At 37.8% G+C, this 57,671-nt stretch carries 38 protein-coding genes, 10 tRNA genes and 6 rRNA genes (2 of these 54 running past the window's edge); 49 read left to right on the top strand and 5 right to left on the bottom strand.

Going from position 1 to position 57,671, the window contains the following annotated elements:
• The 4 genes from glmU to BP18_RS11475 form a co-directional block, all read left to right on the top strand.
• Positions 1–1,070: the 3' portion of a bifunctional UDP-N-acetylglucosamine diphosphorylase/glucosamine-1-phosphate N-acetyltransferase GlmU gene (gene glmU / locus BP18_RS11460; RefSeq protein WP_029277059.1), read on the top strand. It extends 298 nt beyond the left edge of the window; only the last 1,070 of its 1,368 coding nucleotides appear in the window; its start codon lies off the left edge, out of view; its stop codon occupies positions 1,068–1,070.
• Positions 1,071–1,175: 105 nt separating this feature from the next.
• Positions 1,176–2,165 carry a ribose-phosphate diphosphokinase gene (locus tag BP18_RS11465; protein WP_007724301.1) on the top strand — a complete coding sequence of 330 codons (990 nt, stop codon included), beginning with the start codon at positions 1,176–1,178 and terminating at the stop codon, positions 2,163–2,165.
• Between the two features lie 165 nt (positions 2,166–2,330).
• Positions 2,331–2,762 carry a NusG domain II-containing protein gene (locus tag BP18_RS11470; RefSeq protein ID WP_007724303.1) on the top strand — a complete coding sequence of 144 codons (432 nt, stop codon included), beginning with the start codon at positions 2,331–2,333 and terminating at the stop codon, positions 2,760–2,762.
• Positions 2,763–3,149: 387 nt separating this feature from the next.
• Positions 3,150–4,493, top strand: coding sequence for a M20 family metallopeptidase (locus tag BP18_RS11475; RefSeq protein ID WP_029278533.1), 1,344 nt, complete (start codon positions 3,150–3,152; stop codon positions 4,491–4,493).
• A gap of 80 nt (positions 4,494–4,573) precedes the next feature.
• Here BP18_RS11475 and BP18_RS11480 read toward each other — a convergent pair whose 3' ends face one another.
• A complete protein-coding gene (locus tag BP18_RS11480) occupies positions 4,574–5,548 on the bottom strand; it encodes an L-lactate dehydrogenase (protein ID WP_035050649.1) in 975 nt (324 codons plus the stop codon).
• 648 nt (positions 5,549–6,196) lie between these two features.
• Here BP18_RS11480 and pth point away from each other — a divergent pair.
• The 37 genes from pth to BP18_RS11665 all read left to right on the top strand — a co-directional run bounded on the left by pth (position 6,197) and on the right by BP18_RS11665 (position 46,761).
• Entirely contained in the window at positions 6,197–6,772 is a 576-nt protein-coding gene (gene pth / locus BP18_RS11485; RefSeq protein WP_029276381.1) for an aminoacyl-tRNA hydrolase, read from the top strand.
• A gap of 123 nt (positions 6,773–6,895) precedes the next feature.
• Positions 6,896–10,417, top strand: a complete 3,522-nt coding sequence (gene mfd / locus BP18_RS11490; RefSeq protein ID WP_029276379.1) for a transcription-repair coupling factor — start codon at positions 6,896–6,898, stop codon at positions 10,415–10,417.
• 61 nt (positions 10,418–10,478) lie between these two features.
• On the top strand, positions 10,479–12,089 hold the full coding sequence (locus BP18_RS11495; protein ID WP_029276377.1) for a putative polysaccharide biosynthesis protein: 1,611 nt from the start codon (positions 10,479–10,481) through the stop codon (positions 12,087–12,089).
• On the top strand, positions 12,076–13,131 hold the full coding sequence (locus tag BP18_RS11500; RefSeq protein WP_007724319.1) for a MazG nucleotide pyrophosphohydrolase domain-containing protein: 1,056 nt from the start codon (positions 12,076–12,078) through the stop codon (positions 13,129–13,131). The genes BP18_RS11495 and BP18_RS11500 overlap by 14 nt, the downstream gene beginning before the upstream one ends.
• A complete protein-coding gene (locus BP18_RS11505) occupies positions 13,128–13,397 on the top strand; it encodes an RNA-binding S4 domain-containing protein (RefSeq protein WP_007724329.1) in 270 nt (89 codons plus the stop codon). The genes BP18_RS11500 and BP18_RS11505 overlap by 4 nt, the downstream gene beginning before the upstream one ends.
• Positions 13,398–13,554: 157 nt before the next feature.
• A complete protein-coding gene (locus tag BP18_RS11510) occupies positions 13,555–13,956 on the top strand; it encodes an FtsB family cell division protein (RefSeq protein WP_007724331.1) in 402 nt (133 codons plus the stop codon).
• Positions 13,957–14,091: 135 nt separating this feature from the next.
• Positions 14,092–14,580 carry a S1 domain-containing RNA-binding protein gene (locus BP18_RS11515; protein WP_007724335.1) on the top strand — a complete coding sequence of 163 codons (489 nt, stop codon included), beginning with the start codon at positions 14,092–14,094 and terminating at the stop codon, positions 14,578–14,580.
• A gap of 107 nt (positions 14,581–14,687) precedes the next feature.
• On the top strand, positions 14,688–16,094 hold the full coding sequence (gene tilS, locus BP18_RS11520) for a tRNA lysidine(34) synthetase TilS (protein WP_035050651.1): 1,407 nt from the start codon (positions 14,688–14,690) through the stop codon (positions 16,092–16,094).
• Positions 16,095–16,122: 28 nt separating this feature from the next.
• Complete coding sequence (gene hpt, locus BP18_RS11525) at positions 16,123–16,668, top strand: hypoxanthine phosphoribosyltransferase (RefSeq protein WP_029276374.1); 546 nt, start codon at positions 16,123–16,125, stop codon at positions 16,666–16,668.
• 104 nt (positions 16,669–16,772) lie between these two features.
• Positions 16,773–18,926: an ATP-dependent zinc metalloprotease FtsH gene (gene ftsH, locus BP18_RS11530; RefSeq protein ID WP_029276372.1), complete on the top strand. Its 2,154-nt coding sequence runs from the start codon at positions 16,773–16,775 to the stop codon at positions 18,924–18,926.
• A 96-nt stretch (positions 18,927–19,022) separates the two neighbouring features.
• Complete coding sequence (gene hslO / locus BP18_RS11535; RefSeq protein ID WP_007724340.1) at positions 19,023–19,904, top strand: Hsp33 family molecular chaperone HslO; 882 nt, start codon at positions 19,023–19,025, stop codon at positions 19,902–19,904.
• A 326-nt stretch (positions 19,905–20,230) separates the two neighbouring features.
• The gene (gene cysK / locus BP18_RS11540; RefSeq protein WP_007724342.1) at positions 20,231–21,160 is read left to right on the top strand and encodes a cysteine synthase A; all 930 of its coding nucleotides are present in this window, start codon (positions 20,231–20,233) and stop codon (positions 21,158–21,160) included.
• A 310-nt stretch (positions 21,161–21,470) separates the two neighbouring features.
• Entirely contained in the window at positions 21,471–22,970 is a 1,500-nt protein-coding gene (gene lysS, locus BP18_RS11545; RefSeq protein WP_007724344.1) for a lysine--tRNA ligase, read from the top strand.
• 129 nt (positions 22,971–23,099) lie between these two features.
• On the top strand, positions 23,100–24,281 hold the full coding sequence (locus BP18_RS11550) for an AI-2E family transporter (protein ID WP_029276370.1): 1,182 nt from the start codon (positions 23,100–23,102) through the stop codon (positions 24,279–24,281).
• 591 nt (positions 24,282–24,872) lie between these two features.
• Positions 24,873–26,434 (top strand): 16S ribosomal RNA (locus BP18_RS11555).
• Between the two features lie 223 nt (positions 26,435–26,657).
• Positions 26,658–29,578, top strand: a 23S ribosomal RNA gene (locus BP18_RS11560).
• Between the two features lie 91 nt (positions 29,579–29,669).
• Positions 29,670–29,785, top strand: a 5S ribosomal RNA gene (gene rrf, locus BP18_RS11565).
• Together the 16S, 23S and 5S rRNA genes form the textbook arrangement of a ribosomal RNA operon.
• 402 nt (positions 29,786–30,187) lie before the next feature.
• A complete protein-coding gene (gene licT, locus BP18_RS11570; RefSeq protein ID WP_035050653.1) occupies positions 30,188–31,030 on the top strand; it encodes a BglG family transcription antiterminator LicT in 843 nt (280 codons plus the stop codon).
• A gap of 137 nt (positions 31,031–31,167) precedes the next feature.
• On the top strand, positions 31,168–33,093 hold the full coding sequence (locus tag BP18_RS11575) for a beta-glucoside-specific PTS transporter subunit IIABC (protein ID WP_029278448.1): 1,926 nt from the start codon (positions 31,168–31,170) through the stop codon (positions 33,091–33,093).
• A gap of 25 nt (positions 33,094–33,118) precedes the next feature.
• Entirely contained in the window at positions 33,119–34,579 is a 1,461-nt protein-coding gene (locus BP18_RS11580; RefSeq protein WP_035050655.1) for a glycoside hydrolase family 1 protein, read from the top strand.
• Between the two features lie 65 nt (positions 34,580–34,644).
• Positions 34,645–36,072 carry a glycoside hydrolase family 1 protein gene (locus BP18_RS11585; protein ID WP_007725843.1) on the top strand — a complete coding sequence of 476 codons (1,428 nt, stop codon included), beginning with the start codon at positions 34,645–34,647 and terminating at the stop codon, positions 36,070–36,072.
• 527 nt (positions 36,073–36,599) lie between these two features.
• Positions 36,600–38,161, top strand: a 16S ribosomal RNA gene (locus BP18_RS11590).
• 105 nt (positions 38,162–38,266) lie between these two features.
• Positions 38,267–38,340: transfer RNA gene (locus tag BP18_RS11595), tRNA-Ile, on the top strand.
• 38 nt (positions 38,341–38,378) lie between these two features.
• Positions 38,379–38,451 (top strand) — tRNA-Ala (locus tag BP18_RS11600).
• 161 nt (positions 38,452–38,612) lie between these two features.
• Positions 38,613–41,533, top strand: a 23S ribosomal RNA gene (locus BP18_RS11605).
• Positions 41,534–41,624: 91 nt separating this feature from the next.
• Positions 41,625–41,740: ribosomal RNA gene (gene rrf / locus BP18_RS11610) — 5S ribosomal RNA — on the top strand.
• Positions 41,741–41,762: 22 nt separating this feature from the next.
• A tRNA-Val gene (locus tag BP18_RS11615) sits at positions 41,763–41,838 on the top strand.
• Position 41,839: 1 nt separating this feature from the next.
• Positions 41,840–41,912: transfer RNA gene (locus tag BP18_RS11620), tRNA-Lys, on the top strand.
• A 42-nt stretch (positions 41,913–41,954) separates the two neighbouring features.
• Positions 41,955–42,039, top strand: a tRNA-Leu gene (locus BP18_RS11625).
• Between the two features lie 35 nt (positions 42,040–42,074).
• A tRNA-Thr gene (locus BP18_RS11630) sits at positions 42,075–42,147 on the top strand.
• Between the two features lie 9 nt (positions 42,148–42,156).
• Positions 42,157–42,228 (top strand) — tRNA-Gly (locus BP18_RS11635).
• Positions 42,229–42,277: 49 nt separating this feature from the next.
• Positions 42,278–42,366 (top strand) — tRNA-Leu (locus BP18_RS11640).
• 3 nt (positions 42,367–42,369) lie between these two features.
• Positions 42,370–42,443, top strand: a tRNA-Arg gene (locus tag BP18_RS11645).
• A gap of 36 nt (positions 42,444–42,479) precedes the next feature.
• Positions 42,480–42,553, top strand: a tRNA-Pro gene (locus BP18_RS11650).
• A gap of 717 nt (positions 42,554–43,270) precedes the next feature.
• Complete coding sequence (locus BP18_RS11655; RefSeq protein ID WP_007725633.1) at positions 43,271–43,732, top strand: CtsR family transcriptional regulator; 462 nt, start codon at positions 43,271–43,273, stop codon at positions 43,730–43,732.
• A 25-nt stretch (positions 43,733–43,757) separates the two neighbouring features.
• The gene (locus tag BP18_RS11660; RefSeq protein WP_035050658.1) at positions 43,758–46,250 is read left to right on the top strand and encodes an ATP-dependent Clp protease ATP-binding subunit; all 2,493 of its coding nucleotides are present in this window, start codon (positions 43,758–43,760) and stop codon (positions 46,248–46,250) included.
• Between the two features lie 127 nt (positions 46,251–46,377).
• The gene (locus BP18_RS11665) at positions 46,378–46,761 is read left to right on the top strand and encodes a hypothetical protein (RefSeq protein ID WP_029277135.1); all 384 of its coding nucleotides are present in this window, start codon (positions 46,378–46,380) and stop codon (positions 46,759–46,761) included.
• Between the two features lie 69 nt (positions 46,762–46,830).
• Here BP18_RS11665 and BP18_RS11670 read toward each other — a convergent pair whose 3' ends face one another.
• Positions 46,831–47,694, bottom strand: coding sequence for a helix-turn-helix domain-containing protein (locus tag BP18_RS11670; protein ID WP_007725625.1), 864 nt, complete (start codon positions 47,692–47,694; stop codon positions 46,831–46,833).
• A gap of 123 nt (positions 47,695–47,817) precedes the next feature.
• On the opposite strand from BP18_RS11670, the gene tadA reads away from it, so the two are divergent.
• Entirely contained in the window at positions 47,818–48,342 is a 525-nt protein-coding gene (gene tadA / locus BP18_RS11675) for a tRNA adenosine(34) deaminase TadA (RefSeq protein WP_035050659.1), read from the top strand.
• Positions 48,343–48,498: 156 nt separating this feature from the next.
• Here tadA and proC read toward each other — a convergent pair whose 3' ends face one another.
• On the bottom strand, positions 48,499–49,308 hold the full coding sequence (proC, locus tag BP18_RS11680; protein WP_029277139.1) for a pyrroline-5-carboxylate reductase: 810 nt from the start codon (positions 49,306–49,308) through the stop codon (positions 48,499–48,501).
• Positions 49,309–49,652: 344 nt separating this feature from the next.
• On the opposite strand from proC, the gene BP18_RS11685 reads away from it, so the two are divergent.
• From BP18_RS11685 to BP18_RS11710, 6 genes are all read left to right on the top strand, one after another.
• A complete protein-coding gene (locus tag BP18_RS11685; RefSeq protein ID WP_029277141.1) occupies positions 49,653–50,648 on the top strand; it encodes a metal ABC transporter substrate-binding protein in 996 nt (331 codons plus the stop codon).
• 127 nt (positions 50,649–50,775) lie between these two features.
• Positions 50,776–51,744 carry a tocopherol cyclase family protein gene (locus tag BP18_RS11690; RefSeq protein WP_029277143.1) on the top strand — a complete coding sequence of 323 codons (969 nt, stop codon included), beginning with the start codon at positions 50,776–50,778 and terminating at the stop codon, positions 51,742–51,744.
• 17 nt (positions 51,745–51,761) lie between these two features.
• A complete protein-coding gene (locus BP18_RS11695; RefSeq protein WP_007721826.1) occupies positions 51,762–52,304 on the top strand; it encodes a methylated-DNA--[protein]-cysteine S-methyltransferase in 543 nt (180 codons plus the stop codon).
• Positions 52,305–52,478: 174 nt separating this feature from the next.
• Positions 52,479–54,692: an anaerobic ribonucleoside-triphosphate reductase gene (gene nrdD / locus BP18_RS11700; RefSeq protein ID WP_035050661.1), complete on the top strand. Its 2,214-nt coding sequence runs from the start codon at positions 52,479–52,481 to the stop codon at positions 54,690–54,692.
• On the top strand, positions 54,661–55,239 hold the full coding sequence (gene nrdG / locus BP18_RS11705; protein ID WP_407389826.1) for an anaerobic ribonucleoside-triphosphate reductase activating protein: 579 nt from the start codon (positions 54,661–54,663) through the stop codon (positions 55,237–55,239). Before nrdD ends, nrdG begins: the two co-directional genes overlap by 32 nt.
• A 93-nt stretch (positions 55,240–55,332) precedes the next feature.
• On the top strand, positions 55,333–55,548 hold the full coding sequence (locus BP18_RS11710) for a YwbE family protein (protein ID WP_007721821.1): 216 nt from the start codon (positions 55,333–55,335) through the stop codon (positions 55,546–55,548).
• 71 nt (positions 55,549–55,619) lie between these two features.
• On the opposite strand, the gene BP18_RS11715 is transcribed toward BP18_RS11710, so the two are convergent.
• Together BP18_RS11715 and BP18_RS11720 are read right to left on the bottom strand one after the other, a co-directional pair.
• Positions 55,620–56,150, bottom strand: a complete 531-nt coding sequence (locus BP18_RS11715; protein WP_029277149.1) for a biotin transporter BioY — start codon at positions 56,148–56,150, stop codon at positions 55,620–55,622.
• Between the two features lie 12 nt (positions 56,151–56,162).
• A complete protein-coding gene (locus tag BP18_RS11720; protein WP_029277151.1) occupies positions 56,163–57,146 on the bottom strand; it encodes a biotin--[acetyl-CoA-carboxylase] ligase in 984 nt (327 codons plus the stop codon).
• A 265-nt stretch (positions 57,147–57,411) separates the two neighbouring features.
• On the opposite strand from BP18_RS11720, the gene BP18_RS11725 reads away from it, so the two are divergent.
• Positions 57,412–57,671 carry the start of an ABC transporter ATP-binding protein/permease gene (locus BP18_RS11725; protein ID WP_029277152.1) on the top strand. The gene runs 1,693 nt beyond the window's last position, so only the first 260 of its 1,953 coding nucleotides appear in the window; the start codon lies at positions 57,412–57,414; its stop codon lies off the right edge, out of view.

Below are 57,671 nucleotides of genomic sequence, written 5' to 3' on the forward strand. Positions count from 1 at the left end.
TTTGTGGAGATACACCACTTTTAACAGCTGAAACATTGACTCATTTGTTCGATAATCATCAAGAACAAGGAGCAAAAGCAACTATTTTAACAGCACATGCTGAAAACCCTACTGGTTATGGCCGAGTGATTCGGAATGAATTAGGAAACGTTGAAAAAATAGTTGAACAAAAAGATGCAAGTCCAGAAGAATTGCAAGTTCAAGAAATTAATACGGGAACGTATTGTTTTGACAATCAACTATTATTTGAAGCACTAAAACAAGTTGGAAATGATAACGTTCAAGGTGAGTATTATTTGCCAGACGTGATTGAAATACTAAAAAAACAAGAATATGTCGTTTCAGCTTATAAAATGGATCATGAAGAAGAAGCTTTAGGTGTTAATGATCGTATCGCATTAGCCGAAGCAGCAAAATTAATGAGAAGTCGTATCAATAAAAAACATATGCAAAATGGGGTTACTTTTATTGACCCAACAACAACATACATTGATAGTGACGTTGAGATTGGTTCGGATACAGTTATTGAATCTGGTGTTGTCATCAAAGGAAAAACCGTTATTGGAGAGGATTGCTTCATTGGTTCAAATTCTGAAATTTCAAATAGTGAAATAGGCAATCAAGTTCAAGTGAAAAGTTCCACTATTGTAGACTCTAAGATGTCAGATAATAGTAATATTGGACCATATAGTCATCTACGCCCGAATAGCACAATTGGAAATTCTGTTCATATTGGTAATTTTGTTGAAATTAAAAATGCCACAATTGATCAAGATACTAAAGTAGGACATTTAACGTATATCGGAGATGCAGATTTAGGAAAAAACATTAATGTCGGATGCGGAACAATTTTTGTTAATTATGATGGCAAGAATAAACACCGTACAACTGTTGGGGACAATGTATTTGTTGGTTGTAATGCTAACTTGATTGCTCCAATTACGATTGAAGAAAATGTTTACATTGCTGCTGGTTCAACTATTACTAATGATGTACCAACGGATTCGATGGCCATTGCGAGAGCACGTCAAGAGAATAAAGCCAACTACTTTAATCGTTTGCCACATTAAAAATAAACTATAAAATGCTGAATTACTTGATTTTCAGAAGAAAAGTAATTATCATTAGTATGATATGAAGCAAATCAGTCCTAAATAAAGAAAGTGGAGGTTACTATGTCAGAACAGTATTTTGATCCAAAGTTAAAGATTTTTGCGTTAAACTCAAACAAACCATTAGCAGAAAAAATTGCTAAATCGGTTGGAGTAGAATTAGGAAAACTATCTGTGGATCAATTCAGTGACGGTGAGATTAGAATCAATATTGAAGAAAGCATTCGTGGAGCACATGTTTATATCATCCAATCAACATCTAGCCCTGTAAATGATAACTTAATGGAACTATTGATTATGATAGATGCTTTAAAACGTGCAAGTGCATCAACAGTTAATATCGTGATGCCTTACTATGGTTATGCAAGACAAGATCGTAAAGCTCGTTCTAGAGAACCCATTACTGCAAAACTTGTTGCTAATATGATTACGGCTGCTGGAGCAGATCGTATGCTGACATTAGACTTACATGCTGCTCAAATTCAAGGTTTTTTCAATATGCCTGTTGACCACTTGGTAGGTGCTCCTCTTTTAGCAAATTACTTCTTAACACGAGGAATCGTTACTGATGAAGAAGACGTAGTAGTTGTTTCTCCTGATCATGGTGGCGTCACACGTGCACGTAAATTAGCTGAATTTTTAAAATCTCCAATTGCTATCATTGACAAACGTCGTCCTAAAGCAAATGTAGCTGAAGTGATGAATATCATTGGCAATGTAGAAGGCAAAAAATGTATCTTAATCGATGATATGATTGATACTGCAGGAACAATTACGTTAGCTGCTCAAGCTCTATCAGAAGCAGGTGCTACTGAAGTTTATGCTTGTTGCACACACCCTGTTTTATCAGGCCCAGCTATTGAAAGAATTCAAAATTCAGTAATCAAACAATTGATTGTTACTGATTCAATTTTCCTTCCTGAAGAGAAAAAAATCGATAAAATTATTGAAGTGAGTGTTAGTACTTTGCTAGCAAATGCAATTACGCGCATTCATGAAAATAGATCCGTTAGTCCTTTATTTGAAAGACAATATACTGACGTAATCGAATAATCAATTTGAATGAAACAATGAGATAGGAAAGTAAAATTTTCTTATCTCATTGTTTTTGTTTGAAAAAGGTTATAACACGTATTCATCTTGCTGTCTAAAGAGAAGCTTGTTATACTTAATGCATTAGCTTCCTAGTATATATGGGAGAAATGGAGTCAAAAGATAATGAGAAAATTTAAAAATCAACTAGAGTTAGTACGCCCTTTTGATGGTATTATTGTTATATTATTATTAGTGGGGTCATTCATACCGCTTATTATTTTCGGCTATTCAACTAAAAATATAGATGAAAATAGTTCAATCTATGCTGTAGTTTCAATTGATGGAGAACCGGTTAAAGAAATAGAGTTATCAGAAAATACACCTCATGAAACGTTTACTTTCTATCCTTCAGAAGGTCAATACAATATTATTGAAGTAGATGGGACAAAAATTCGTAATAAAGAAGATAACAGTCCAGATCAAATAGCTGTAAAAACGGGTTGGATTAGCCAACCAGGTGAAACAGCTATCTGTTTACCGCATAAATTAATTGTTGAAGTCAAAGCGATAGATTCTACAAATGAAAATGAGGATGAAGTTATTCTTCCGTTATAAAATTAGAAACAGTTCGACTGAATTTATTCATTCAGTCGAACTGTTTTTTATTAATATTATGGCTCTTCGTCAAATAGTGTGGCTGCTTCAGTTGCTTACAAACATGATAGACTTGGGCATGAGTGCCCACAGTGCTACCCTTTCATTTTTCTACAGGGCTACAAGCAATCCTATTCCTTCAGAATGTTAAGCATGAACTAGCTTCCTCTATCCACACTAAAAAGTGCAGATTTTTTTGCTAACTTTATGCATTAATAATGTATAAAAAATCTTTTTATGTTGTTTTAATGCATAATGTTGCGTTTTTATGCTTGTAGAAGTATACTAGCAAGCATAGTAAAAGATTTAACCATGATACTAACAATTAAAGTGAGAAGAGGCATATATATGAATTCTATGATTACAGAGCTACATAAAAAAGAAAGTCTTTTAGACTTGCAAAAATTAATTGCGATACCTTCTGTGAATACATCGGATGGTACGACAAATCCGCCTTTTGGACAAGAAATTGCAAATAGCTTAGCAGAAGTATTAGCTATTAGTAAAAGTTTAGGAATGGTTACATATAGTGATCCGGAAGGCTTCTATGGTTATGCTGATTATGGTCAAGGTGAGGAGTTAGTTGGTATTCTTTGTCACTTAGATGTCGTGCCTGAAGGAGATATTTCTTTATGGGAAACGAATCCTTTTGAAGGTGTAGTAAAAGATGGTGTAATTTATGGTCGTGGAAGTCAAGATGATAAAGGACCGACGATTGCTGCTCTGTATGCTTTAAAAGCTGTTATTGATGCAGGATTTACATTTAATAAACGAATTAGATTTATATTTGGTACAGATGAAGAAACACTTTGGCGTTGTATGGATCATTATAATTTAAACGAAGAAGCACCAACAATGGGCTTTGTGCCGGATGGTGTATTTCCATTAACGTATGCCGAAAAAGGTTTGTTGCAAGCTAAGTTAGTAGGTCCTGGAAGCAGTGAGATTGCCTTAGAGTGCGGTGAAGCGTCTAATGTTGTTCCCGGAAAAGCGAGTTATAGTGGTCAAGATGCAAAGGAAATTGCTGAGACACTTAAAGAAATGGAAGCAGATGTTAGACTATCCGATCATAAGGTTACGGTAAATGGAAAAGCGGTTCATGCAAGTACAGCGGAACTAGGAATTAACGCAATCAATCAATTAGCTGAAGGACTGGCAGTTCATTATGAGCACCCACTGTTAAAGTTTTTAGCTGAAAAAGTAGCCAAAGAAACAAATGGTTTTAGTATATTTGGAGATATTAAAGATGAATTAACGGGAGAACTAACGTTTAATGTAGGCAGCATTTTAATAAATGAAGCCGTTTCTGAAATTGTACTTGATATGAGAATTCCTGTTGAGTACACGATAGAAGAGATTGCTATGACGTTGGAAAAAGTAGCAAGTGAGTATGGATTGAGTTATCAAGAATATGATGCAGTTCCATCATTGTATGTTCCAAAAGACAGCCAACTTGTTCAAACGTTACTCGCTATTTACCGAAATAAAACAGGCGATTTAACGGAACCGTCTACTAGTGGAGGCGCAACATATGCTCGTAAAATGACAAATATGGTGGCATTCGGCGCTCATTTTCCAGATTCAAAAAGCTTTGCTCATCAAGAGAAGGAAGGGTTGAAGTTAGAAGAACTATATTTAGCAATGGACATTTATGCAGAAACAATTGCTCAATTGTGTTGTGAAAAGCAATAAAGAGTATCAGCACTATTTGAAAACACAAAAAAGAGGACTGGAATATCTCTATTCCGTCCTCTTTTTTGTGTTTCAGGTAATTAAATTTCTTTACTTAGAGCTTCAAAAGCATCAGCAGTAACTTTTTTCAAGGTTGATGCAGATAATTTCATTTTATCCATTTCAGAATCATTTAAAGGGATTTCGATGACTTTTTGAATTCCTTGGCGATTGATGATTGCCGGAGCCCCAATAAATACATCATTTTGTCCATATTCGCCATCCAAGTAAACAGATAGAGGCAATACAGCATTTTCATCATTAAAAATGGCTTTTGTAATACGAGCTAACGATACGGCGATACCGTAGAAAGTAGCTCCCTTTTTTTGGATAATGTTGTAAGCAGAGTCACGTACACTAAAGAACACATCTACAAGTGCTTTTTCATCTGTGTCAGGATTATCTTTAATCCATTCGTTAATTGTTAGTCCTGCAATGTTTGCATGAGACCATACTGGGAATTCTGTATCACCATGTTCACCCAAAATATAACTGTGGACATTACGTGTATCAACACCAGTTAGCTCAGCGATTGCTTGGCGGAAGCGAGCAGTATCTAAAGAAGTACCAGATCCGATAACTCGATTTTTAGGAAGTCCAGAGAATTTCCAAGTTGCATAAGTTAGAATATCTACAGGATTGGTTGCTACTAAGAAAATACCATCAAATCCACTGTCCATAACTTGACCTACAAGGCTTTTAAAAATTCTTAGATTTTTTTGAACTAAATCTAATCGAGTTTCACCAGGTTTTTGAGCAGCTCCGGCTGTAATAACAACGATGTCTGCGTCATGGCAGTCTGCATAAGTTGCTGAATAGATTTTTTTAGGTGAAGTAAAGGCTAAAGCATCAGATAGATCAATAGCATCCCCTTCAGTTTTATCTGTATTGATGTCAATGATCCCTAATTCTTGAGCAATATTTTGTGTCACTAGTGCAAAAGCGTAACTAGACCCGACAGCTCCATCTCCAATTAAGATTACTTTTTGGTGATCTTTTACTTCATGTTCAGTCATAATACAACAAACTCCTTTATGGATAAGATTCTTAACAAAGATAGTGTAACACTTAACAAACTTTTTGTAAATCAAAATATTGAAAAAGTTAAAAGGTTTTAAAAACTATTAGAACAGCTTTTTCAAGACGATTTAGATATGTGAATTAAATTTCTAACTCTCTTTTGAATCTTTTTAGCGCTTTTTATTTATAAATAAGAGGACGCGTTCGGCCGAACTTAACAATAAAAAGAAGAATGTTCTACGTACTCTAACACCTATATCATACAACTAAACAGAATCATTTCAAAACAAAAAGTAATAAAATTATGATAATTTAGAAATAAAAAGATTAAAGTCATAAGTAGTTCAGAAAAACAATCAAAGAAGATCTATGCGAAGAACGGTTTGGAAATTAAAGAATGTACGGAAATTTTTCCTGAGAATAGTAAGAAAACAAATCCTTAAACTAGGTTATATAAATCCCCATTAGGCAAGAGGTAATAAGACTTGAAATGATTCAAGTTTAGAGAAAAAACAACTGGATTGTGTTATACTGTATGAAATTGTAACTGGACGAAAAAAAATTCGTGCGGCACTTTTTTGCGTGAAAAATGTGGAAGTTAATTAAAAATAGAGGCAAAACAATTAATTGGAGTGTACTGAATAATGAAAATGATCGTTGGCTTAGGAAATCCTGGTTCAAAATATAAAGATACAAAACACAATATTGGTTTTATTACATTAGATGAATTTGCGTTCCAACATAAAATGGTGTTCAACAAAACGAAATTTGAAGCAATATATGCAGAAGCCTTTATCGGAAGTGAAAAAGTTCTTTTAGTAAAACCACAAACATTTATGAATGATTCAGGTAGGGCAGTTCGACCGTTAGTGGATTATTTTAATGTGGAAATAGAAGATTTGATAGTAGTTTATGATGACTTAGACTTACCAGTTGGGAAACTACGCTTACGTCAAAAAGGCAGTGCAGGTGGACATAATGGAATTAAAAGCCTAATTCAACACTTAGGTACAGCAGATTTTAATCGTGTTCGAATTGGAATTGATCGTCCTCTAGGGAAACAAACGGTTGTACAGCACGTCTTAAGTGGTTTTCCTAAAAATCAACATGAGGAATTGTTGCTAGCAATAAAAGACAGTGTAGCGGCTTTAGACTATTGGATAGAAGGACATTCCTTCTCAGATGTTATGAATCAATTTAATAAAAAGAAGAATGCATAAGATAATCGTTAAATAGAAATTAAAAATTAAAGAAGCAGTGAAGCCCAGAAAATTCTGAGCTTCTTTTGTTCATTATAATAATCTGTTTGTAACTAAAGATAGATAAAAAAAGGAGTTCTTACGGTGGGAGATATAAGGAAAATTTTAGCGAATGCACCTGACGTTGGGGCTTTATTAAGCCAATTGGAGCAACATCAATCGCAACTAGTCACAGGATTATCTGGTTCCGCAAGAACATTAGTCTTGAGTACATTAGTAGCTGAAAAGAAAAAACCATTCATTATTGTGACGCATAATTTATTTCATGCGAATCAATTAATGGAAGATTTTGCGGATTGGGTACCTGAGGATCGTCTGCATCTGTTCCCAGTAGATGAAATGATTTACGCAGAGATGTCCGTAGCTTCACCTGAAGCTCGAGCTGAACGTGTAGCGACCTTAGATTTCTTGTTATCTGAGAAATATGGCGTTGTTATTGTACCACTTGCAGGAGTACGGAAATTATTGCCACCAAAAGCGCTGTGGAAATCAGCTCAATTCACCATTAAGCAAGGTGGCGAACTAGATTTAACAAATTTGGCTCAACGATTAGTAGATATGGGATACACTCGTCAACAATTGGTTAGCACCCCAGGAGAATTTAGTATTCGCGGGGGAATTGTTGATATCTACTCGTTAACGGAAGAGTTTCCAGTGCGAATCGATTTATTTGACACGGAAGTCGATTCATTGCGTTATTTTGATGCCGCTTCTCAGCGATCGATTCAGACGATTGAAAAAATAACAATTCTTCCTGCGTCAGATACGGTTTATACAAAAGAGCAATTAACCGCAGCAGCACCTAAGTTTAGTAAAGCAGTTGAAAGAAATCTTGGTTTAATCCAAGATGCTGCTGAAAAACAAACGTTTACGAGACAAGTGACACCTATTTCAGATGCCTTTCAAAAAGGTGAACCTATCGATGAATTAACGATGTTTACCGATTTTATCTATCCTGAAAAGAGCAGTGTGCTGGATTACATGAGCAAAAAAGGGATTATTGTGATGGATGAGTATCCAAGAATCATGGATACCGATCGTCGGTTGAATGAAGAAGAAGCAGAGTGGGTAACGAGCAAATTGAGTGAGCGACGCATATTGCAAAATCAAGTTTTTTCCAATAATTTTCGCGATCAATTGAAAAATTTAAGCAACACTATTTTATATTTTTCGGTTTTTCAAAAAGGGATGGGAAATACTCGTTTCAATCAAATACATGCCTTTCAATACCGCAATATGCAACAATTTTTTGGGCAAATGCCGTTACTTAAAACAGAAATGGATCGTTGGATCAAACAAAAAAATACGGTTATCATCATGGTTCCAAATGCGGATCGAGCAAAAAAAGTTCAACAGACGTTCAAGGATTTTGAAATAACCAGTAAAACTGTTAAACCGGCTAGACTTGAACTTGAAAAAGTTCAAATAGTAGAAGGTTACGTTCAGTCAGGTTTTGAAATGGCAACGGATAAATTAGTAGTTATTACTGAACGTGAATTGTTTAATAAAGTCACTAAGAAAACGGCTAGACGTCAAACATTATCTAATGCAGAAAGATTGAAAAGTTATAGTGAATTGAATCCTGGAGATTACGTTGTTCATGTTAACCACGGAATCGGAAAATATGTGGGAATGGAAACTCTTGAAATTAATGGTATCTATCAAGACTACATGTCGATTATTTACAAAGACGAGGCAAAATTATTTATTCCTGTAACGCAACTTAATTTATTGCAAAAATACGTTTCTTCTGAAGCGAAAACACCTAAAGTAAATAAATTAGGCGGAACAGAATGGGCTAAAACAAAGAAAAAAGTAGCCACTAAAATTGAAGATATAGCAGATGAATTGATTGAATTGTATGCTTCAAGAGAACAAGAAGTGGGCTATGCCTTTTCGCCAGATGATGCTTATCAAGAAGAATTTGAAAATGCATTTCCATACACGGAAACAGATGATCAATTGCGCAGTACCGCTGAAATTAAACACGATATGGAACAAAAAAAACCAATGGACCGCTTGCTAGTTGGTGATGTTGGATATGGTAAAACAGAAGTCGCTATGCGGGCAGTATTTAAAGCCGTTCAAGAAGGCAAACAAGCTGCATTCTTAGTACCAACGACTATTTTAGCCCAACAACATTACGAAACAATGTTGCAACGGTTTGCAGATTTCCCTATTGAAATCGGTTTGTTGAGCCGTTTTAGAACAAAGAAACAACAAAACGAAACCATTGCAGGTCTGAAAAAAGGGCAAGTCGATATTGTTATTGGAACACACCGTATTTTATCAAAAGATATTGAGTTCCAAGATTTAGGTTTGCTTATAGTCGATGAAGAACAACGCTTCGGTGTAAAACACAAAGAAAAACTAAAACAATTAAAAGCTCAAGTAGATGTATTGACTTTGACGGCTACTCCTATTCCTAGAACATTGCATATGTCGATGCTTGGTGTGCGTGATTTATCTGTTATTGAGACTCCGCCGGCAAATCGGTATCCTGTACAAACCTATGTTATGGAACAAAACCTAGGAGCTGTACGTGAAGCGGTTGAACGCGAAATGGCTCGTGGTGGACAAGTCTTTTATTTGTATAACCGGGTAGCAACGATTGAGAAAAAAGTAGATGAGCTACAACAGTTAATTCCAGATGCAAGAATCGGCTATGCACATGGCCAAATGACAGAAGGGCAACTGGAAAATACATTATTCCAATTTATTGAAGGGGAATACGATGTATTAGTAACCACGACCATTATTGAAACGGGAGTCGATATGCCAAATGTGAATACGTTATTTGTAGAAAATGCAGATCATATGGGCTTGTCGCAATTGTATCAATTACGTGGACGCGTTGGGAGAAGTAATCGAGTTGCTTATGCTTATTTCTTATACCAACCGAATAAGGTGTTGAATGAAGTGAGTGAAAAAAGATTGCAAGCCATTAAAGACTTTACAGAATTAGGTTCAGGTTTCAAAATTGCGATGCGTGATTTATCCATTCGGGGTGCAGGGAACTTATTAGGATCCCAACAGCATGGCTTTATTGATTCAGTTGGATTTGATTTGTATTCTGAAATGTTAAGCGAAGCAGTAGCTCGTAAACGAGGCATGGATCCTAAAGAAGAAAAAACACAAGTTGAAATTGACTTAGGAATTAATGCTTACTTGCCAGGTACGTATATAGAAGATGAACGTCAAAAAATTGAAATTTACAAGCGGATTCGAGAATTGAGATCACATGAACAATACGTTGAATTACAAGATGACTTGATTGATCGTTTTGGAGAATACGCGGATGAAGTAGCGGACTTGTTAACGATTGGATTAATCAAAATGTATGGCGAACGTGCATTGATTGAAACTGTCAAACGATCAAAAGATGAAATTGAAGTAACTTTTTCTATTTCAGGCACTCAGACGCTCCCAGCAGAAGAAGTATTCAGAGCGTTAAGCGAAGTACCGTTAAGAGCGAATGTAGCGATAAAAAAAGAGCGATTAATGGTAACGTTGCAGTTGAAAAATGAGCCAACTTATCAATGGCTAGGTTATATTCAAAAATTCGCACAAAATGTCGTCAACTATCGTTCTAAAGAGAGCGATTAATTTATGAGAGCAAAAAATAAAACGTGAATTGTTGATTCAGGTAATAAGCGAGGGCTAAAAAGTGGAAAATCAACAAATGAGAAAAATGATGAATGGAGCGATCATCCTTTCGGCAGCAGCTTTTATCGCTAAAATTCTAAGTGCTGTTTATCGCGTCCCTTTTCAAAATATGGTCGGAAATTCAGGGTTTTATGTGTATCAACAAATTTATCCGATATACGGAATTGCTATGACAGTAGCATTGAGCGGGTTTCCTATCTTCTTATCCAAGTTAGTTGCGGAAGCCTCAACATTGGAAGAGCAGAAAAGTCTTTTGAAAAAATCGTTTGTTTTATTAAGTATTCTTTCAGGAGTTTTCTTTTTAGGAATCTATTTTTCAGCTTTGCTGATTGCAAATTTGATGGGTGATGCCAATTTAGAGCCCATTATTAAAACTGTTTCATGGCTGTTCTTACTTATTCCGTTTTTAGCTGTTAGTCGTGGTTATTTTCAAGGAACTTTCCGAATGCTGCCTACAGCTATTTCTCAAGTAGGAGAACAATTTGTTCGCGTAGCAGTCATTTTGATTGCCGCCTATGTATACACACGCAATCAATGGGATGAATACCAAATGGGAACCGTTGCGATGAGCAGTTCTTGGATAGCTGGTTTAGTCGCATGTATCATTTTGAGCGTAGCATTATACAAACAACAGCCTTTAAAAGTAGAAGAACAGTTAAAAGTCAGTCCGGTAGCTGACAGACTTAAGTATAAATCAATTGCAAAACGATTTGCTACAGAAGGTATCACGATGTGTTTGTTGAGTGCATTGCTCATTCTCATGCAACTGATTGATTCTTTTACACTGTATAATGGTTTAATAGAAAATGGCTTAAATTCTTTTGATGCGAAAAATTTAAAAGGAATCTATGATCGTGGTCAACCGCTCGTCCAATTGGGTATGGTTGTTGCTACTGCATTTTCGGCTAGCTGGATTCCTTTATTGAGTCAATCATTTGCGCAGCGCAATAAAAAATCTTTTGCTCGTGCAGCAAAATCTTTAGTACGCATAACGGCAACTTTCGCTATGGCAGCTACTACAGGCATGATTGTCTTGATGCCCTACTTGAATTTGACATTATTTGGTGATACGGATGGAAATCTTGTATTGAGCTTATATAGTGTAGCGATTCTTTTTGCATCTTTTATTGGAGCCTATAATGCTATTTTTCAAAGTCAAAATAAGCATAAAGTAGCTTTAATCGGATTGCTGATTGGATTAGGCGTGAAAATAGTGCTTAACGAATGGTTCGTTGAACATTATGGGACACTTGGTTCAAGTGGAGCTACTGTAATCAGTTTAGTTACTATTTTAATGGTGATGCATATGGATACATCGAAAGAAGTAAAAGAGAGTTTTGTAGAAAAAAGTTTTGGATGGAAATTACTATTTAGTTGTGGTGTAATGGCTATGTTAGTATGGCTTGAAATGCAATTAATCGGACAAAGTGCGATAATTGAAGAAAATCGACTAGCAGCATTCGGCTCTACCGTAATAGGTGGAGTTACAGGCATTGGAGTTTTCTTATGGCTCATTATAAAATGTCAGTTATTAACGCTTCGCGAATGGTTATCTCTTCCATTTGGTAAAAAGATATTAAGAAAGCAGGCGAAATGGAATGGGAAAAATTAAGGTTGTCGGACTTGGTCCAGGAGACATTGAACAGCTTCCTTTTGGAGTATATCAATTATTGAAAAAAGAAAAGCCGTTGTATTTGCGGACGAAACTGCATCCAGCAGTAGAAGAGTTAGAACGTGAAGGGCTCGTTTTTCAATCGTTTGATACGGTTTATGAAGAAACCGATCAGTTTGAAGGCGTTTATGAGAAAATTGTACAAGAATTGTTAGATGCTGCTCAACAACAAGACATTGTTTATGCTGTTCCAGGACATCCAATGGTAGCTGAAAAATCAGTTCAATTACTATTGGAAAATGAAGCAGGTATCTCAATTGAAATCAAGGGTGGAAAAAGCTTTTTAGATGACCTTTTTCAAGCGGTTAAAATTGATCCGGTGGAAGGTTTCCAATTGGTTGATGCTTTAGATTTAAATCAAGATGAGTTAGTTGTAAGCCAGCACATCATTGTCATGCAAGTATTTAATGAATACATTGCTAGCGAAGTGAAACTAACGTTAATGGAAAAATATCCGGATGAGCATGTTGTAGCTTTGGTACATGAGGCTGGAAGCAAAAACGAAAAGATAGAATGGGTGCCATTGTTTGAAGTGGATCGAATGGAAGGTGTTCATAACTTAACTTCTTTATATGTTCCTCCATTGGCAGTAGATGAACGGACAAAATCATTTCAAACAGTCCAATATTATATGGATGCTATCACAGGAGAAAATGGAGATGTTTGGATAAAAGAGCAAACGCATCAAACGCTGCTCGCTTATTTAGATGAAGAAGTACGTGAATTTAAAACTGCTGTTGAAAACGATGATAGTGATAATATGGTAGAAGAATTAGGCGATCTATTGATGCAAGTACTTTACCACACGAATTTCGGAGAACAGTCAGGGTATTTTTCATTTGAAGAAGTGATTGAAACGCTAAATAAAAAGCTTCGTCGCCGCCATCCTCATGTTTTTGATGGTGTTAAAGCCGAAACAGTCGAAGAAGTCGATGCAATTTGGCAAAAAATTAAAGCAGAAGAAAAGAGGAATAATTTATGAGATTAGATAAATTTTTGAAAGTATCCCGGATTATTAAACGCCGTACGATTGCAAAAGAAGTAGCAGACAAAGGCCGTATTCAAATTAATGGATTATCAGCCAAATCTTCTTCAGACGTAAAAGTTGGAGATGAGTTGACGATAGCATTCGGAAATAAAACGTTAGTTGTTAAAATAGATAAAATTGTTGAAACGACTAAAAAAGAAGAATCAAAGGAAATGTTTAGTATTGTGAGCGAGACTCATAAAGAAGAACCCACTAGTTAAATTAAAAGGAATACAGCAGAATGTAAAGTAGACCACTTGTGTATGAATACAATTTTTTTGAAAATAGTTTTTTGTATTTTAACTGATAGATAGACAAAGTAACTGCTTTCTTGCTATAATCATTTCATAAAGTGAGAATAGAAGGTGAATCGTTTTTATGAAGAAAGAGAACCCAACCAATGTTGCTAAATTGAATAATGAGTTTACACATAACAAAACACTTGAAGCTCTTCGAAAACGTAAACACAAACGCCATATGCGTAGAAGAATCGTAGGAATTCTTGCTATTAGTGGTTTCTTTGTTTCAGGGTTTGCCATCAATATATGGACGAATACTCAAACAATTTCTCAAATGGAAGAAGCAAAGACAGCGGCCCAAACCGAATTAGCGCTCGTTGAAAAAAAACAAGATGACTTGAATAATCAAATAAAGAAATTAGAAAATGAAGATTATGTTGCTAAAGTGGCGCGCAGTCAGTATTATTTATCTGAAGACAATGAAATTATTTTCAGCTTGCCGGAAGATAATGCAGCCAATGAAATTGAAAAAGGCGAATGATTTTGAAATAAGTAACCAACAGGCAAAAATAAAAAACTGGTTTAGATTCGAATTCAATAAAATAAATAATCGTTTTATGTCACAAGATAACATGGTATAATAACCGTACAAGTTTTAAGGAGGAAGCAATTCTATATGTCAATCGAAGTTGGAGAAAAAGTTACAGGTACAGTTTCAGGGATTACAAATTTTGGTGCGTTCATCGATTTAGGTGATAGAAAAACAGGTTTAGTTCATATTAGTGAAGTTTCAGATAGCTTTATTAAGGATATCAAAGAAGTATTAAAAGTAGGAGAACAAGTTACTGTTAAAGTAATGTCCATTGGAGATGACGGTAAAATTGGTCTTTCTATTAGACGTGCTGTAGATAAACCAGTTGAAACAACTCCTTCACCACGTGAAAAAACAAGCAGTTATCAAGGTCGTCGTGACAGCAGCAGCCCAGCTCGCAGCAGTAGCGGATACCAAAAAACAGACCGAGGACCATCAAGAAACTTAGGACCAAAGAAAGAAGATTTTGATTCATTGATGAGTTCGTTCTTAAAAGACAGTGACGATCGTTTAACTTCTCTTAAACGCAATACAGAAGGCAAACGTGGCGGACGCGGCGGACGTCGTAATTAAAAAATAATCTTAAAGGATAAGGAGACTTATCCTTTTTTATGTTTCACTCGATTGAATCAAATCAAGATTGACTGAGTAACCAGAATCAGTATAAAGGAGCAATTGAAATGGATATGTATTCTGAATTTCTAGAGAATTGTCAAGAAAATCTCTATTGGAAGCCCACTGATCGTTTGCTGCTAGCTGTATCTGGTGGGGTTGATTCTATGGTGTTGTTAGATTTAATTCAGCGACTGCCTAAGGTTGTTAGACCTTGGTTTGGAATGGTTCATGTGAACCACCAATTAAGAGAAGCTTCTATTGAAGAAGAAAAATTTCTTGTGGATTATTGTAAAAGTGCAAATATTTCGTTTTTTTTTAAGCGGTGGCCTGTGAAGGAACAACCAACTGATGGAGTAGAAGCAGCGGCTAGAGCATTCAGGTATGCTTTTTTTCGTGACGTGCTGAGAGAACAACAAGCAACGCATTTGCTTACTGGTCATCATGGAGATGACCAAATAGAAACCATTTTAATGCGGTTGGTTCGCGGCGGTCAGTTAGAGAGTATTGCGGGAATAAAAGAGCAGCGCTCTTTTTATGGAAGTCAATTGACTCGACCGTTGTTGCCTTACAGTAAAAAAATGCTTTATCAGTATAGCCAAGAACGCTCATTAGTTTTTTTTGAAGATGAGACAAATAAAAGTCTGAATTATACGAGAAATCGTTATAGACATCAAATAGTCCCATTGTTAAAAAAAGAAAATAGCCAAGTCTTAACTCATTTTTCTGAATTTTCATCTGACTTACAAGATGTGATTATTGTTGCTAAAAAAGAAATTGAAAAAAATGCAGCAAGCCTTTGTACTGAAAAGACACCGTTTTGTTGGGAACTGGATATTCACCTATTTTTAACGTTTGAACCGGCGATGAAACGTCAAGTTATGCAAGCTCTATTTAATAAACTATTTAAAAATGAAGCTAGTGAGTTTGGCAGAAAACATCAAAGACAAATCATACAACTAATAGAAAATGATAAGCCGAATAGTCAACTTGATTTACCAGGAAACTGGATTGGGAAAAAAGTGTATCAAACTTTTTATTTCATAAAGAAACAGGAACAACTACCAGAAAAAAACAAAAAAATAGCTGGCACACTTTTATTAAACTTAGGAGAATGGTTAACATTACCAAGTGGAGAAAGAATTGGTTTGTTTGAAGCAACAAAAGAAAAAGCTGCTTTAAATCAAACGAAGCAACTCATTTGGCTAGACCCGATGAGTATTCAGTTGCCATTAAATGTTAGAAATCGACAACCAGGCGATCGTATGACGTTAAAAGGATTAAAAAATGGAAGTAAGAAAGTTAAAGATCTATTTATTGATCAAAAAATCCCGCTAAATAAACGTGAAGAAGCGTTATTGGTAACTGATAATAAGGGAGAAATCATTTGGTTAGTAGAATATAAGGAATCTAGATTGTCTATTGTGCCAGAAACTGATAAAATACATTACATACTCATTTATGAAAAAAATTAGAGCAAATGTGATGAAAAGGAGAACTTGAATAATGAAAAATGATATTGAACGTGTGCTTTTCTCACAAGAGGAATTAGCTGAAAAAACAAAAGCATTAGGTAAGCAATTAACAGGAGATTATCAAGATAAAAATCCCTTAGTAGTAGGTATCTTAAAAGGAGCTATGCCTTTTTTATCTGATTTAGTGAAAGAAATGGATATTTATTTGGAAATGGACTTTATGGACGTTTCAAGTTACGGAAATGGAATGGTTTCCTCAGGTGAAGTCAAAATCGTTAAAGACCTAAATACGAATGTTGAAGGTCGTGACCTATTATTAGTAGAAGATATTATTGATAGTGGACGGACATTAAATTATTTGATCGACATGTTTAAATACCGTAAAGCTCGTTCAGTCAAGATTGTTACTTTATTAGATAAGCCAGAAGGTCGTGTTGTAGACATTAAAGCTGACTATGTTGGTTTTCTAGTGCCAAATGAATTTGTTGTTGGGTACGGTTTAGACTATGCTGAAAGATATCGTAATTTACCATATATAGGTGTTTTAAAGCCTGAAATTTACGAAGAGAAATAAATGGTCAATGTTGGTCAAATGTGGTACAATGAACAAAATTAAGAATCATTTAAATTAAAATACAGAATAGAACTTAATAAGTTTGTTTGTAGAAGGAGGGCACAATGAAAAAAGGACTCTTTAAAAATGGGTTCTTCTACGCAATCGTTTTCTTAGTCATCATAGGGATTGTAACTTGGGCAACAGATGGAGCCTCAGGACAAAAAAATACAACTCTTTCAGCTAGTGAATTCGTGACGCAATTAGAAGAGAATAAAATAAAATCATTTACGATTCAGCCTAACGCTGGAGTATATCAAGTAACGGGTGAGTACCGTGAAAAACAACCTGCAAAGGAAAGTTCTAGTCAAGGTGTTGATATTTTTGGTACAACAGACACAACGAATACAACCTTTACAACAGCGATTTTGCAAAATGATACATCTGTACAAGAAATTACAGCATTAGCAGACAAAAATAATATTAAATATACACCTCAACAAGAAGAAACAACGGGTATTTGGGTTACGTTATTGATTTCAGTATTGCCATTAGTTATCTTTGTTTTCTTCATCTACATGATGATGGGACAAAGTGGTCAAGGCGGTGGTGGTCAAGGTGGACGAGGCGTGATGAACTTTGGTAAATCAAAAGCTAAGGAAGCCGATAGTAAAGCTAGTAAAGTACGATTCTCTGATGTAGCAGGAGCTGATGAAGAGAAAGAAGAACTTGTTGAAGTAGTTGAGTTCTTAAAAGATCCTAGACGATTTGCAGCTTTAGGAGCACGTATTCCAGCAGGTGTCTTATTAGAAGGACCTCCAGGAACGGGTAAAACATTGCTAGCTAAAGCCGTTGCCGGTGAAGCAGGAGTACCATTCTTTTCGATTTCTGGTTCAGAATTCGTTGAAATGTTTGTTGGGGTAGGGGCAAGTCGTGTACGTGACTTGTTTGAAAATGCTAAAAAAGCAGCACCAGCAATTATCTTTATTGATGAAATAGATGCTGTTGGTCGTCAACGTGGCGCAGGAATGGGCGGCGGACATGATGAACGTGAGCAAACATTAAATCAATTGTTAGTAGAAATGGATGGTTTTTCAGGAAATGAAGGAGTTATCGTCATTGCCGCTACAAACCGTTCTGATGTATTAGATCCAGCTTTATTACGTCCAGGTCGTTTTGACCGTCAAATTTTAGTAGGACACCCTGATGTTAAGGGCCGTGAAGCTATCTTGAAAGTGCATGCTAAAAATAAACCATTAGCTGCTGATGTTGACTTAGCAGTTGTAGCAAGACAAACTCCAGGATTCTCCGGAGCAGATTTAGAAAACGTATTAAATGAAGCAGCTTTAGTAGCCGCTCGTCGCAATAAAAAAGAAATCGATGCATTAGATCTTGATGAAGCTCAAGACCGCGTTATTGCTGGTCCAGCTAAAAAAGATCGTGTGATTAGTAAAGTAGAACGTGCAATGGTTGCTTACCATGAATCTGGTCATACCATTGTTGGAATGGTTCTAAACGATGCCCGCATCGTTCATAAAGTGACGATTGTCCCTCGTGGGAAAGCTGGCGGATATGCAATCATGCTTCCTAAAGAAGATCGTTTCTTAATGACTAAAAAAGAAATGTTTGAACAAATTGTTGGTTTGTTAGGTGGACGTGTAGCTGAAGAGATGGTATTTAACTCTCAATCATCTGGCGCAAGCAATGACTTCCAACAAGCGACTCAATTAGCTCGTAGTATGGTTACTGAATATGGTATGAGTGATAAATTAGGTCCTGTTCAATACGAAGGAAATCATCAAGTATTTGTAGGACGCGATTATGGTCAAACAAAAGCTTACTCTGAACAAATTGCTTATGAAATTGATCAAGAAGTTCGTAGTATTATTGTGGAAGCTCACACTGAAGCGCGTAAAATCTTAGAACAATATAAAGCAGAACACAAATTAATTGCTGAAAAACTTCTTGAAATTGAAACATTAGACGAACGTACTATTAAGAGTTTATTTGAAACAGGCGAAATGCCCGTAGCTCCTGATAAAGCGACTGAAGAATTCCCACACGAAGCAGAAGGATCTTCTTTTGAAGAAGTGAAAAAAGCTCGTGAGGCTAAAGAAGCAGCACGTCTAAAAAAAGAGCAAGAAGAAGCGAAAGTTAAAGATTCTGTTCAAGATGATGATAAAGATATTGTTGAAGAAGTGAAAAAAGAATTAGGTACAGATGAAGATCTTAATCATAATGATGAAGACAAATCGGATGATTCTTCAAAACGTTCGTAATCTTACAAACACAAAATTAAAAGAGGGATGCGACACTGTTGCGTCCCTCTTTTGTACTGAATTTAAAATTAAGAGACCTTTAAAGGAGACGGAAAAATGTCAGATTATTTATTAAAAAGTATTTGTTTTGATGGACAAGTACGAGTGTATACAATTGATGCAACCGAAACAGTGAGAGAAGCACAAAAGAGACATGATACTTGGAGTGCATCTTCAGCAGCTCTAGGACGTACAATGATTGGCGCTTTATTGCTAGGTGCTACTTTAAAAGGGAAAGAAAAGATTACTGTTAAAGTTGAAGGAAATGGTCCGGCTGGGCACATTATTGTAGACAGCAATTCAAAAGGCGAAGTAAAAGGATATATTGCTAACCCTAAAGTGAGTTTGCCACCGAATGCTGCTGGGAAAATTGATGTTCGTGGAGCAGTTGGGACTGAAGGAAGTTTGACTGTAACAAAAGATCTTGGGATGAAAGATACTTTTTCAGGTCAAGTTCCTCTAATCAGCGGAGAATTAGGCGAAGACTTCACTTATTATATGGCGAATTCTGAACAAACACCTTCAGCGTTTGGCCTAAGTGTTTTAGTAGACACCGATGATTCTATCAAAACAGCTGGAGGATTTATGATCCAAGTAATGCCAGGTGCAACGGATGAAACGATTACTAAATTAGAACAAAGCATTGCATCTATTCCTATGGTTTCTCACTTAATGGAGACAGGAGAAAAACCTGAAGAAATACTTGAACGCTTAGTAGGTGAAGGAAATGCTAAAATTTTAGAAAAAGCACCGATTACATTTAATTGTGACTGTTCTAAAGACCGTTTCTCTAGAGCAATCATTGCTTTAGGATCAAAAGAGATTGATGATATGATCACTGAAGACCAAGGTGCAGAGGCTAGTTGTCATTTTTGTGGCAACCATTACCACTATACGGTTGAAGATTTAGAAGCATTAAAAGTAAGTTCAAATAGTTAAAAATGTGCTCTATACTTTTTAGTTTGGATAGATGAATTTAGTTCATGCTTAATATTCCACAATAATTTTAGGCGCATCCACACTATTTGACGAAGAACCAAAAGAGAAAGCTTTAGACAATTGACCAAAAGTCAGCTGTTTAAAGCTTTTATTTTATAGTTTATGTAATTTGAAAAAAATAAAATTTAAAATGATAAGGAAGAAAAATAATATTTGACGCATCTGATGATGGTTAAAAAATCGACCTAAAACGTTGTGCTTGATATTGTAAGCGATAAACCTTAAACTAAAAAGATAAAGAACTTTATTTTAGGAGGTAACATAATATGGTAAAAGTAGTTCATTCAGTAACGGATTTAATTGGAGAAACACCTATGATACGTTTAACAAAAGTGGTTCCTGCAGATGCAGCAGAAGTGTATGTAAAACTTGAATCCTTTAACGTTGGTGGAAGTGTAAAAGACCGTATTGCTTTAAATATGATTGAAGTGGCAGAACAAGAAGGCAAGTTAAAACCAGGCGATACTATTATAGAACCAACAAGTGGAAATACTGGTGTTGGTTTAGCGATGATCGCAGCTGCAAAAGGCTACAAAGCTATTTTTGTTATGCCTGATACAATGAGTGTAGAGCGTAGAAAATTATTGAAAGCTTATGGTGCGGAACTTATTTTAACGCCTGGAGCAGATGGAATAACTGCTTCAATTAATAAAGCGCGAGAACTTGTAGAAACTAAGGGCTATTTCATGCCGATGCAATTTGAAAACATTGCCAATCCTGCAGTACATGCAGCTACTACTGGGCCAGAAATTTTAGAAGCCTTTGGTGGTATAGCACCGGACGCATTTGTTTCTGCAGTCGGTACGGGTGGAACGTTAACCGGAGTTGGACAAGCGTTGAAAAAAGTTGATCCCGCAGTTAAAATTTATGCGTTAGAGCCAACTGAATCACCTGTTTTAAGTGGTAAACCTAAAGGACCCCATAAAATTCAAGGTATTGGAACTGGATTTGTACCTAAAGTATTAGACACAGTTCTTTATGATGAAATTTTACAAGTATCTAGTGATGAAGCTTTTGAAATGACTCGCCGCTTAGCTGCAGAAGAAGGTTTGTTAGTCGGTATTTCCTCTGGTGCTGCGATTAAAGGCGCTATTGATGTTGCGATAAAATTAGGTCAAGGAAAAAAAGTTGTCACTGTAGCGCCAGATAATGGAGAACGCTACTTATCAATGAATGTCTTTCCTTATGTAGACTAATTAAAGAGTGCTAGAAAAAGGTCGAGACGTATTTCGACCTTTCTCGTACTACTCTATCTAGATTGTAAAATGCACAGATGCAAAAAAATGAGATTCTCACAGAGAATTTAAGTGTTGCAGAACTGAATGACTTGCGTTTAAAGAGTCTGAATAAACAAATGAGATAGCTGTTAAATAAGAAATTTCGAAAAAAAGTTAGGAAATGTATGAGAACATTCGTAATTTCCTTGCTTTTTTTGCGTTATGTTGGCATTATTAAGAGTGATAATTTGAGTATGAACGAACTTATAAAAGAAATGGAGCGGAAATAATGAGCCACGAAGAATTAAACCACGAAGAACTAAATGATCAATTGATTGTCCGCCGTGAGAAGCTAGATGTTTTACGTGAGCGTAATGTAGATCCATTTGGTGGACGTTTTGAAAGAAGCCATCTATCAAATGAATTACATGAAGCGTATGATAAATTTACTAAAGAAGAAATAGCTGAAAAAGAAGAAACAGCAACTGTTGCTGGTCGTATTATGACGAAGCGCGGTAAAGGGAAAGTTGGATTTGCTCATTTGCAAGATCGCAAAGGACAAATTCAAATTTATGTACGTAAAGATGCTGTAGGTGAAGAAGACTACGCTACTTTCAAGAGTGCTGATTTAGGAGACTTTATTGGAGTCACAGGAACAATTATGAAAACTGATACAGGTGAAGTAACGATTAAACCAACTTCAGTTACACAATTATCAAAAGCGTTACGTCCATTGCCAGATAAATATCATGGACTAACAAACGTTGAACAAAGATACCGTCAACGTTACTTGGATTTAATCAGCAATCGTGAAAGTTTTGACCGTTTCACGAAACGCAGTCAAATTATCCGTGAAGTTCGTAATTATTTGAATGAACAAGATTACTTAGAGGTAGAAACACCTACTCTCCATAATTTAGCTGGTGGTGCTGCGGCGCGTCCATTTATTACACACCACAATGCATTGGACATGGAACTGTATTTACGTATAGCTCTTGAATTGCATTTGAAACGACTAATTGTTGGTGGAATGGAAAGAGTCTATGAAATTGGACGAGTTTTCCGTAATGAAGGAGTAGACACGACTCATAATCCAGAATTTACTATGTTAGAAGCTTATACTGCTTATACTGATTTTGAAGATGTTATGGATTTAGTTGAAGGTTTAATCCGTACTGTAGCACAACGTGTTTTAGGTACAGGTAAGATCACTTACAACGAACAAGCCATTGATTTAGAATCTCCATGGAAACGACAACATATGGTTGACGCTATAAAAGAACATTCAGGTGTAGATTTTTGGCAACAAATGACCAATGAAGAAGCACGTGCATTAGCTAAAGAACATGATGTTCCTGTAACAGAGCACAGCCAATTTGGCCATGTTGTGAATGAATTCTTTGAAAAATTTGTAGAAGATAAATTGATCCAACCGACATTTATCTATGGTCATCCACTAGAAATTTCACCATTAGCTAAGAAAAATGTAGAAGATCCTCGCTTTACGGATCGTTTTGAAGCATTCATCGTAGGACATGAGTACGGAAATGCCTTTAGTGAATTGAATGATCCAATTGATCAAAGAGAACGTTTCGAAGCGCAGATGCAAGAACGCGCGCTCGGAAATGATGAAGCTCATATGATTGATGAAGACTTCATTGAATCATTAGAGTATGGTATGCCTCCAACAGGTGGTTTAGGAATTGGGATTGACCGACTAGTTATGCTCTTAACGGATGCACAATCTATTCGTGATGTATTGTTATTCCCGACTATGCGTAATCAATAAAAAAACAAAATCAATTCCTTTCGAGGAGTTGATTTTTTTACTTTAAATATAAAGTAGTTTAAAATAAAGGAATTAAGAGAATTACTAAATAGTTGCGGTTAAAGCAACTTTAAAATAAGGAGGTACATAATGAAAGAGAAAACAAGATTTATGAATTATTTAGGTGGCAATAATATTATTTTTACATTACTTCTTCTTATAATGATAGGAATACTTATTTATATTTACAATGCGATTGCTTTTATTTTCGAACCGTTACAAGTTATTTTTTCTACATTGATTGCTCCTCTGATTTTAGCTTTTATACTTTATTACCTTCTTAATCCTATTGTGGATTGGTTGGAACGGTATAAAATTAAACGAATATGGGGAGTTACTTTCCTATTTGTCGCCATTATTGGAATCCTAGTAGGATTAGTAGCATTAGCTTTTCCGCCTATTCAAGATCAAGTGACAAGTCTGGTCAATAACTTTCCTTCTTATGTAGATACCATTGGAACAACTGTCTTAGGTTGGGTAGAAGGAACCCCTCTTGAAAATTCAGCAAGCGATCTTGTAGAGTGGTTGAATGGATGGGTAAGTAATATCCCAAGTGTTGTCGTTGACTATTTTGATACAGCTGTAAATGGACTGACAAATATTTTTTCTACAGTTTCAAATGTTGTAGTAGTGATAGTAACATTTCCAATTATTGCCTTTTTCTTATTGAAAGACGATGAAAAGTTTTTTAGTTATGTGATTAAAATCATTCCGCCAAAATTTAGAAAAGATATTAAAAATATTTTTGCAACAATTAATGATCAAGTAGGTTCTTATATTAAAGGACAATTGATGATCTCGCTTTCTTTAGGAATCATGATGGTCATTGGATTTACTATAATTGGGTTAGAGTATGCAGGAGTATTAGCTATAGTAGCGACTTTTACAAGTATTATTCCATATGTAGGAGCAGCTCTTGCGATGATACCAGCGATAATAATAGCATTAACTACTTCATGGGTAATGGTGCTTAAATTATTAATTGTTTGGGCAGTTGTCCAATTTATTGATGGTAATTTAGTCGAACCTAATATTATGGGTAAGAATTTAAATGTGCATCCTCTAACGATTATTATTGTCTTACTCGTTTTAGGAGATTTGCTTGGCTTTGTTGGTTTAGTGCTAGGTGTGCCGATTTATGCTATTTCAAGAGTAATAGCAACATTTGTATTTCGAAAATTCAAGCAACGTTATAATAAATACTATGGCGATGAAGCAGGAAATTACGAAAATACCGTATTTACTCCAGAAAATTATCAAGAAAAGAAATAAGATTCTTTAAAGTAAATAAATTAAATAGAAGATTCTAAGATAGAACTAGAAGAACGCTCTAAACCATTGATTAACTAATTGGTTTAGAGCGTTCTTCTAGTTATTTAATAAACTTCAAAGAAGAAATAATGAATTAATAAACTAAAAAGGATAAATATGTAAAAAAAATGTAAATTCATTCATGTTGAACGTTTATGAGAAATGCAATTGGTTCATTCGTTGTTTAGTGAAAAATAACGGTTTCCAACGAATGCTAAATAACAAAAGTTCGTATATAAATTTTCTTTTAAATTTTTATGCAAAAGTTGTTGACGAAACGCTAAAACCTTGTTATATTTATATACGTCGCTGAGACAGGTTGAAACAAACCGCTAAAGCGAGAAACAAAAATTAAAAAAGTTGTTGACAGACGATATCGAACGTGATATTATTAGTAAGTTGTCAAAACGAAACAATCAACTTTAGACCTTTGAAAACTAAACAAAGTAAGACGAACCAAATGTGAGGGTGACTCAGCAGTGCTGAGTCAACAGTAACAAAATAGTGAATAATTATTCGCTAGCAATTCAATAATGAGCTTCAAGCATCATTTTATATGAGAGTTTGATCCTGGCTCAGGACGAACGCTGGCGGCATGCCTAATACATGCAAGTCGAACGCTTTAACTTCACCGGGTGCTTGCACCCATCGAAGTTAAGGAGTGGCGGACGGGTGAGTAACACGTGGGTAACCTGCCCATAAGAGGGGGATAACATTCGGAAACGGATGCTAATACCGCATATTTCTAATCGTCTCCTGACGAATGGAAGAAAGGTGGCTTCGGCTACCGCTTATGGATGGACCCGCGGCGTATTAGCTAGTTGGTGAGGTAATGGCTCACCAAGGCGATGATACGTAGCCGACCTGAGAGGGTGATCGGCCACACTGGGACTGAGACACGGCCCAGACTCCTACGGGAGGCAGCAGTAGGGAATCTTCCGCAATGGACGAAAGTCTGACGGAGCAATGCCGCGTGAGTGAAGAAGGTTTTCGGATCGTAAAACTCTGTTGTTAGAGAAGAACAAGGATGAGAGTAACTGCTCATCCCCTGACGGTATCTAACCAGAAAGCCACGGCTAACTACGTGCCAGCAGCCGCGGTAATACGTAGGTGGCAAGCGTTGTCCGGATTTATTGGGCGTAAAGCGAGCGCAGGCGGTTCTTTAAGTCTGATGTGAAAGCCCCCGGCTCAACCGGGGAGGGTCATTGGAAACTGGAGAACTTGAGTGCAGAAGAGGAGAGTGGAATTCCACGTGTAGCGGTGAAATGCGTAGATATGTGGAGGAACACCAGTGGCGAAGGCGACTCTCTGGTCTGTAACTGACGCTGAGGCTCGAAAGCGTGGGGAGCAAACAGGATTAGATACCCTGGTAGTCCACGCCGTAAACGATGAGTGCTAAGTGTTGGAGGGTTTCCGCCCTTCAGTGCTGCAGCTAACGCATTAAGCACTCCGCCTGGGGAGTACGACCGCAAGGTTGAAACTCAAAGGAATTGACGGGGACCCGCACAAGCGGTGGAGCATGTGGTTTAATTCGAAGCAACGCGAAGAACCTTACCAGGTCTTGACATCCTTTGACAATCCTAGAGATAGGACTTTCCCTTCGGGGACAAAGTGACAGGTGGTGCATGGTTGTCGTCAGCTCGTGTCGTGAGATGTTGGGTTAAGTCCCGCAACGAGCGCAACCCCTATTATTAGTTGCCAGCATTCAGTTGGGCACTCTAGTGAGACTGCCGGTGATAAACCGGAGGAAGGTGGGGATGACGTCAAATCATCATGCCCCTTATGACCTGGGCTACACACGTGCTACAATGGATGGTACAACGAGTCGCAAGGTCGCGAGGCCAAGCTAATCTCTTAAAGCCATTCTCAGTTCGGATTGCAGGCTGCAACTCGCCTGCATGAAGCCGGAATCGCTAGTAATCGCGGATCAGCACGCCGCGGTGAATACGTTCCCGGGTCTTGTACACACCGCCCGTCACACCACGAGAGTTTGTAACACCCGAAGTCGGTGAGGTAACCCTTTTGGGAGCCAGCCGCCTAAGGTGGGACAGATAATTGGGGTGAAGTCGTAACAAGGTAGCCGTATCGGAAGGTGCGGCTGGATCACCTCCTTTCTAAGGAAACTAACGGAAACCCACACATTCGTACTTACTTTGTTTAGTTTTGAGAGGTCTAATCTTCTCAATCTTTTAAATGCACTACCTTGTTCTTTGAAAACTGGATAAAGTTAAAAATTGTAATTCAAGTAAGAAACCAGAAACACACCGAAATTTTTAAATGTAAGTTTTTTAAGGTTCTCATCGCAAGATGAGTATTGAAAATTAACGATTAACCATAGGTTAAGTTAATAAGGGCGCACGGTGAATGCCTTGGCACTAGGAGCCGAAGAAGGACGGGACTAACGCCGATATGCTTTGGGGAGCTGTAAGTGAGCTTTGATCCAAAGATTTCCGAATGGGGGAACCCAGCATCTTTTATAGGATGTTACTGCTGACTGAATACATAGGTCAGTAGAGGTAGACGCAGAGAACTGAAACATCTAAGTACCTGCAGGAAGAGAAAGAAAAATCGATTCCCTGAGTAGCGGCGAGCGAAACGGGAATAGCCCAAACCAGAAAGCTTGCTTTCTGGGGTTGTAGGACTGAACACATAGAGTCATAAATGATTTTGGTAGGAGAAGCGACCTGGAAAGGTCTGCCGAAGAAGGTAAAAGCCCTGTATCCGAAACCAAATTCACTCTGATCAGTATCCTGAGTACGGCGGAACACGAGAAATTCCGTCGGAATCCGGGAGGACCATCTCCCAAGGCTAAATACTCCCTAGTGACCGATAGTGAACCAGTACCGTGAGGGAAAGGTGAAAAGAACCTCGGAAGAGGAGTGAAATAGCCCCTGAAACCGTGTGCCTACAAATAGTTAAAGCCCGTTAATGGGTGATAGCGTGCCTTTTGTAGAATGAACCGGCGAGTTACGATCCCATGCGAGGTTAAGTTGATGAGACGGAGCCGCAGCGAAAGCGAGTCTGAATAGGGCGAATGAGTATGTGGTCGTAGACCCGAAACCAAGTGATCTACCCATGTCCAGGTTGAAGGTGCGGTAATACGCACTGGAGGACCGAACCCACGTATGTTGAAAAATGCGGGGATGAGGTGTGGGTAGCGGAGAAATTCCAATCGAACTTGGAGATAGCTGGTTCTCTCCGAAATAGCTTTAGGGCTAGCCTCGGAATTAGAATCATGGAGGTAGAGCAACTGTTTGGACTAGGGGCCCTTCTCGGGTTACCGAATTCAGATAAACTCCGAATGCCATTGATTTATATCCGGGAGTCAGACTGCGAGTGATAAGATCCGTAGTCGAAAGGGAAACAGCCCAGACCACCAGCTAAGGTCCCAAAGTTTATGTTAAGTGGAAAAGGATGTGGAGTTGCTTAGACAACTAGGATGTTGGCTCAGAAGCAGCCATCATTTAAAGAGTGCGTAATAGCTCACTAGTCGAGTGACCCTGCGCCGAAAATTTATCGGGGCTAAACATAACACCGAAGCTGTGGATAGAACCATTGGTTCTATGGTAGGAGAGCGTTCTAAGGGCGTTGAAGCTAGATCGTGAGGACTAGTGGAGCGCTTAGAAGTGAGAATGCCGGTATGAGTAGCGAAAGACGGGTGAGAATCCCGTCCACCGAATGACTAAGGTTTCCTGGGGAAGGCTCGTCCTCCCAGGGTTAGTCGGGACCTAAGTCGAGGCCGAATGGCGTAGACGATGGACAACAGGTTGAGATTCCTGTACCAGTTTGTTTTGTTTGAACAATGGAGGGACACAGTAGGCTAAGGAATACGCGCTGTTGGATATGCGCGTCCAAGCAACAAGTTTTGAAGTGAGTCAAATGCTTGCTTCTTTAAGAACAAGTTGTGATGGGGAGGGAAATTAAGTACCGAAGTTCCCGATGTCACACTGTCAAGAAAAGCTTCTAGTTAGAAACAAACTGCCCGTACCGCAAACCGACACAGGTAGTCGAGGAGAGAATCCTAAGGTGTGCGAGAGAACTCTCGTTAAGGAACTCGGCAAAATGACCCCGTAACTTCGGGAGAAGGGGTGCTGACCAATTGGTCAGCCGCAGTGAATAGGCCCAGGCGACTGTTTATCAAAAACACAGGTCTCTGCAAAATCGTAAGATGACGTATAGGGGCTGACGCCTGCCCGGTGCTGGAAGGTTAAGAGGATGGGTTAGCTCTCGGGCGAAGCTCAGAATTGAAGCCCCAGTAAACGGCGGCCGTAACTATAACGGTCCTAAGGTAGCGAAATTCCTTGTCGGGTAAGTTCCGACCCGCACGAAAGGCGTAACGATCTGGGCACTGTCTCAACGAGAGACTCGGTGAAATTATAGTACCTGTGAAGATGCAGGTTACCCGCGACAGGACGGAAAGACCCCATGGAGCTTTACTGCAGTTTGATATTGAGTGTTTGTACAGCTTGTACAGGATAGGTAGGAGCCAATGAAGCCAGGACGCCAGTCTTGGTGGAGGCGTTGGTGGGATACTACCCTTGCTGTATGACCACTCTAACCCACAGCCCTTATCGGGCTGGGAGACAGTGTCTGACGGGCAGTTTGACTGGGGCGGTCGCCTCCTAAAGTGTAACGGAGGCGCCCAAAGGTTCCCTCAGAATGGTTGGAAATCATTCGCAGAGTGTAAAGGCATAAGGGAGCTTGACTGCGAGACCTACAAGTCGAGCAGGGACGAAAGTCGGGCTTAGTGATCCGGTGGTTCCGCATGGAAGGGCCATCGCTCAACGGATAAAAGCTACCCTGGGGATAACAGGCTTATCTCCCCCAAGAGTCCACATCGACGGGGAGGTTTGGCACCTCGATGTCGGCTCATCGCATCCTGGGGCTGTAGTCGGTCCCAAGGGTTGGGCTGTTCGCCCATTAAAGCGGTACGCGAGCTGGGTTCAGAACGTCGTGAGACAGTTCGGTCCCTATCCGTCGCGGGCGTAGGAAATTTGAGAGGAGCTGTCCTTAGTACGAGAGGACCGGGATGGACACACCTCTGGTGTACCAGTTGTTCTGCCAAGGGCATTGCTGGGTAGCTATGTGTGGACGGGATAAACGCTGAAAGCATCTAAGCGTGAAGCCCCCCTCAAGATGAGATTTCCCATCACGTAAGTGAGTAAGACCCCTGAGAGATGATCAGGTAGATAGGTTGGAAGTGGAAGTCTAGCGATAGATGGAGCGGACCAATACTAATCGGTCGAGGACTTAACCAAATTTTTTAAACGGTGTAAGACGGTTTCAGAACGAAAAACAATGATTAACTTATCCAGTTTTGAGAGAACAACGTTCTCTTGATTGAAATTGTGTGGTGATGATGGCAAGAAGGTCACACCTGTTCCCATGCCGAACACAGAAGTTAAGCTTCTTAGCGCCGATGGTAGTGAAGGGTTTCCCTTTGTGAGAGTAGGACGTTGCCACGCAAATATAAAAGACATCATCTTCGGATGGTGTCTTTTTTTTGACGTCTATTCAATTTAAAAAGGCTATTCTTTAAACAGGGTGGATGCTTCAAAAACTTCTTATGGAATAGACGGATTTCCTTGTAAGTGCCTTAGTATCTACACTAAAAAGCATAGAGCCAAATAGGACACACGTTTAACAACACTAAATGAGTTTTAAAAAGAGTGATACCGCAAATAAAAAAACGCTTGCATTAAGAAACTTACCATGTTATATTGATTGTAATAAAGGATTGTTACTGCATCTCAGCAGGCAAAACCTAAATTGATTCGAAACTGTTCTATTCTAATAGATAGAGCATTTGGAATGAGTTTAGGTTTTTTGTTTTCTATTAAGACGAAAGTTGGTGAACAAAACGACAAATGAGAATAGAAAAAGTACTGAATAATAATGTTGTGATTACTTTGACCGAGACAAACGAAGAAATGGTGGTAATGGGAAGAGGAATTGCTTTTCAACATAAAGTCGGCGATACGATTGAAGTTGAAAAAATAGAAAAAACGTTTGTGCCAGAAGGAAAAGAAGGTATTGAAACGTTTTCTAATTTATTTAAAGAAATCAAACCAGAAATTATTGAAATAGCGGCAGATACGATCAAATATGCTCAATCTGTTTTGAAGAATAAATTAAGCAATAATATTTATTTAACGTTAACGGATCATCTGAATTACGCTATAAAGAGGACAGGTGAAGGAATCGAAATAAAAAATCCGTTGACTTGGGAAATTAAGAAATTTTATAAAGTGGAATATGAGATTGGATTAAAAGCATTAGAAAATATTAAACATAAGCTCGGTATAACTATGAACGAAGATGAAGCGACATCTGTTGCTTTGCATATTGTCAATGCTAAACAAGAAGGACAAGAAATAGGAATTACGGTCAAGATGACGGAAGTAGTACAAGATATCTTAACAATTGTACGGTTACAATTTGGTATTATCTTTGATGAAGATTCATTTAATTATTCTCGTTTTGTTACTCACTTACAGTACTTTGCTCGTAGAATGCTTGAACACGATACCAAAAACTCGAATGATGATTTTTTGTTTGAGCAAGTGGAAATAAAATATCCTAAAGCTTTTGAGTGTACGAACAGAATTAATAATTACCTCGAAAGTAAACATCACACGTCACTGTCGAAAGATGAACAAGTTTACTTAGCTATTCATATCCAACGAGTAACGAGTGAAAAAATAAAATAAACACTTCAATGATGGATTGTTACTGCGTAAGCAGGCAAAACCTAAATTGATAGCTGAAATGTATTCTGTAAAGATGCATCTTGCTATTGATTTAGGTTTTTCTTTTTTAAAAAACTAAAATGAGAGAAGGACTTAGGATGAAATATGAAGCATTAGCTAAATCAATAATTGAAAACGTTGGCGGTACAGAAAATATCAATAGTTTGACTCATTGTGTGACAAGATTAAGGTTTAAATTGAAAGATGAAAGTAAAGCAAATACAGATGTTTTAAAGAAAACAGACGGAATTGTAACTGTAATCAAAAGTGGTGGTCAGTATCAAGTGGTTATTGGAAATCATGTGCCGGATGTCTACCAAGAAGTTGTAACTGTTGGAAATTTAAATAATAATGAATCTTCTGAACAAGAAAAGGATAAAAATGTAGGGTTGTTCAATAAATTCGTTGATATGATTTCAGGAATTTTTGCACCAACTTTAGGAACATTAGCTGCTACTGGTATGATTAAAGGATTCAATGCATTATTTGTAGCGTTAGGCTGGCTGACAGTTGAATCTGGTGCATATCAAGTGTTAAATGCTATAGGCGATTCGTTGTTTTACTTCTTCCCTATTTTCTTAGCATTTACAGCAAGTAAAAAATTCAAAGTGAATCAGTTCACGGCTATGGCTATTGGTGCTTCATTAGTTCACCCAACTTTAGCTGGAATCAGAGCAGGAGATCCTCTTTATACACTGTTTTCAGGATCCATTATTGAGTCCCCAGTACACACCACTTTCCTAGGACTCCCGCTTATTCTAATGGACTATTCGTCAACCGTTATTCCGATTATTGTGGCTATTTTCCTAGCATCTAAAGTTGAAAAAGGGTTGAAAAAAATTATTCCAGACGTGGTTAAAACCTTTTTGATTCCTTTCTTTACACTTTTGATTATTGTCCCAGTAACATTCATGATCGTTGGACCAATTGCAACATGGGCAGGTAGCTTAGTAGGAGCTGGTACGTTAGCCGTTTATAACTTAAGTCCAATCTTAGCAGGTGCAATTGTAGGAGGATTCTGGCAAATCTTTGTCATGTTCGGGTTGCACTGGGGTCTTGTACCAGTAGCTCTGAACAACTTAGCTGTTTACGGATATGATCCTATTTTAGCAATGTCATTTGCTGCTTCATTTGCACAAACAGGTGCAATTATTGCAGTTATGGCAAAAACAAAAGAGAAAAAAGTTAAATCTTTAGGTATTCCTTCCGTTATTTCGGGCATGTTTGGAGTAACAGAACCAGCGATTTATGGTATTTCTTTACCCCTTAAAAAACCATTTATCATGAGTTGTATTGCTGCTGGTGTGGGTGGAGCAGCTTTAGGATTAGTCGGAGCCAATGGATATGTTATAGGAGGATTAGGAATATTTGGAATCACTAATTTCTTGAATCCTGCTGTGAGTGGTTTAGGTAATGTGCCTATAGTAATAGCCATTATCATTGGATCCATGATTCTTGGTTTTGTCTTAACTTATATTGCTGGTTTCGGAAAATTGTATGAAGATGATGCAGTTGTTGCAGAAACAACTAATGATGGAATCATTGATTCAGGAAATGAAGTTTATATTGGAAAAGATAGTATAAAAAGTCCGTTAACAGGCTCTATTATTCCGCTTTCTGATGTTCGAGATGAAGCTTTTTCATCTGGAGCTATGGGAAAAGGTTTGGCAATTGAACCAATTGAAGGGAAATTAGTTTCACCAGTCAATGGAGTAATCACTATGCTTTTTCCTACAGCACATGCGGTAGGCATAACGTCAGATGAAGGAACAGAAATCTTGATTCACATTGGGATGGATACTGTTCAAATGGATGGTGAAGGATTTGCTCCCCACGTTAAGCAAGGAGATAAAGTAACAAAAGGTCAGCTTTTAATTGAATTTGATATTGCTAAGATAAAAGCAGCTGGTTACAGCGTGATCACACCTGTAGTTATCACAAATTCAAAAAATTATTTAGATGTAATAACAACAGAAAAAAATGCAGTTGAATCAACAGAACAACTGATGACGATTGTCATCTGAAAAAGTATAAGGGAGAGATAACTGTATGAAAAAAAATGAAGGTTTTCCAAAAGAGTTTTTATGGGGCGGAGCAACAGCTGCAAACCAATTTGAAGGAGCGTATAATGAAGGCGGAAAAGGACTTTCAACTGCCGATATGGTGAGATTTATTCCTAAAGAAGAACGCGGATCAGGCTTTTCATTAGATGTTTCACGTAAAGAAATTGAAGCTATACTAGCTGATGAAGGAGATAAAGTCTTTCCAAAACGGTTCGGAGTAGACTTCTATCATCATTATAAAGAGGATATTGCTTTACTAGCAGAAATGGGTTTTAAAGTTTTTCGGATGTCGATTAACTGGGCACGAATTTTTCCTAATGGCGATGACACAACCCCAAATGAAGAAGGGTTAGAATTCTATGATGCTGTGTTTGATGAATGTTTAAAGTATGGCATAGAACCTTTAGTAACCTTATCTCATTATGAAACACCTTTGAATCTTACGCTGAAATATAACGGTTGGGCTGATCGTAAAGTCATTGATTTCTTTGTTAATTATGCTGAAACAGTCTTTAAACGGTATAAAGATAAAGTGAAGTACTGGCTCACGTTTAATGAAATCAATATCATTGCGTTGAGTCCCTATACTGGTGGTGGGGTGTTAGTAGAAGAAGCGGAAAATCCATTAGAATTGTCTTATCAAGCAGGACATCACCAATTTGTAGCAAGTGCCTTAGCGACAAAAATTGGCCATGAAATCAATTCTGAATTTAAAATAGGTTGTATGTTAGCGCGTATGACTACTTATCCAGAAACAAATAATCCATCTGACATCATCAAAGCACAAGTGAAAAATCAGCAAAACTTGTTCTTTACAGATGTTCAAGCACGTGGAGAGTATCCTACTTATATGGAGCGTTACTTCAATGAGAATAATGTTACTATTCATAAAGAACGTGGAGATGATGAAATTTTAAAAGCTTATCCAGTCGATTTCATTTCATTTAGTTATTATATGTCTATAACGACGAGTTCAGATCCACAAAAAGAACAAGTAGGTGGGAATTTTATCGAAGGTGTGAAAAATAACTATTTGGAAACCTCAGATTGGGGATGGCAAATTGACCCAATCGGATTGAGATGGACACTTAATGACTTTTATGATCGCTACCAATTGCCTTTGTTCATTGTTGAAAATGGTCTAGGAGCTTACGATAAAGTAGAAGAAGATGGAAGCATCCATGATACTTACCGTATCGATTATCTACAAAAACATATTGAACAAATGAAAGAAGCGGTTAAAGATGGTGTTGATTTAATGGGTTACACCAGTTGGGGAGCAATTGATTTGGTTAGTGCATCCACTTCAGAAATGTCTAAACGATATGGGTACGTTTATGTTGATCAAGATGATGAAGGGAATGGAACGTTAGAGCGTTCTAGAAAAGATTCATTCTTTTGGTATAAAAAAGTTATTGAGACGAACGGAATGGATTTAAGTAATTAGAGCAGAACGTTTTTTTTAGAGAATCGCTGCAACTTCTAAAATAAGTGATCGAATAAAAGGAGAAGATGACTTTGACAGTAGAACAATTTCCAAAGAGTTTTTTATGGGGCGGAGCAGTTGCTGCAAACCAATTAGAAGGAGCGTATAATGAAGATGGTAAAGGGTTAACCGTACAAGATGTAACACCAAGTGGCGGATTTGGTCCAATAACGGACGAACCGACAGAAGATAATCTGAAATTAATCGGAATTGATTTTTATCACCGCTATAAAGAAGACGTTAAATTATTTGCAGAAATGGGATTTAAAACATTCCGTACGTCAATCGCGTGGTCTCGTATTTTTCCTAATGGAGATGAAACAGAACCGAATGAAGCGGGTCTACAATTTTACGATGATTTATTTGATGAACTACTTAAATACGGTATTGAGCCCTTAATTACACTTTCTCATTATGAAACTCCGCTTCATTTAGCTAAAGAGTATGATGGCTGGGTCAACCGTAAAATGATTGGGTTTTATGAAAATTATGTACGCACAGTCTTTACACGCTATAAAGGAAAAGTGAAATATTGGTTGACGTTTAACGAAATCAATTCGATTTTACATGCTCCTTTTATGAGCGGTGGGATTTCTACAGCACCTGAAAAATTAACGCAAAAAGATTTGTATCAAGCTGTCCATCATGAATTGGTAGCAAGTGCATTGGCTACAAAGATTGGCCATGAAATTATGCCCGACGCACAAATCGGATGTATGGTCTTAGCTATGCCAACTTACCCTTTAACACCGAATCCAGATGATGTTATTGCTGTAATGGAAGCTGAGCGAAAAAACTATTTCTTCTCAGATGTACATGTTCGAGGAACTTATCCAGGTTATATGAAACGATTCTTCCGTGAAAATGCGATTGAGTTAGATTTTGGCCCAGAAGACGAGGAACTGTTAAAAAATACGGTAGATTTTATTTCATTTAGTTATTATATGAGTTCTACAGAAACAGCTGATGAAAGTAAGCGAGAAGCTGGTAAAGGAAATATTTTAGGAGGTATACCTAACCCTTATTTAGAAGCTTCAGAATGGGGTTGGCAAATTGACCCAAAAGGATTAAGAATCGTATTAAATGATTTCTGGGATCGTTATCAAAAACCATTGTTTATTGTTGAGAATGGTTTAGGGGCTAACGATGAATTAATTACAGATGAAAATGGTAATAAAACGGTGAATGATGATTACCGTATCAATTATTTGAATGACCATTTGGTTCAAGTTGGAGAAGCACTTAAAGATGGCGTAGAAGTAATGGGATATACAACTTGGGGCTGTATCGATTTAGTTAGTGCTTCAACCGCAGAATTAAAGAAACGTTATGGATTTATCTATGTCGATCGTCATGATGATGGTACTGGGACATTAAAACGATATAAAAAGAAAAGTTTCTCCTGGTATAAAAAAGTCATTGAGACAAACGGAACGAGCTTGATTGAAAAATAACAATGAAAAATCTTTGTACGATTAAATCCGTACAGAGATTTTTTATTGCAAAAGAATAACAAGTAGCTAAATTTTTTATACATATATTTTAGAATAAATATGTAATAGACAAAGCACGTTAAAATTACTTTACGATGCGTAATTTTTTTACGATAATGTTCGTTTTTTCATCAGTTTTACCGATGGTGTATTATGGAATTTTATTAAATGTTCATGTTTGTAAAAAAAGTTAATTTTATACTAAAAAATCGTTGACGAATGTTGGCTTCACTGGTATATTAGTAGATGTTGTTGAGGTAATTCATTCAAAACAACGAAAAAATAAATTAAAAAAGTTGTTGACAGACGACATCGAACGTGATATTATTAGTAAGTTGTCAAAACGAAACAATCAACTTTAGACCTTTGAAAACTAAACAAAGTAAGACGAACCAAATGTGAGGGTGACTCAGCAGTGCTGAGTCAACAGTAACAAAATAGTGAATAATTATTCGCTAGCAATTCAATAATGAGCTTCAAGCATCATTTTATATGAGAGTTTGATCCTGGCTCAGGACGAACGCTGGCGGCATGCCTAATACATGCAAGTCGAACGCTTTAACTTCATCGGGTGCTTGCACCCATCGAAGTTAAGGAGTGGCGGACGGGTGAGTAACACGTGGGTAACCTGCCCATAAGAGGGGGATAACATTCGGAAACGGATGCTAATACCGCATATTTCTAATCGTCTCCTGACGAATGGAAGAAAGGTGGCTTCGGCTACCGCTTATGGATGGACCCGCGGCGTATTAGCTAGTTGGTGAGGTAATGGCTCACCAAGGCGATGATACGTAGCCGACCTGAGAGGGTGATCGGCCACACTGGGACTGAGACACGGCCCAGACTCCTACGGGAGGCAGCAGTAGGGAATCTTCCGCAATGGACGAAAGTCTGACGGAGCAATGCCGCGTGAGTGAAGAAGGTTTTCGGATCGTAAAACTCTGTTGTTAGAGAAGAACAAGGATGAGAGTAACTGCTCATCCCCTGACGGTATCTAACCAGAAAGCCACGGCTAACTACGTGCCAGCAGCCGCGGTAATACGTAGGTGGCAAGCGTTGTCCGGATTTATTGGGCGTAAAGCGAGCGCAGGCGGTTCTTTAAGTCTGATGTGAAAGCCCCCGGCTCAACCGGGGAGGGTCATTGGAAACTGGAGAACTTGAGTGCAGAAGAGGAGAGTGGAATTCCACGTGTAGCGGTGAAATGCGTAGATATGTGGAGGAACACCAGTGGCGAAGGCGACTCTCTGGTCTGTAACTGACGCTGAGGCTCGAAAGCGTGGGGAGCAAACAGGATTAGATACCCTGGTAGTCCACGCCGTAAACGATGAGTGCTAAGTGTTGGAGGGTTTCCGCCCTTCAGTGCTGCAGCTAACGCATTAAGCACTCCGCCTGGGGAGTACGACCGCAAGGTTGAAACTCAAAGGAATTGACGGGGACCCGCACAAGCGGTGGAGCATGTGGTTTAATTCGAAGCAACGCGAAGAACCTTACCAGGTCTTGACATCCTTTGACAATCCTAGAGATAGGACTTTCCCTTCGGGGACAAAGTGACAGGTGGTGCATGGTTGTCGTCAGCTCGTGTCGTGAGATGTTGGGTTAAGTCCCGCAACGAGCGCAACCCCTATTATTAGTTGCCAGCATTCAGTTGGGCACTCTAGTGAGACTGCCGGTGATAAACCGGAGGAAGGTGGGGATGACGTCAAATCATCATGCCCCTTATGACCTGGGCTACACACGTGCTACAATGGATGGTACAACGAGTCGCAAGGTCGCGAGGCCAAGCTAATCTCTTAAAGCCATTCTCAGTTCGGATTGCAGGCTGCAACTCGCCTGCATGAAGCCGGAATCGCTAGTAATCGCGGATCAGCACGCCGCGGTGAATACGTTCCCGGGTCTTGTACACACCGCCCGTCACACCACGAGAGTTTGTAACACCCGAAGTCGGTGAGGTAACCCTTTTGGGAGCCAGCCGCCTAAGGTGGGACAGATAATTGGGGTGAAGTCGTAACAAGGTAGCCGTATCGGAAGGTGCGGCTGGATCACCTCCTTTCTAAGGAAACTAACGGAAACCCACACATTCGTACTTACTTTGTTTAGTTTTGAGAGGTCTAATCTTCTCATTAATATAATATCTTATTGAAGTGCCTAATACGTTGGGCCTATAGCTCAGCTGGTTAGAGCGCACGCCTGATAAGCGTGAGGTCGATGGTTCGAGTCCATTTAGGCCCACTTTTCATTTGCACAAATAATATAAGATGTTTGCTCTTGGGGCCTTAGCTCAGCTGGGAGAGCGCCTGCCTTGCACGCAGGAGGTCAGCGGTTCGATCCCGCTAGGCTCCATTGCAACTTTAGTTGCGAAAATTTAAGTTGTTCTTTGAAAACTGGATAAAGTTAAAAATTGTAATTCAAGTAAGAAACCAGAAACACACCGAAAATTTTTAAAAGTAAGTTTTTAAGGTTCTCATCGAAAGATGAGTATTGAAAATTAACGATTAACCATAGGTTAAGTTAATAAGGGCGCACGGTGAATGCCTTGGCACTAGGAGCCGATGAAGGACGGGACTAACGCCGATATGCTTTGGGGAGCTGTAAGTGAGCTTTGATCCAAAGATTTCCGAATGGGGGAACCCAGCATCTTTTATAGGATGTTACTGCTGACTGAATACATAGGTCAGTAGAGGTAGACGCAGAGAACTGAAACATCTAAGTACCTGCAGGAAGAGAAAGAAAAATCGATTCCCTGAGTAGCGGCGAGCGAAACGGGAATAGCCCAAACCAGAAAGCTTGCTTTCTGGGGTTGTAGGACTGAACACATAGAGTCATAAATGATTTTGGTAGGAGAAGCGACCTGGAAAGGTCTGCCGAAGAAGGTAAAAGCCCTGTATCCGAAACCAAATTCACTCTGATCAGTATCCTGAGTACGGCGGAACACGAGAAATTCCGTCGGAATCCGGGAGGACCATCTCCCAAGGCTAAATACTCCCTAGTGACCGATAGTGAACCAGTACCGTGAGGGAAAGGTGAAAAGAACCTCGGAAGAGGAGTGAAATAGCCCCTGAAACCGTGTGCCTACAAATAGTTAAAGCCCGTTAATGGGTGATAGCGTGCCTTTTGTAGAATGAACCGGCGAGTTACGATCCCATGCGAGGTTAAGTTGATGAGACGGAGCCGCAGCGAAAGCGAGTCTGAATAGGGCGAATGAGTATGTGGTCGTAGACCCGAAACCAAGTGATCTACCCATGTCCAGGTTGAAGGTGCGGTAATACGCACTGGAGGACCGAACCCACGTATGTTGAAAAATGCGGGGATGAGGTGTGGGTAGCGGAGAAATTCCAATCGAACTTGGAGATAGCTGGTTCTCTCCGAAATAGCTTTAGGGCTAGCCTCGGAATTAGAATCATGGAGGTAGAGCAACTGTTTGGACTAGGGGCCCTTCTCGGGTTACCGAATTCAGATAAACTCCGAATGCCATTGATTTATATCCGGGAGTCAGACTGCGAGTGATAAGATCCGTAGTCGAAAGGGAAACAGCCCAGACCACCAGCTAAGGTCCCAAAGTTTATGTTAAGTGGAAAAGGATGTGGAGTTGCTTAGACAACTAGGATGTTGGCTCAGAAGCAGCCATCATTTAAAGAGTGCGTAATAGCTCACTAGTCGAGTGACCCTGCGCCGAAAATTTACCGGGGCTAAACATAACACCGAAGCTGTGGATAGAACCATTGGTTCTATGGTAGGAGAGCGTTCTAAGGGCGTTGAAGCTAGATCGTGAGGACTAGTGGAGCGCTTAGAAGTGAGAATGCCGGTATGAGTAGCGAAAGACGGGTGAGAATCCCGTCCACCGAATGACTAAGGTTTCCTGGGGAAGGCTCGTCCTCCCAGGGTTAGTCGGGACCTAAGTCGAGGCCGAATGGCGTAGACGATGGACAACAGGTTGAGATTCCTGTACCAGTTTGTTTTGTTTGAACAATGGAGGGACACAGTAGGCTAAGGAATACGCGCTGTTGGATATGCGCGTCCAAGCAACAAGTTTTGAAGTGAGTCAAATGCTTGCTTCTTTAAGAACAAGTTGTGATGGGGAGGGAAATTAAGTACCGAAGTTCCCGATGTCACACTGTCAAGAAAAGCTTCTAGTTAGAAACAAACTGCCCGTACCGCAAACCGACACAGGTAGTCGAGGAGAGAATCCTAAGGTGTGCGAGAGAACTCTCGTTAAGGAACTCGGCAAAATGACCCCGTAACTTCGGGAGAAGGGGTGCTGACCAATTGGTCAGCCGCAGTGAATAGGCCCAGGCGACTGTTTATCAAAAACACAGGTCTCTGCAAAATCGTAAGATGACGTATAGGGGCTGACGCCTGCCCGGTGCTGGAAGGTTAAGAGGATGGGTTAGCTCTCGGGCGAAGCTCAGAATTGAAGCCCCAGTAAACGGCGGCCGTAACTATAACGGTCCTAAGGTAGCGAAATTCCTTGTCGGGTAAGTTCCGACCCGCACGAAAGGCGTAACGATCTGGGCACTGTCTCAACGAGAGACTCGGTGAAATTATAGTACCTGTGAAGATGCAGGTTACCCGCGACAGGACGGAAAGACCCCATGGAGCTTTACTGCAGTTTGATATTGAGTGTTTGTACAGCTTGTACAGGATAGGTAGGAGCCAATGAAGCCAGGACGCCAGTCTTGGTGGAGGCGTTGGTGGGATACTACCCTTGCTGTATGACCACTCTAACCCACAGCCCTTATCGGGCTGGGAGACAGTGTCTGACGGGCAGTTTGACTGGGGCGGTCGCCTCCTAAAGTGTAACGGAGGCGCCCAAAGGTTCCCTCAGAATGGTTGGAAATCATTCGCAGAGTGTAAAGGCATAAGGGAGCTTGACTGCGAGACCTACAAGTCGAGCAGGGACGAAAGTCGGGCTTAGTGATCCGGTGGTTCCGCATGGAAGGGCCATCGCTCAACGGATAAAAGCTACCCTGGGGATAACAGGCTTATCTCCCCCAAGAGTCCACATCGACGGGGAGGTTTGGCACCTCGATGTCGGCTCATCGCATCCTGGGGCTGTAGTCGGTCCCAAGGGTTGGGCTGTTCGCCCATTAAAGCGGTACGCGAGCTGGGTTCAGAACGTCGTGAGACAGTTCGGTCCCTATCCGTCGCGGGCGTAGGAAATTTGAGAGGAGCTGTCCTTAGTACGAGAGGACCGGGATGGACACACCTCTGGTGTACCAGTTGTTCTGCCAAGGGCATTGCTGGGTAGCTATGTGTGGACGGGATAAACGCTGAAAGCATCTAAGCGTGAAGCCCCCCTCAAGATGAGATTTCCCATCACGTAAGTGAGTAAGACCCCTGAGAGATGATCAGGTAGATAGGTTGGAAGTGGAAGTCTAGCGATAGATGGAGCGGACCAATACTAATCGGTCGAGGACTTAACCAAATTTTTTAAACGGTGTAAGACGGTTTCAGAACGAAAAACAATGATTAACTTATCCAGTTTTGAGAGAACAACGTTCTCTTGATTGAAATTGTGTGGTGATGATGGCAAGAAGGTCACACCTGTTCCCATGCCGAACACAGAAGTTAAGCTTCTTAGCGCCGATGGTAGTGAAGGGTTTCCCTTTGTGAGAGTAGGACGTTGCCACGCAGATTCAATTTTTTTATCATATGGAGGTTTAGCTCAGCTGGGAGAGCATCTGCCTTACAAGCAGAGGGTCGGCGGTTCGATCCCGTCAACCTCCACCATGAGTCATTAGCTCAGTTGGTAGAGCATCTGACTTTTAATCAGAGGGTCGCAGGTTCGAATCCTGCATGACTCATAACTAATCATTCAACCATGTTTAGTTATGCCATGTTTTTTTGCGGGTGTGGCGGAATTGGCAGACGCACTAGATTTAGGATCTAGCGTTGAAAGACGTGGGGGTTCAAGTCCCTTCACCCGCACCATTTTTTATTTGAATGATTAGTGAAGTACCACTTTAGCCGGCTTAGCTCAGTTGGTAGAGCATCTGATTTGTAATCAGAGGGTCGAGGGTTCAACTCCTTTAGCCGGCATTTTTTTTTGCGAAAGTAGTTCAGTGGTAGAACATCACCTTGCCAAGGTGGGGGTCGCGGGTTCGAATCCCGTCTTTCGCTTACTAGGTTGACTAGTAAGCTCATTCGTAAGAATGAAAACTGTTCTAAAGCCGGGGTGGCGGAACAGGTAGACGCACAGGACTTAAAATCCTGCGGTGAGTGATCACCGTGCCGGTTCGATTCCGGCCCTCGGCACCATTTGCACCCATAGCTCAATTGGATAGAGTACTTGACTACGAATCAAGGGGTTAGAGGTTCAAGTCCTCTTGGGTGCATTTTTCTTTTTAAAGAAAGAATGAAAAGTCAGTGAACGGGAAGTAGCTCAGCTTGGTAGAGCACTTGGTTTGGGACCAAGGGGTCGCAGGTTCGAATCCTGTCTTCCCGATAAATAATTCATAAAAGGTAGTTTCTCTAGTCTAAGAGAAATTACCTTTTATTTGTTTTTCAATAATTATGTAGGTTCTTCGTCAAATTGTGCGGATAGAGACTTGGCATCGTCTTAAGCCTAAAGTCTAATAATGGTTAAAAGTTCGAATGGGAATGAATGATTTAGCAGAGGGATTGTGAGCAACTGTAGTGCTAATAAAAGCTGCTGTAATGAACAAACAAAGTATTTAATGGATCGTACTCTTTCAAGGGCGATTAAGGCTGGGTGGTTTTAAATAGGTCATGTATTATAGGTGGAAAAGAAATAATGCTATTACATGAATCTGCTATGAATATGAAGACTACAGTTGTAGGTCAGTTATTGGTTTACAAAAACATTTGGCTCTATAAATGATTGATTTGAAAATTTCTTCTTTGATTATCGTTAAATAGTGGCAGTTTAGAGGCTATTTTAAATGAAAATGAGTAGAGTTGCTTTTCAAATCCGTTTATTTCTCGTATAATGAAAGTCAGGATTAGTCAAGAATGCTTTCTGGTTCTCACTAGAAGTATCCTCCGTTATTAAGTTAGTTTATGTTAGTGATAGGCTAATTAATTAAGTCCAGTGTTGGGATGATAAGAAAAGGAGTGTTACTAAAAAAACACCATTGCAATGTAGAGCAAATAAAGCTATTATCTGTATCATACATTAAAATGTTTTAGTAACAGGTAACCCATGCATAATCAAAACATGTCGGATATCATTGAAGCTTATTTAAAAAAAGTTTTAGGTCAAGATGAACAAGTCGAAATTAGGCGTAGTGAAATGGCAGATCGATTTAAGTGTGTTCCTTCCCAAATAAATTATGTTATAAACACTCGCTTTACTGTACAGCAAGGTTATTTGGTTGAAAGTAAACGTGGTGGTGGCGGGTATATCCGTATTATTAAAGTTAAATTGTTAGATGAAGCTGAAATGTTGGATATGATGATTGATATTATTGGAAATAAGATTACGCAAAAGAATGCTTATTCTATTGTAGAGAGATTATTTGAAACTGAGATGTTGACTAAGCGAGAGGCCAATATCATGTTATCGGTTATGGACAAATCACTTTTAAACGCTAATGGCATAAATGAGAATGAATTAAGAGCTAAATTATTAGTAGCATTTTTAAATAATTTAAAATATGAATAAGAATAAAATCGGAGGCGAAATATAGATGGATGAATTATTTTCTGAAAAAGCAAGAATGGTTTTAATCATGGCGCAAGAAGAAGCAAAAGGATTTCGTCACCATTCTGTAGGAACTGAGCATATACTTCTAGGATTAATTATGGAGCAAGAAGGAATTGCTGGAAAAACGTTACGACAATTTTCTGTGACTGAAATGGATGTTCGAGAAGAAATCGAACATTTTACGGGTTATGGAACAATGAAATATCTTTCAAAAAATGCCATTCTTCCGTATTCGCCAAGAGCTAAACAAGCTATTACATTTGCTACTGATGAAGCAAGACGCATGGGCTCAGTATTTGTGGGTACAGAACATTTGTTGTTAGGATTATTGCGTGAAGAAGATATTTTATCTTCTAAGATTTTAAGTAATTTGGATATCGATTTAAATAAAGCGCGTCAAATCGTATTGAAAAAAATTGGTTTGAGTGATGTAACGAATGGCAAAGGTAGAAAAGCAAAACCAGCTACCAAACCAGTTGCTGGTACACCTACTTTAGATTCTCTAGCACGTGATTTAACTTCTGTTGCCAGACAAAAAAAATTAGATCCAGTAGTTGGCCGTCATAAAGAGATTCAACGCATTATTCAAGTCTTAAGTCGTAGAACAAAAAATAATCCTGTGTTGGTAGGAGAACCTGGTGTTGGTAAAACAGCCATTGCAGAAGGATTAGCACAAAAAATTATTGATGGTGAAGTTCCGGCAGCATTAGCAAATAAACGTTTAATGATGCTCGATATGGGGTCGTTGGTGGCTGGAACAAAATACCGTGGTGAATTTGAAGAACGAATGAAAAAAATTATAGATGAAATTTATCAAGATGGTGAAGTCATCTTATTCATAGATGAACTGCATACTTTAATTGGTGCTGGTGGAGCAGAAGGTGCAATCGATGCATCTAATATCTTAAAACCTGCTTTAGCACGTGGTGAATTGCAAACTATAGGAGCAACAACATTAGATGAATACCAAAAATATATTGAAAAAGATGCAGCATTAGAAAGAAGATTTTCACCAATCCATGTGGATCCTCCTTCAGAAGATGAAACAGAAGAAATATTATTGGGATTGCGTTCTCGATATGAAGAACATCATGGTGTTAAAATTACTGATGAAGCTGTTCATGCTGCAGTGAAGCTTTCATCGCGGTATATTACATCAAGACAGTTGCCAGATAAAGCTATCGATTTAATCGATGAATCTGCTTCTAAAGTACGACTGGATGTTTCAAGCAAACCATCTCCGGTTGCGGCTGCAGTTGCAGAATTAGAAGACTTGATACAAAGTAAAGAAGAAGCTATACAGTCACAAGATTTTGAGAAAGCAGCTAGAATTCGTATAAAAGAAATGAAACAACGCAAAAAAATTGAAAACTTACTACAAAAACAAGAAGGAAAAGCTTCTACAAACTCACTCCAAGTAACGGAAAGAGATATCGCTGAAGTTGTATCTTTATGGACGAGTATTCCAGTTCAACAGATGGAACAAAAAGAATCCGATCGATTAATGAATTTAGAAAAAATATTGCATAAACGAGTAATTGGACAAGAGCAAGCCGTTGGGTCCGTTTCTAGAGCAATCAGACGTTCTAGAAGTGGGTTGAAAGATCCAAATCGACCAATTGGTTCATTCATGTTCTTAGGGCCTACAGGTGTTGGTAAAACAGAGTTAGCCAAAGCACTTGCTGAAGCTATGTTTGGTAATGAAGAAGCATTAGTTCGGGTTGATATGTCTGAATTCATGGAAAAATATAGCACGAGTCGCTTAATTGGTTCACCTCCTGGATATGTAGGATATGATGAAGGTGGTCAACTAACTGAAAAAATTCGTCAAAAACCTTACTCTGTTATTCTTTTTGATGAAGTTGAAAAGGCTCATCCAGATGTATTTAATATTTTATTACAAGTTCTTGACGATGGACATTTAACAGATTCAAAAGGCCGGAAAGTTGATTTCAAAAATACGGTTATGATTATGACATCTAACTTAGGAGCAACAGCTTTGAGAGATGAGAAGTCTGTTGGATTTGGTACAGCAAATAGTAAAAAAGATCATTCAGCAATGGAAAAACGTATTATGGAAGAATTGAAAAAAACATTTAAACCAGAATTTATTAACCGTATTGATGATTCTATCGTATTCCATTCACTGGAAAAACCAGAATTAACACAAATTGTAAAATTGATGGCACAAACGGTTGTTAAACGATTGAAAGACATGGATATTGACGTGAAAATCACGCAATCAGCGATTGATGTAATTGCTAAAGCTGGCTATGATCCTGAATATGGCGCACGTCCAATCCGTCGCGCACTTCAAAAAGAAATTGAAGATCGATTGAGTGAAGAATTGCTAAGCGGTCGGGTCAAGATAGGCGATCAAGTAACAATTGGTGCTACAAAAGGAACCATTCGCATTACTGTAAAAGACTTGAAAAAAGTAGAAAAAAAACCGTTGACTACAACTGAAAATAGTTGATTTCATTGATTAAACATAAAAAGCGTCTAGTATCTTATAAAGAGATGCTAGACGTTTTTATTCGTATTTAAAATTTCTTTCTGCTATGATAATAAGAAAGAAATAGATGAAGGGAAAGTGAATCAATATGAAAAATTCAACTAAAGCTTTATTAATAGGTTTTGGAACGGTCTTTGCATTAGGAGCGATTGTTGTTTCTTCTTCAAATATGGCAGTGGAAAAAATCGAGTCAAAAATTAATCGTAAAAGAGCAAGATATTTTGTAAAAGAAAAATTAAAAGGTAACGAAAATGCAATGAGTGTTGTTGATGATTTATCTGATATAGAAGTAGCTAATCTATTAAGTGTTGTAGATAAAGTTTCAGATTTAAGAGGCAGTGTAAGTTCTTATGGCGAGCACTTCAAAGAAACTACAAATGATTTTAAAGATGCTTTTATGGATAAAAAACATGATTTGAAACACGAACTAAAACATCATAAAAAAGAGATGAAACATAAATTAAGAAAATAAATCTTTTTGCGACCACTAGTAAGCAAATAAAAATGAGCTGCCGTTAAATTTTTAACGGCAGCTCATTTTTTAAAGGGTTAATAAGTAGCAAAGAAGTAAATCATTTCTATTCTTTAATGAAAGACCAGAGTCATCAAAAAAACGGTCCAAGCGATATTGTAAAGTATTTCGGTGAATATAAAGCTGCTTAGCGGCTAAGCTAATGTTTCCTTGATTCAGCCATATTGCGGCAATTAATTCTTTTATTTCCGGGTGAGAAGCTAAATCTTTTTTTAATTGTTGGATAATCGGACTTTTTGTTAGAGCTTCTGAAGCATAATAGTTCAATGCCACATCAGACAAGGAAAAAACTTGTTTGTTTTTTTTCAACTGATTAAAAAAGATTGTTTGTTCCTCTTGAAAAAGTTTTTTGAAATGTAAAGAAATGTCCCAATATTGACCAATGTAACCAGTTGTTTTAGTTGAAAAATCATCGTCTATCGTTTGTAAGAACCCAGTCGTTTCATCTTGTGTTATCGAGTAACCTGAATAACGATGAATTAATAAGCCATAATGGTCGTTAACAAAGAAAGCCTCTTGTACATCTTCAAAAAAACTTTTAAATGAACTAAGCCAAAGGTTCTTATCAAAACGAGTGTCTTTTTTATTGATCTCAAATTGAATAACACGATAGACACCTACTTCAATAGGAGGAGAAGGATTGTTTTCAATTAAAAACTTCTGCCATTTCGATTGGGGTATTTCTGCATTTTGACCAGTGGTATCTTTATTAAAAAGGAGAGTAAGTAATTCTTTTTCTGATGCGGTTAACTGCTTTTTATCAAAATGAATCCATTGATCTTGATAAGGAAAGGTTAAGTAAGCCGGATCATTTTTTATATCATCTGTTAAAAAAGTAGAGGGATAGATAGATTTTAATTGATTGAAATTCATAAAAGCACTCCTTTAAATGGAAACCGTTACATTTAGTGTCTATTGTTATTCTATCATTATTTTCACAATTATGTAGATAAATTATGCTATGATAAAGAAAAGAACAGGCAAAGGATTGGGCAGATGTTAACTATTGAAGAAAAAACATACTTTATGCAAGAAGCAATCAAAGAAGCTCACAAGGCGAAGGAAAAATTAGAAGTTCCTATCGGTGCTGTCGTTGTATTAAATGGGAAAATCATTGGTCGTGGTCACAATATTAGAGAAGAATCAAATGATGCAACAACTCATGCTGAGATGCTAGCTATCCAAGAAGCAAATCGCTATTTAGGAAATTGGCGATTAGAAGAAACGCAGTTATTTGTGACCTTAGAACCTTGTCCTATGTGTAGTGGAGCAATGATTTTATCTCGGATAAATGAATTATATTATGGAGCGAGTGATCCTAAAGGTGGGACGGCGGGAACATTGATGAATTTGCTTGATGATAACCGTTTTAATCACCAAGTACAAATAGAAAAAGGGCTTTTAGAGGAAGAATGTAGTGATTTATTAAGCAATTTTTTTAGAGAGTTACGAAAGCGTAAAAAAGAAGAAAAAGCCCAAAGAAAGGCTATTAAATTAAAAGAAGACAACGACCAAGGATAGCAAAGTATTAAACAAGGGAACTCTTCACAGGGGTTTATCTAAAACTGTTTCCAAGATTATGACGAGTATACGTAAAAACTAGACTAAAAAACCTTCAGTGATTCACTTATTGAAGGTTTTTTAGTCTTATTTGTATTTCAAATAGAGAAGAGAGTACTAGCGCATCATTTCTTGATCTTTATCAATCACTGCTTGTACAGCTTTTGTAACGGAAGAACTAAAACCAGCATCTTCTAGCGCTAGGATTCCTTCAACAGTTGTGCCACCTGGTGAAGAAACTTGATCTATCAAGTTCCATGGGGTTTCTTTACTTTCCAGTACAAGTTTCCCGCTTCCAAGAACAGCTTGAGCAGCAATTCTGGTAGCGACTTCTTTAGACATACCATTTCTAACAGCCGCTCTGGCTAATGAATCAATAAATAAAAAGACAAAAGCAGGAGAACTGCCGGCAATTGCTGTAAATGTACTAAAATCTTTTTCAGGTAATTCAACAACTTCACCAATCGCTTTAAACATAGTAAGAATAAATTCTTTTTGTTGAGAAGTAATATAGCCGTTACCACATATAGCTGTCATTCCTTCTCCAATTTGTGAATTTAGATTAGGCATCACTCGAATAATAGCTGTTTCATTACCGTTTGTTAATAAATCTGATAGTTTTTGAAGAGATGTTCCAGCAGCAATAGAGACAACTAGAGGTTGATGAATAGCAATTTCATCTTTAATTTCTGCTAAAATAGTTGGAAATACATTTGGTTTAGCGGCTAGTACTAAAACGTCAACTTTTCCAACCAATTCTTTATTCGAAGAACAAGCTTGAGTACCCGTTTCTGAAGTGAAAAGAGATAATTTCTCTTTGGTTGTATTGTGAACATAAATATCTTGAGGAGAAGTATGACCGTTTTGAATCATACCTTCTATAATGGCACTAGCCATATTTCCAATTCCAATGAATCCTACTTTCATGATGAACACTCCTAATTTTCTTTTTATCTATTTATTTTACCATAACTTAACAGCCAAAATTAAAAAGCATTAGTTATCGATAAGATTGATTAGAAGAAAACGGAGCTTGATGCAAAACGTAACCACTACGATTTGAATAATGCTTTAATAATTTACCATGCTTAATTTTAGAAGTCAATCAAATAGTACACTTAAATTGGTATTTAAAATAAAGTTTGCATAGATAAATAAAATCCTGTAATATATAAAACGTAACCATTACGATTTGTAACGTATGAATAAAATTAATTGAATACATACGAGTTTATTTAATAGTGCACTATTTTTTTACAGGAGGATTATTGATGATGAAAACAAGTAAATTATTAACGATAGGGTTATCTATAACAGGAGTAGGAGTGTTCATGAGTGGATGTGGAGCAGCAGAGCAAGCTGATCCATCATCAGATAATAGTCATACAGAAGAGACAATAAAAGTAGTGACGACGTTTTATCCCATGTATGATTTTACAAAGAATGTGACCCAAGATTTGGCTGAAGTATCTTTACTTTTACCTGCTGGAACTGAAGTCCATGATTTTGAGCCTAGTGCGAAAGATGTTGCGGAGATTCAAGAAGCAGATGTCTTTATTTATAATAGTGAGGAGATGGAAACATGGGTTCCTTCCTTATTGGATACTATTGATTTAACTGAAGTCCTCGTTATTGATGCTAGTGAAGGTATTGCTCTTATTGAAAATGAAGCCGTTGAAGAGCACCACGATTCAGACCACGAGCACGCAGTTCATGAGCATGATCATGAAGAAGAGCACGGTCATACGATTGATCCGCATATTTGGTTAGATCCGGTCCTTGCTCAAGAAGAAGTGAACACTATAAAAGCAGGTCTAATTGAAGCTGATCCTGAAAACGAGGAAAATTATGAAGTTAATGCTGATACGTATAATCAAAAATTGGAAGCATTAAATCAAGAATATAAAGAAGCTTTTAAAGAGGCAGAGAACCGAACATTTGTCACACAACATGCAGCTTTTGCATATTTAGCTCAACAATATGATTTGAATCAAGTAGCAATAGCAGGTTTGTCATCTGAAGAAGAACCTAGTCCAGCTAAATTAGCTGAATTATCCCAATTAGTCGATCAAGAAGGAATGGAGTATATTTACTTTGAAGACAACAGTTCTTCTAAAATCGCTGAAACGTTGGCAAATGAAGTTGGTGTTGAGTTAGCGTTATTAAGTCCTTTAGAAGGAGTTAGTCAAGCAGATCAAGACGCTGGAGTAGATTATATCAAAGTTATGAAAAATAATTTAGAATCATTAAAGAAAAGCATCCGTTAAAAAAGCCAGAGAAATTATCCTGTAAAATAACAATTTATTAGCTATCTTTTATCGAATAAAGTAAGATGAAGACACGTCTTACACCATTTGTAGAACAAAAGAAATGGTAGCAGGGAGGGACAGCTAAATGTTTGATAAGATAAAAAATCCAATTCTATTTCAAGGAGATTTAACTAAAAATAATTATTTTGAAGGGTGGTACTATAAGCACGTTTCAGTTGATAAAAAGACCAGTATTAGTTTTATTCCTGGCGTGAATTTATTCAAAGGGGACGAGCATAGTTTCATCCAATACATTTATGTCACACTAAATGAGCAAAATGAAAAAACGACAAAAACCGGTTATATTCGTTATCGGTTAGATGAATTTAGTTACCAAGATCATCCGTTCTTAGTTCAAATTGGACAAACTATTTTTACGGAATCGTTTGTTTCTATCTATCTGAAAGATGAGCAATTTACGATTCAAGGGAAAATAGGATTAGGTACTTTTCAACAGATAAAAACGTCTAGTCTGTCTCCATCAATCATGGGAGTGTTTGCATATATTCCTAAAATGGAATGTTACCATGGTGTCATTAGTATGAACCATCGCTTGCAAGGGACTTTAACAATCAATAATAGAGAAGTTGAATTTACGAATGGCAAAGGGTATATTGAAAAAGATTGGGGCACTTCATTTCCGAAAGAATACATTTGGATCCATTCTAATCATTTTAAAAATGAGAATACTAGTCTCTTCTTTTCAATTGCACATATTCCGTTTCATGTGACTACTTTTAAAGGCTTTATTTGCAACCTCATAGTGAACGATAAAGAGTATCGATTTGCAACTTATAATGGCAGTACAGCTAAGATAGTGAGTCAAACGAAAGATACAGCGCTGATCGTACTTAAAAACAAAGAAGTAGAATTGACGATTCAGGGAATGATTACAAGTTCTGGTAAACTAATCGCTCCTAAAAATGGAAGTATGAATAAAGCAATTAAAGAAGGTTTATCTGGAGAAATCGACATTCTTTTGAAAGATAAGAAAAAACAGACAATCTACCAAGATGTAAGCAAATTAGCAGGTATTGAAATAGTAGAAGCTTAGGTTAATGAGGTGAGAAAATGGGGAATCTTGACCAGAACGTAATGTATGGTTCTTTTGACTATGATGTAGGGACACTTTATCTAGCGGCAACAGAGAAGGGGCTTTGTTTTGTAGGCTCTCTAAATGAGTCACTAAGAGAACTTGAAGATGGAGTGGGAAAATTATTTCCAAAAGCAGTTTTAGTAGAAAATAAAGCTGGATTACAGCTTTATCATCAACAATTTTTAGATTATTTTAACAGTTCTAGGACTACTTTTACGCTGCCTATAGATGTTAATGGGACGCTATTTCAACAAAAGGTATGGAAAGCTTTAAACGCTATTCCTTATGGACAAACCAAATCGTATGGCGAAATTGCAGTAGAAATCGGACAGCCTGGTTCTTTTCGGGCAGTAGGAACTGCAATTGGCAAAAATCCTTTATTAATTGTTGTACCTTGCCACCGGGTCATTCATAAAAATGGGAAGTTAGCCGGTTATCGAGGAAAGTTAGCTATGAAAGAAACATTATTACAATTAGAAAAAACCCACAGGAAGTGTGCTAAGAAAAAAGTGAACTAAACTAAATACAAATAGATCATGCTTGAATCGAAGCATGATCTATTTGTATTTAGTTGAATAATAATAAAAGTGATGGACGAAATGTCAGATTGTGTTTATACTATATATAGCTATATAATTTATTTAGCGACTATATATAGTGCTTTAAAGGAATAGATAGGGTGGCGATAGGAAATGAAAATAAACCATGATAGTTTTTGTGAAAGTTCAAACAATCTTAAAATAAAAGTAATGAAAAGAGATGGACGAGAAGTTGAGTTTAAAGAAGAAAAAATCTTTGAAGCTTTATTAAAAGCCCAACGTTCATTAATAAAAGAAACAGATGAAAAAAGTATTCAGGAACTTAAAGAGATTGTCGAAGTAATAAAAAAGGAAATAGCCCAACGATTTGTCAGCAATATTAAAATTTATGAGATTCAAAGTATCGTAGAACATGTTCTAATAGATGCGCATAAACATGAATTAGCAGAAGCCTACTTAGTTTATAGAACCCGCCGCGATTTGGAAAGAAGTCAAGCAACAGATATAAACTATGCTATCCATGGTCTTTTACGTAAAGAACAGACTGTAGTAAATGAAAATGCGAATAAGGATAGCAACGTATTCAATACTCAAAGAGATTTAACTGCCGGAGTAGTTGCAAAATCGATTGGACTTAAAATGCTACCAAAGCATGTTGCTAATGCGCACCAAAAAGGAGATATCCATTATCATGACCTAGACTACCAACCGTATGCTCCAATGACAAATTGTTGTTTGATTGATTTTAAAAGCATGTTTAAAGAAGGTTTTAAAATAGGGAATGCAGAGGTAGAAAGTCCACGATCTATTCAAACAGCGGCTGCTCAAATGGCACAAATTATTGCTAATGTGGCTTCTAGTCAGTATGGAGGATGCAGCGCAGATCGAATTGATGAAGTATTAGCTCCTTATAGTCGTTTGAATTATCAAAAACATTTGCAGACTGCTAGCGAATGGGTCACAGGAGAAGAAAAACAAAAACAATATGCACGTGAAAAAACAAAGAAAGATATTTATGATGCTATGCAGGGCTTAGAATACGAAATCAATACTCTTTATTCCTCCCAAGGACAAACGCCTTTTACCACGTTAGGATTTGGATTAGGAATGGATTGGTTTGAACAAGAAATTCAACGTTCTATACTATTAGTTCGCATCAATGGATTGGGAAAAGAAAAGAGAACAGCCATTTTTCCAAAACTTGTTTTTACTCTTAAACGAGGGGTTAATTTGGATCCTGAAGATCAAAATTATGATATAAAAAAATTAGCCCTTACTTGTTCAACCAAAAGAATGTATCCTGATGTTTTAATGTACGATAAAGTTATTGAGTTAACGGGCAGTTTTAAAGCACCAATGGGGTGTCGTTCTTTTTTACAAGGATGGAAAGATGAACATGGCCAAGAAGTGAACTCTGGAAGAATGAATTTAGGTGTGGTCACACTTAATTTGCCTCGTGTGGCAATTGAATCTAAAGGAAACCAAACCATGTTTTGGGAGCTATTTGAAGAACGATTAAAAGTTTGTCACGATGCTTTAGTTTATCGTGTTCAAAGGACAAAAGACGCATTACCAGAAAATGCTCCTATTTTATATGAGTATGGTGCTTTTGGAAAACGACTAAAAAAAGGAGATAGTGTAGATGATCTCTTTAAAAATAAACGGTCGACGATCTCTTTAGGCTATATTGGACTTTATGAAGCTGCGACAGTCTTTTTTGGACCAGAGTGGGAAAAAAATGAAACTGCCAAGGCATTTACAGTGGATATCTTGAGTAAAATGAAACAACATACAGATCAGTGGGGAGAAAAGTATGGCTATCATTTTAGTGTGTATTCGACTCCTAGCGAAAGTCTAACGGATCGGTTTTGTCGCTTAGACACAAAGAAATTTGGCGTGTTGACAGACATTACGGATAAAGAATATTACACAAATAGTTTTCATTATGATGTGCGAAAAAAACCAACACCGTTTGAAAAAATAGAATTTGAAAAAGCTTATCCAGAGTATACTTCTGGTGGCTTTATCCATTACTGTGAGTATCCAAATATGCAGCAGAATCCTAAAGCTTTAGAAGCTGTGTGGGATTTTGCATATGATCGAATCGGATACTTGGGGACCAATACACCAATCGATCAGTGTTACAAATGTGGATTTGAAGGAGACTTTGATCCGACTGAGCGAGGATTCAAGTGTCCAGAATGTGGAAATACTGATCCAAACAGCTGTGATGTTGTGAAAAGAACGTGCGGATATCTAGGAAATCCTCAAGCTAGACCAATGGTGAATGGAAGACATAAAGAAATATCAGCTCGGGTCAAACATATGTCAGCCAATGGGGAGGAAGTATTATATGAGAAATCCTAAACCAAAAGAATGGCTTGCTGCGGATTATAGTCAAGGCCGAATTGCAGATTACAAACCGTTTAATTTTGTAGATGGAGAAGGGGTAAGATGCAGCCTTTATATGAGCGGATGTTTATTTGCCTGCAAAGGGTGTTACAATAAAATAGCTCAAAATTTTTCATATGGAGTGGAGTATACTATAGAACTAGAAGACACAATTATTGCCGATTTAAGTCATTCTTATGTTCAAGGACTGACACTACTGGGTGGAGAACCTTTTTTGAATACACAAGTTGCAATTCCTTTAGCTAAACGTATTCGCTCGGAATACAATGAGACCAAAGATATTTGGTCTTGGACTGGCTATACGTGGGAAGAATTGATGCAAGAATCGGATGATAAACTGGAATTGCTATCATTAATCGATGTCGTTGTAGATGGGCGATTTGAATTAGCTAAAAAAGATTTAACGCTTCAGTTTAGAGGGAGTTCAAATCAGCGCATTATTGATGTCCAAGCGTCATTGCGACATGGAAAAGTTGTATTGTGGGAAAATCCTTTTCATTAACAAATAAGAATAATTAAGCGAACTGTTTTATCCGCAAGTAGCATGAAGAGAATAAAATATGCTACACTACAAATAAATAAAGGAGCGGATATGATGGATGGAAAGACAAGAGCAAATATTAAAATTGATGCATTAGTAGATATTGTTTTAAAAAAAGATCAACGAACCAATAAACTAACTAGAGGTCATGTGAAACGTATATTGACTAACAGTGGTCAGCATCCACATGGAATCAAAGTCATGTTAAAAGAAGGAGACCAAGTTGGTCGTGTACAAAAGATTTTAACGGATGAAACAAAGTTAAAATAAAATTTTTAAAGTAAAGAGGCTGGAACGAAAGTTCCAGCCTCTTTACTTTGTAATTGTCAAAATGTTCAACCTTAGTTAGACACTCTTTTTACTACATATTGAAGACGGGCACTGATCAAAAAAGCAAAAATAGCTTTAACGATATCACCTGGTATAAATAATAAGAATCCGGTTTTTAAAATAAGACTGTTAGCCAGATTTAAATCAAGGTAACCATTTAAGATGAAAGCCATATATGGCAATCCTAAAAGATAAAAAATGCTAGAACCTATCAAAAGAGCTACTGTGGCAGACTTTATTGAGAAAGGTCTATTTTCTAGAAATCTTGCCATCAGATAAGCCCCCACAATAAAGCCAAGTACAAAGCCAAAACTAGGACTTAAAAATGATTGGAAACCTTTGAAAATTAGGATTAATAACAAGTGCAGACTCTGGGCAAGAAAAGCCGCTCTTTTTTGTAACAAAAGCCCAGTTAACAAAACAAAGAGTGTTTGCAATGTAAAAGGAACGGGCCCAAAAGGCAAACTGATGTAACCGCTGATCAAGGTCAAAGCTGCCATAAGACTAGAAAGTGTTACTTCTCGCGTGGTTAATTTTGACATAATAATCTCCTTTTAAAATGGCTTTTTGATGCTGATTTCGCCATAAGATAGTATTCGTTTCTGACCGTCAGCCATTTGGACCACGAGTCCTCCTTGAGGATCAATATCAATTGGAATGGCTTCAAACTCTTGTTTACGTTCTTTAAAAGTAATTTTTTTCCCAATCACAAAACAGCGTTTCTTATAATCTTCTAAAAAAGAACGTTCTTCAATCGTTTGATAGAGACCATCAAATTGATTTGCAATTTCAGCTATTAAACGATTTCGGTTAATGTTTTCTGTTTCTTTAGAGGATATTAGTGAACCCGCAATAGTGTCTAGTTCAGCTGGAAAACCAGTCAAGGGTTCTTTGACATTCAAGCCTATGCCAACAATTAAGGTTTCTATTTTGCCACTTTCAAAATCAGATACAGCTTCAGTTAAAATTCCACATATTTTCGTCCCATCAAGGTAAATGTCATTTACCCACTTGATTTGCGGCTTTTTAGCGGTTAGTTTTTCAATGGCTAAACAGACTGCTACAGCTGTCGCAGTAGTGACTAATGGAGCATCAGCCATATCTAAATTTGGTTTTAGGAAAAAGCTCATATAAACACCAGTTTGATTAGGAGAATAAAATGTTTTGCCCATTCGTCCGCGTCCTTTTGTTTGTTCTTCAGAGAGAACAAGCCCTTGGTTTATGGAATCTTTTATGGCAATTTTTCTGGCTTCATTATTTGTAGAATCAATTGTTTTAAAGGCATAAATAGGAAAAGACTGCAGTGTTGGTTGTAGGTATAGTCGGATGGTTTCAATCGAAAGAATATCTGATTTTGAAGAAAGTCGGTACCCTTTATTTGTGACAGCTTCAATGATATACCCTTCTTCTTGTAAAGCTTTGATTCCTTTCCAGACAGATGTTCTAGAAAGAGATAAAGCATCTGCTAAAGTCTGTCCTGAAATACTTTTTCCGTTTTGTTGTTCTAATAGAGCTAAGATGCGTAATTTTGTAGACATTCATTCACCTCGTTTTTTTTAGTATAAAAGGAATTGCTTTAATTGTAAACCATTTTTTTATTTTAAGGTAACAATTAGGGAGCATGCTATTCTATTGTTAGTCAAAATGTAAAAAAATAGTGGCTAGCAGATCGGCTGTCAAAAGAGTAGGTTCAAGTATGTGCAATAAAACACTAGGTATAATCATTGTTAAATCAAAAGAAAAGTAGTAACATTAGTCTATTATCCAAAAAACAATGTCAGATAGATTTGAAGGAGCATAAAAATGTCAGTAATGGAATTAAAAAAAGTAAATAAATCGTATAAAATTAGCGGTGGAGAAACATTTCAAGCTTTGAAAGACATTAATTTGTCATTTGAAAAAGGCGAATTAGTATCTATTATTGGAGAATCAGGTAGTGGAAAATCAACACTAATGAATCTTATGGGAGGACTAGATTCAGATTTTCAAGGTGAAATTCTTGTTGATGGAGAGAATATCAGAGATTACTCTGAAAAGAATTTAGTGGAATACCATAAAGAAAA

This window comes from Carnobacterium jeotgali MS3, from assembly GCF_000745125.1.
GTDB classification, from domain to species: domain Bacteria; phylum Bacillota; class Bacilli; order Lactobacillales; family Carnobacteriaceae; genus Carnobacterium_B; species Carnobacterium_B jeotgali.

Excerpts from the sequence above, each read along its gene's own strand:
- BP18_RS11465 (WP_007724301.1), top strand. The coding sequence starts at position 1,176 with ATGTCAGAACAGTATTTTGATCCAAAGTTAAAGATTTTTGCGTTAAAC.
- BP18_RS11470 (WP_007724303.1), top strand. The coding sequence starts at position 2,331 with ATGAGAAAATTTAAAAATCAACTAGAGTTAGTACGCCCTTTTGATGGT.
- BP18_RS11475 (WP_029278533.1), top strand. The coding sequence starts at position 3,150 with ATGAATTCTATGATTACAGAGCTACATAAAAAAGAAAGTCTTTTAGAC.
- BP18_RS11480 (WP_035050649.1), bottom strand. The coding sequence starts at position 5,548 with ATGACTGAACATGAAGTAAAAGATCACCAAAAAGTAATCTTAATTGGA.
- pth (WP_029276381.1), top strand. The coding sequence starts at position 6,197 with ATGAAAATGATCGTTGGCTTAGGAAATCCTGGTTCAAAATATAAAGAT.
- BP18_RS11500 (WP_007724319.1), top strand. The coding sequence starts at position 12,076 with ATGGGAAAAATTAAGGTTGTCGGACTTGGTCCAGGAGACATTGAACAG.
- BP18_RS11505 (WP_007724329.1), top strand. The coding sequence starts at position 13,128 with ATGAGATTAGATAAATTTTTGAAAGTATCCCGGATTATTAAACGCCGT.
- BP18_RS11510 (WP_007724331.1), top strand. The coding sequence starts at position 13,555 with ATGAAGAAAGAGAACCCAACCAATGTTGCTAAATTGAATAATGAGTTT.
- BP18_RS11515 (WP_007724335.1), top strand. The coding sequence starts at position 14,092 with ATGTCAATCGAAGTTGGAGAAAAAGTTACAGGTACAGTTTCAGGGATT.
- tilS (WP_035050651.1), top strand. The coding sequence starts at position 14,688 with ATGGATATGTATTCTGAATTTCTAGAGAATTGTCAAGAAAATCTCTAT.
- ftsH (WP_029276372.1), top strand. The coding sequence starts at position 16,773 with ATGAAAAAAGGACTCTTTAAAAATGGGTTCTTCTACGCAATCGTTTTC.
- hslO (WP_007724340.1), top strand. The coding sequence starts at position 19,023 with ATGTCAGATTATTTATTAAAAAGTATTTGTTTTGATGGACAAGTACGA.
- cysK (WP_007724342.1), top strand. The coding sequence starts at position 20,231 with ATGGTAAAAGTAGTTCATTCAGTAACGGATTTAATTGGAGAAACACCT.
- lysS (WP_007724344.1), top strand. The coding sequence starts at position 21,471 with ATGAGCCACGAAGAATTAAACCACGAAGAACTAAATGATCAATTGATT.
- BP18_RS11550 (WP_029276370.1), top strand. The coding sequence starts at position 23,100 with ATGAAAGAGAAAACAAGATTTATGAATTATTTAGGTGGCAATAATATT.
- licT (WP_035050653.1), top strand. The coding sequence starts at position 30,188 with ATGAGAATAGAAAAAGTACTGAATAATAATGTTGTGATTACTTTGACC.
- BP18_RS11575 (WP_029278448.1), top strand. The coding sequence starts at position 31,168 with ATGAAATATGAAGCATTAGCTAAATCAATAATTGAAAACGTTGGCGGT.
- BP18_RS11580 (WP_035050655.1), top strand. The coding sequence starts at position 33,119 with ATGAAAAAAAATGAAGGTTTTCCAAAAGAGTTTTTATGGGGCGGAGCA.
- BP18_RS11585 (WP_007725843.1), top strand. The coding sequence starts at position 34,645 with ATGACTTTGACAGTAGAACAATTTCCAAAGAGTTTTTTATGGGGCGGA.
- BP18_RS11655 (WP_007725633.1), top strand. The coding sequence starts at position 43,271 with ATGCATAATCAAAACATGTCGGATATCATTGAAGCTTATTTAAAAAAA.
- BP18_RS11660 (WP_035050658.1), top strand. The coding sequence starts at position 43,758 with ATGGATGAATTATTTTCTGAAAAAGCAAGAATGGTTTTAATCATGGCG.
- BP18_RS11665 (WP_029277135.1), top strand. The coding sequence starts at position 46,378 with ATGAAAAATTCAACTAAAGCTTTATTAATAGGTTTTGGAACGGTCTTT.
- BP18_RS11670 (WP_007725625.1), bottom strand. The coding sequence starts at position 47,694 with ATGAATTTCAATCAATTAAAATCTATCTATCCCTCTACTTTTTTAACA.
- tadA (WP_035050659.1), top strand. The coding sequence starts at position 47,818 with ATGTTAACTATTGAAGAAAAAACATACTTTATGCAAGAAGCAATCAAA.
- proC (WP_029277139.1), bottom strand. The coding sequence starts at position 49,308 with ATGAAAGTAGGATTCATTGGAATTGGAAATATGGCTAGTGCCATTATA.
- BP18_RS11685 (WP_029277141.1), top strand. The coding sequence starts at position 49,653 with ATGATGAAAACAAGTAAATTATTAACGATAGGGTTATCTATAACAGGA.
- BP18_RS11690 (WP_029277143.1), top strand. The coding sequence starts at position 50,776 with ATGTTTGATAAGATAAAAAATCCAATTCTATTTCAAGGAGATTTAACT.
- BP18_RS11695 (WP_007721826.1), top strand. The coding sequence starts at position 51,762 with ATGGGGAATCTTGACCAGAACGTAATGTATGGTTCTTTTGACTATGAT.
- nrdD (WP_035050661.1), top strand. The coding sequence starts at position 52,479 with ATGAAAATAAACCATGATAGTTTTTGTGAAAGTTCAAACAATCTTAAA.
- nrdG (WP_407389826.1), top strand. The coding sequence starts at position 54,661 with ATGGGGAGGAAGTATTATATGAGAAATCCTAAACCAAAAGAATGGCTT.
- BP18_RS11710 (WP_007721821.1), top strand. The coding sequence starts at position 55,333 with ATGGATGGAAAGACAAGAGCAAATATTAAAATTGATGCATTAGTAGAT.
- BP18_RS11715 (WP_029277149.1), bottom strand. The coding sequence starts at position 56,150 with ATGTCAAAATTAACCACGCGAGAAGTAACACTTTCTAGTCTTATGGCA.
- BP18_RS11720 (WP_029277151.1), bottom strand. The coding sequence starts at position 57,146 with ATGTCTACAAAATTACGCATCTTAGCTCTATTAGAACAACAAAACGGA.